The following is a 57,671-nucleotide window of genomic DNA, read 5'->3' on the forward strand; positions in this document are numbered from 1 at the left end:
GCCCCCCCCCCGGGGGGGGCCCCGCCGCCCGCCCCCCCCGCCGCGGGGGGGGGGGGGCCCCCCCCCCCCGGGGCCGCCCCCCCCCCGGGCGGGGGGGGGGGGGGGCCCCCCCCCCCCCCCCCCCCCCCCCTCCGTCATACGCTGTGCGGTCGTGCGCCGTGCGGCGCTTCGCCCGTGGTGCTAGTGCCGCGTCGGGCAACGTTCGCCCCGACGCGGCACTAGTTGCGGGCCTGGAGGAGGTCCTCCAGCTGCTCCTCGCGGGCCTGGGCCGCCACGAAGAGCAGTTCGTCGCCCGGCTCCAGGGTCTCCTCCGCGTGCGGGGTGAGGACCCGGTTGCCCCGGATGATCGTGACCAGCGAGGTGTCCTCGGGCCAGGCGATCGTGCCGATCTGGGTCCCCGCGACCGAGGAGTCGGGCGGCAGGGTCAGCTCGACCAGGTTGGCGTCGCCGTGGCTGAAGCGCAGCAGCCGCACCAGGTCACCGACGCTGACGGCCTCCTCGACCAGGGCCGACATCAGCCGCGGCGTGGAGACCGCGACGTCGACGCCCCAGGACTCGTTGAAGAGCCACTCGTTCTTCGGGTTGTTGACGCGGGCCACGACCCGCGGGACCCCGTACTCGGTCTTGGCGAGCAGCGAGACGACGAGGTTGACCTTGTCGTCGCCGGTCGCCGCGATGACCACGTTGCAGCGCTGGAGCGCCGCCTCGTCCAGCGAGGTGATCTCGCAGGCGTCGGCCAGCAGCCACTCGGCCTGCGGGACCCGCTCGACCGAGATGGCGGTCGGCGCCTTGTCGACGAGGAGCACCTCGTGGCCGTTCTCCAGCAGCTCACCCGCGATGGAGCGGCCCACCGCGCCCGCTCCGGCGATCGCGACCCTCATGCGTGTGCCTCCTCAGGGCCCTCGGTGAAGGCCGCCTCGACCTTGTCGATCTCGTCCGTCCGCATCATCACGTGGACGAGGTCGCCCTCCTGGAGGACGGTCGCCGACGTCGGCAGCACGGCCTCGCCCAGCCGGGTGAGGAAGGCGACCCGGACCCCGGTCTCCTCCTGGAGCCTGCTGACCTTGTGCCCGATCCAGGCGGCCGAGGTGTGCACCTCGGCGAGCTGCACCCCGCCGCTCGGGTCGCGCCACAGCGGCTCCGCGCCCGAGGGCAGCAGCCGGCGCAGCATCTGGTCGGCGGTCCACCGCACGGTGGCGACCGTGGGGATGCCCAGGCGCTGGTAGACCTCGGCGCGCTTGGGGTCGTAGATGCGGGCGGCGACGTTCTCCACGCCGAACATCTCCCGGGCCACCCGGGCGGCGATGATGTTGGAATTGTCACCGCTGCTGACGGCCGCGAAGGCGCCCGCCTCCTCGATCCCGGCCTCCCGCAGGGTGTCCTGGTCGAAACCGACCCCGGTGACGCGACGGCCGCCGAATCCGGCTCCCAGCCGGCGGAATGCGGTGGGGTCCTGGTCGACCACGGCGACCGTGTGCCCCTGCTGTTCCAGGGTCTGCGCGAGGGCGGAGCCCACTCTTCCGCAGCCCATGATGACGATGTGCACGGCCGTCCTTCCGGCTGTCAGCGGCGCGCTGGTTTTCAGCCTCATTGCATGCTCTGGCTTAACAGGGTCTCAGACCATGGCCCAAGCTACACACGGGCGGTCACGAGTGGGACCTCTTGCCGCGCAGTCGGTGGGCAATTGCGGCGGGATGGGGCGCGCGGTTCGTCACCCTGATTTCGAACGCTTACGATCCTCTGCGTGTCCAAACTGACCGACGTGCCCAAACGCATCCTGATCGGCCGGGCGCTACGCAGCGACCGCCTCGGAGAAACGCTCCTCCCCAAGCGGATCGCCCTTCCCGTCTTCGCCTCCGACCCGCTCTCCTCCGTGGCGTACGCCCCCGGGGAAGTCCTGCTGGTCCTGTCGATCGCGGGTGTCTCGGCGTACCACTTCAGCCCCTGGATCGCCGCCGCGGTCGTGGTGCTGATGTTCACGGTGGTCGCCTCCTACCGTCAGAACGTCCGCGCCTATCCGAGCGGCGGCGGCGACTACGAGGTCGCCAACACCAATCTCGGACCCAAGGCCGGTCTCACCGTCGCGAGCGCCCTGCTCGTCGACTACGTCCTGACCGTCGCCGTCTCGATCTCCTCCGGAGTCGAGAATCTCGGTTCCGCCGTCGATTTCGTCATCGAGCACAAGGTGCTCTCGGCGATGATCATGATTGTGCTCCTCACGCTGATGAACCTGCGCGGAGTGAAGGAGTCCGGGAATTTCTTCGCGATTCCGACCTACGTCTTCGTCGGCGCCGTCTTCGCGATGATCGCCTGGGGCGCCTTCCGGGGTCTGGTCCTCGGGGAGACCATGACGGCCCCCACCGCCGAGCTGGAGATCAAACCGGAGCACCAGGGACTCGCGGGCTTCGCCCTGGTCTTCCTGCTGCTGCGCGCCTTCTCCTCCGGCTGCGCGGCCCTGACCGGCGTCGAGGCCATCAGCAACGGCGTCCCCGCCTTCCGCAAGCCCAAGAGCAAGAACGCCGCCACCACCCTCGCCCTCATGGGCGTCCTCGCGGTCACCATGTTCTGCGGCATCATCGGCCTGGCCATGGCCACCAACGTCAGGATGGCCGAGAACCCCTCCGCCGACCTGCTCCGCGACGGTGTCCCCGTCGGCGACGGATACGTCCAGAACCCGGTGATCTCCCAGGTGGCCGAGGCCGTCTTCGGCAACGGCAGCTTCCTCTTCATCCTCCTCGCCGCCGCCACCGCGCTGGTCCTCTTCCTGGCCGCCAACACCGCGTACAACGGCTTCCCGCTCCTCGGCTCGATCCTCGCCCAGGACCGCTACCTGCCGCGCCAGCTCCACACCCGCGGCGACCGGCTCGCCTTCTCCAACGGCATCGTGCTGCTCGCGGGCGCCGCCATGCTCCTCGTGTGGATCTACGACGCGGACTCCACGAAGCTGATCCAGCTCTACATCGTCGGTGTCTTCGTCTCCTTCACGCTGAGCCAGATCGGCATGGTCCGGCACTGGAACCGCCACCTGACCACGGAGCGCGACCCGGCCACCCGCCGCCGGATGCACCGCTCCCGGGCGATCAACACCTTCGGCGCGGCCTTCACCGGCCTGGTCCTGGTCGTCGTCCTCGCGACCAAGTTCACCCACGGCGCGTGGGTCGCCCTGCTCGGCATGGTGATCTTCTACGGCACGATGTCCGCGATCCGCAGGCACTACGACCGGGTCGCCACCGAGATCGCGGCGGCCGAGGGCCCGAGCGACGACAGCGTGCGCCCCTCCCGCGTCCACTCGATCGTCCTGGTCTCCAAGGTCCACAAGCCCACCCTGCGCGCCCTGGCCTTCGCCAAGCTGACCCGCTCGGACACCCTGGAGGCGCTCAGCATCAGCGTCGACCCGGTCGAGACCAAGGCGCTGCGCGACGAGTGGGAGCGGCGCGGGATCAACGTGCCGCTCAAGGTCCTGGACTCGCCGTACCGCGAGATCACCCGCCCGGTGGTGGAGTACGTGAAGGGGCTGCGCAGCGAGAACCCGCGCGACGCCGTCAGCGTGTACATCCCGGAGTACGTGGTCGGCCGCTGGTACGAACACCTGCTGCACAACCAGAGCGCGCTGCGGCTCAAGGGCCGGCTGCTCTTCACCCCCGGGGTGATGGTCACCTCGGTCCCCTACCAGCTGGAGTCCTCGGAGCTCGCGAAGCGGCGGGCGAAGAAGCGGCAGGACTGGAACGCCCCGGGCGCGGTCCGCCGCGGGCCGGTGGACACCCCGAAGCCCCCCAGGGCCACGAAGGGCACCCCCGCCCCGAAGAACCCCGCCGCGAAGGGCTGAGCGGGTGCCGGTTCCGGGTCCCGGAACCGGGACCCGTTACCAGGCCCCGCTGCCGGCGCCGGGCAGGGCCGGGGCCGGGTTGGTGAACGGCCGGACGAGAGCCACGTAAACTGGTGGGTCGGCCGTCCGGACGTTCTCTCCTGATCTCCTGACCTTCCGATCTCCCGAACCACTTCGTTCGAACGAACCACTTCTTTCGAACCACTCTCCTTGGAGCCTTCCCACCATGACCGAGCAGAACGAGAAGCAGTCACTGGTCGGGGAGGAGTACGAGGTCGAGGTCGGCCCCGTCGCACACGGCGGGCACTGCATCGCCCGGACCGGCGACGGCCGCGTCCTCTTCGTCCGCCACACCCTGCCCGGCGAGAAGATCGTCGCCAAGGTCACCGAGGGCGACGAGGACTCCCGCTACCTGCGGGCCGACGCGGTCACCGTGCTGGAGGCCTCCAAGGACCGCGTCCCCGCCCCCTGCCCGTACGCGGGCCCCGGCAAGTGCGGCGGCTGCGACTGGCAGCACGCCAAGCCCGGCGCCCAGCGCCGCCTCAAGGGCGAGGTCGTGACCGAGCAGCTCAAGCGGCTCGCCGGGCTCACCCCGGAAGAGGCCGGCTGGGACGGTACGGTCATGCCCGCCGAGGGCGACAAGCTCCCGGCCGGGCAGGTGCCGCAGTGGCGCACCCGCGTCCAGTTCGCCATCGACGAGGACGGCCGCGCGGGCCTGCGCAAGCACCGCTCCCACGACATCGAGCCCGTCGACCACTGCATGATCGCCGCCGAGGGCGTCTCGGAGCTGGGCATCGAGAAGCAGGACTGGCCGCAGATGGCCACCGTCGAGGCCATCGCGGCCTCCGGCTCCGGTGACCGCCAGGTCGTCCTCACCCCCCGCCCGGGCGGCCGGCTGCCCCTGGTCGAGCTGGACAAGCCCGTCTCGGTGCTGCGCGTCGAGGAGAAGGACGGCGGGGTCCACCGGGTCCACGGCCGCCCCTTCGTGCGCGAGCGCGCGGACGGCCGCACCTACCGCGTCGGCATGGGCGGCTTCTGGCAGATCCACCCGCAGGCCGCCGACACCCTGATCCGCGCCGTCATGCAGGGCCTGATGCCGCGCAAGGGCGAGATGGCCCTCGACCTCTACTGCGGCGTCGGCGTCTTCGCGGGCGCGCTCGCGGAGCGGCTCGGCGACACGGGCGCGGTCCTCGGCATCGAGTCGACCAAGCGCGCGGTCGAGGACGCCCGGCACAACCTGGCCGACATGCCGCGCGTCCGCATCGAGCAGGGCAAGGTCGAGCAGATCCTGCCCAAGACCGGCATCACCGAGTGCGACCTCGTCGTGCTGGACCCGCCCCGCGCGGGCGCCGGCAAGCAGACGGTCCGCCACATCGCGGGCCTGGCCGCCCGCCGCATCGCCTACGTCGCCTGCGACCCGGCGGCCCTCGCCCGCGACCTGGGCTACTTCAAGGAGAACGGCTACAAGGTCCGCACCCTGCGCGTCTTCGACCTCTTCCCGATGACCCACCACGTGGAGTGCGTCGCGATCCTGGAGCCGATCAAGGCAGACGCCTGACCTGAGGGGTCGGGCAGGATGCCCGACCCGGGTCCCGGGCCCGGTTCCGTGGAGAACGTGGCTGGTCGTTGCCGTGGGTGCCCACACCCACGGCAACGGCGTTCGGCTGCGGCAGAGAGTCTCGCCGGACAGCTCGGACGTAGAGGGCAGAAGGCCACTCCCACATAGGCCGTTCCCGTACGGGCTCAAGCCGTACGGGAACGGTTTCGGAGCGTCGACGCAGGTTCAACCGCTGTCCGGCGCAGGCGGCGCCTCCCGTTGAGCGGCTCCAGACGTCGCGCACGGCCTTCGGCCCAAGTGATCCACGCCTTGGTGCCGTCCCGTTGAGAACCGAGACGGAGATTCACAAGGTCACATTGCGGTGTGAATCAGCCAAGTACTTTCGCCCCTGTCTGCGGCTCCGCCCGCTGCGGGACAATGGCAGACGATGACCGTCACCACCAGTGCCCCGGAACCACGACCGGACGGCTACAGCCCCTTCGCCCACCTCACCGTCCAGAACACGGTTCTCTACCGTCAGGTGATGCGGGTGTTCGGCGTCGCCAAAGAGCGGTTCGCGGTACACCTGCGTCCCGAGGATGTACACGCCGCCCTGCCCGCCGAGGCGCGACCCGCAGAGTTGGACGTCGTGGTCAAAGCGCTGGACAGCCTCGTCGGCTGGGGCAACCTCCGCGCCGATCCCGACACCGCGCGTGTCACGGCCGTCGAGGACTTCTACCAGAAGCGGTTCATCTACCAGCTCACCCGAGAGGGAGAGGGCGTCGAGGAAGCTCTGGGCGTCTACGACGGGGCGCTCGGGCGGCGCGGCGCGTTGCAGGCCGTCGCCCTGCACGACATCGTCACCCAATTGCGGGCCCTCCTGGTGCTGGCGGCCGAGGAACAGCCGGATCAAGCCAAGACGCACCTGGCGCTTGACACGCTGGCGAGCCGGTTCGCCGCCCTTGCCGACAACGCCCGCGCCTTCATGGGGTCCCTGCAACGGACCATCGACCTCCACGACGTGGAAGAGGAAGTCTTCCTCGCCTACAAGGACCGGCTCATCCAGTACCTGGAGCGATTCATCCAGGACCTGATCACCCTTGGCGGGCGCATCGCCCGGCTGATCCTGCAACTGGAAGACGCCGGGAGCATCGAGCTGCTCCTGCGGGCGGCGGCAGCCCGCGAGGCGGCCGACGCCTCGCCGGAGGAGGCCGAGCACGCGGAGCGGGAGGCGTACGACCGCTGGTCCGGGCGCTGGTCCGGGCTCGCGGCGTGGTTCATCAGCCGGGAGGGGCGCGAGTCGCAGGCCAGGCTGCTGCGCGGCCGGGCCCTCGGCGCGATCCCCCAGCTCCTGGCCGTCGTACGGTCGCTGAACGAGCGCCGGGCCGGGCGCTCCGACCGGTCCGCCGACTTCCGTACCCTCGCCCGCTGGTTCGCGGAGGCTCCCGACGACGACGCCCGGCACCGGCTGTGGCGCACCGCCTTCGGGCTGTATCCCGCCCGGCATCTCACCGTCGACGCCGACACCCTGGCCGCCCGCGCGGCACTGCCGGTCCCCGCTGCCACCTCGTGGTCCGAGGCCGAGCCGCTGAGGATCAGCCCACAGCTCCGCCGCACCGGCAGCTATGAGCGGCGCGGCAGGCCCCGCAAGGTCGAGGACCGGGGGGAACCGCGCCGCAGACTCGCCGAGGTGGCCGCCAAACAGGCCGCCGAGACCGCCGCGGCACGCGCCCGGCTCGTCACCGACGGAATGACCAGGCTCTCCGGACTCGGCGAACTCGACCCCGTCTCCTTCGGACTCTTCCTCCAACTCCTCGGCGACGCGCTGGCCACCTGGCGGCCCGGCATGAGACACACCGTGGCCACCAGTAACGACGGCTCCATGGAGATCCGGCTCAGCGCGCTCGCCGACGGCGCCACCGCGGAGATCCGGACGGCTGGAGGCGTTTTCCGCGGTCCCGACCACCTCATCGAGATCATCGACCTGACGGACGGAGGCGGCGACCGGTGAACAGTGCCCCGCTCGCCGAGGTGCTCGACGGCCAGCACGCGGCCGACCTCCGCAAGGCGGCTCGCGCCCTGCTCAAGCAGCCTCTCCTGCTCGCCCGCGGCCGGTCCGCCGATGAGTTCCGCCTCGTCCGCCGGCACGCCGGCGAACTGCGCGAATGGTTCGACCGCAATACCGGCTGGTCACTCCAGACGGATGCCGAGGCCGCTCGCCTGCGGAAGATTCCCGGGGTCCTCACCGACCCCACCCACCCCGCGCGGGAGGCCACCCGCGCAGCTGCCCCCTTCACCCGCCGCCGCTACGTGCTGTTGTGCCTGGCACTGGCCGCCCTCGAACGTGGTGAGGCCCAGATCGCGCTCGGCCGCCTCGCCGATCAGGTCGTCCTCGACGCCGCCGACCCTCACCTCGTCCGGGTGGGCATCCAGTTCACGCTGGACCGCCGCGACGAGCGCGTCGACCTCGCCGCCGTCGTACGGCTCCTGCTCGGCCTCGGTGTGCTGCGGCGCGTCGCCGGCGACGAGGAGGCGTACGTCAGCGGAGCGGGCGACGTGCTGTACGACGTGGAAAGGCGCGTGCTGGCCGGACTGCTCGCCGCGCGCCGCGGCCCCTCCACCGTGCACGCCGAGACCCCCACGGACCGCCTCGCCGAACTCGTCGCCGAGACCGCTCTGGACAGCGACGAACTGCGCTTTCGCGCGATGCGGCGTTCGCTGACCCGCAGGCTCCTGGACGACCCCGTGCTCTACTACGACGAGCTGACCGACGCCGAACTCGGCTACCTCACACGGCAGCGGGGCTTTCTCACCGCCCGCATCACCGAGCTGACCGGCCTGGTCCCCGAGGTGCGCGCCGAAGGCATCGCGATGGTCGACCCGGACGACGACCTCACCGACGTCCGGATGCCCGAACAGGGAACCCACGGGCACATCACGCTGCTCCTCGCAGAACATCTGGCCGCGGCGGGCGGCCCCGTCACCACCGACCGGCTGGCACTGCGGGTCCGGGAACTCGCCTCCGAGCACGGCGGGTTCTGGGCCAAGTCCGCGCGGGAGCCGGGCATGGAAGCCGAACTCGTGGAACAGGCGGTCTCCCGGCTCGCCGCCCTCGGGCTGGTCTCCCGTACGGCCCATGGAGTGGCGCCCCGCCCGGCCCTCGCCCGGTACGCGGTCGGCGAGAGCGTCGTACACGAACCAGGCACCGCACGTATGCCCGCGCAGCGAAAGGCCAGTAAGCCGTGACCCGCCTCCCCGCCCCCCTGCGATCCCGTTGGCAGCCCCTGCGCATCGGGCTCGTCGACCTCTTCCACTACGACGTGGAGGAGTTCCACTTCAGGGACGGGCGCCTGCTCCTGCGGGGGAACAACGGAACCGGCAAGTCCAAGGTGCTCGCCCTGACCCTGCCCTTCCTCCTCGACGGGGACCTCAGCTCACGCCGGGTCGAACCCGACGGCGACCCCGGCAAACGGATGGAGTGGAACCTGCTCCTCGGCGGCGAGCACCCGCACTCCGAGCGGCTCGGCTACACGTGGATCGAGTTCGGCAGGCTCGACGAGACCAGCGGCGAGCGGCATTTCCGTACGCTGGCCTGCGGACTCAAGGCAGTCAGCGGGCGGGGCATCGCCCGCCACTGGTACGCGCTCACCAGCCAGCGCGTCGACCACGGCCCGGGGGCCGCCGCCGAGACGTCCCTGAGCCTGCTCGACGCCACCGGAACGGCCCTTTCCAGGGACCGGCTCGCCGAGGCCGTCACCGGGCACGGCATGGTGTACGACCAGGCCAGGACCTACCGCAGGGCCGTCGACGAGGCACTCTTCGGACTCGGCGAGCAGCGGTACGGCGCCCTGGTCGACCTGCTCATCCAGCTGCGCCAGCCGCAGCTGTCCAAGCGCCCCAACGAGGCAGCCCTGTCCCGAGCCCTCACCGAGGCGCTGCCACCCATGGACCAGGCGGTCATCGCGGACGTGGCCGAGGCGTTCCGCTCCCTGGACGAGGAGAAGGAGGAACTGGCGGCTGCCTCCGCCGCCGAGCGGGCCGCCACAGCCTTCCTGGACCACTACCGGCGTTACGCCCGGATCGCCACCCGCCGGCGCGCCCGCCTCCCGCGCGGGGAGCACTCCCGCTACGAGCACCTTCAGCGGGACCTCGCCGAGGCGCAGGCTCAGCGGACCCGGGCCCAGGAGGCACGGGCGGCGGCAGAGGAACGGATCGCCGCCCTGGAAGAGACCCAGGCGCGCCTGCGGGCCCAGGACGCGGCTCTGCGCGAGGGCCCCGAGATGCGCAGCGCCCGGGAACTGGAACAGGCGGCCAAGGAGGTGGAGCGGACCGACCGCGCCCGCGGCCGGGCCCGGGACGACCGGGACCAGGCGGCAGGTCTGCACACCCGGGCGCTCGGACGGCTCGGCGCGGCCGAGAACCGGCTGCGCGCCGCCGACCTGCTGGCCGAGGGCACCTTCCGCACGGCACGGGAGGCGGCTGCCGCCGCACGGATCGACCTGCCGGGGGACGACGGGCCGCCGGAGCCCGAACTACGGCGCGCCGCCGAGCAGTCGATGGACCGGGGGCATCGCGCGCTCGCCCACGCGGAGGACCTCGCGGAGACGGCTGAGCGGGCGGCCCAAGGGAAACGGCAGGCATCGGTCCGCCTCGACGAGGCGGACACCGACCTCGACCAGACCACTGCGGCGCAGGACCAGGCGGAGGAAGCGGCCGCACGGGCGGGGCGGGCCCTGCTGGACGACGTACGGGAACACGCGCGCGCCTGGACCGAGCTGGCCTGCCCCGACCCGGCCGGCCTGCTCGACGAACTCCAGGAGTGGACCCGGCATCTCGACGGGCCCTACCCGGCCCGCGTGCACGCGGCACGCGCCCACAGTGCGGCCTCGGCACATCTGGCCGACGAGGCGGCCGGTGCGGCCCGCCGGACGGCAGAGCTGGCAGTACGCGTCGGCCGGGTCCGCGAGGAGATCACCGTGCTGGAGGCGGGCGGCCGGCGCGGCCCCCAGCCGCCGCCCACCCGCACGCCCGGTCTGCGCGAGCGGCTTCCCGGCGCACCGCTGTGGCGGCTGGTGGACTTCCACGACGGCCTTCCGGAACAGGAGCGCGCCGGACTGGAGGCGGCGTTGGAAGCCTCCGGACTGCTCGACGCCTGGGTGCTTCCCGACGGCTCCGCCCTCACCGCGGACGGACACGAGGTACTCCTCTCCCCGGCGAACGGCCCGGTTCCCGGGCCCTCGCTCGGCGGGCTGCTGCGCCCGGCCGCGGACGGCGGCGACGCGCAGGCCGCGGCGGTGGGTGAGGACACGGTGGTACGGCTGCTCGCCTCCATCGGCGCGGGAGGGGACGCCGGAGCCGGCACCTGGGCCGGGGCGGACGGGTGCTTCCGCGTCGGCACCCTCACCGGCCGCTGGGCCAAGCCCGCCGCCGAGTACGTCGGCGAGGGGGCGCGGGAGGCCGCGCGGCGGTCCCGCATCGCCGCCCTGCGTACGGAACTCGACCTGCTCCAGCAGGAGTCGGACAAGGTCGCGGCGAGGTCCGGGGCGGTGGCCGCGCGCCGCCGCACCCTCGATGCCGAGCTGGCCGGTGTACCCGACGAGGCCCCCCTCACCAGGGCGCACGCCCAGGTGACCGCCACCGGTGAGTCGGTGCGCCGGGCTCGCCGGCGGCGCGAGGACCGCGCCGCCGACCTTCTGGAGGCAGCCGGGCAGGCCGAACGGGCCGCCACCGGGTTCACCGAGGCCGCCGGTCAACTCGGCCTGCCTGCCGACCGGGCCGGACTTGCCGGGGTACGGCAGGCCCATGGAGCCCTCGCCCTGGCCTTGGCCGCCCTGTGGCCGACCCTGCGCGAACGAGGCGAGGCGGCCCACCACGTGGAGGAGGAAGGAAGTGAGGCCGGGCAGGCGGCCGAACGGAGCACCGAACTCACGCTGAGGGCCGAGGAGGCCGGGCGAGAGGCCGCGGCGGCGGACGAACGGCACACCACGCTGCGCTCCACCGTCGGCGCGGCAGTCGCCGACCTCGAACGACGGCTCACCGAGACCGCCGGAGCCCTGCGCGTCTGTGACGCGGAGCAGCGGCTCACCCGTAAGCGCCATGCCGACACGGACCGGGAGGCGAGCAAGGCCGAAGGCCGCATCGAGCAGTTGGAGAAGGGCCTCGCCGACGCGGTCGCGGCGCGCGCCGAAGCCGTCGCGGGGCTCCAGCGGTTCACCACCACCGGCCTGATCGCCGTCGCCCTGCCGGACCTCCCGGTGCCGGCCGCGGGTGACGGCCCTTGGGCAGCCACCCCGGCGATCGCGCTCGCCCGCGCCATCGAGTCCGGGCTGACGTCGGCCGACGACTCGGACGGCGCCTGGGAACGCGTACAGCGCCGGCTGAGCGAGGAACTCAAGACCCTGCAGGACACACTGTCCCGGCACGGGCACACCGCCTCCGCCCGGATGGTGGAGGACGGCATGGTCGTCGACATCGTCTACCAGGGCCGCGAGCGCGCCGTACCCGAACTCGCCGAGGCCCTCACCGCGGAGGTGGGTGAACTCACCCGCATTCTGTCGGCCCATGAACGGGAGATCCTGGAGACCCACCTGATCACCGAGGTCGCGGGCACCCTCCAGGAACTCATCGGGGCCGCTGAACGACAGGTGCGCGACATGAACGCGGAGCTGGAGGACCGCCCCACCTCCACCGGCATGAAACTGCGGCTGCTCTGGCGGGCCTCCCGCAAGGCCCCCTCCGGACTCGCTCCGGCCCGCGAGAGGCTGCGTCAGTCCGCCGACGCCTGGACCCCGGAGGACCGGGCGGCGGTGGGCGAGTTCCTCCAGACGCAGATCGCCCGGCAGCAGACGGACGACACCTCGGGCAGCTGGCTCGAACACCTCACCGCCGCGCTCGACTACCGCTCCTGGCACGAATTCGGGGTCGAGCGGCACCAGCACGGCCGTTGGGTACCGGCCACCGGCCCGGCCTCCGGCGGCGAACGGGTCCTCGCCGTGTCCGTACCGCTGTTCGCCGCCGCCTCCTCGCACTACGCGAGCGCGGGCAGCCCGTACGCGCCGCGCCTGGTCACCCTCGACGAGGCATTCGCGGGAGTGGACGACGACTCGCGAGCCAAGTGCCTGGGCCTGCTGCACGCCTTCGACCTGGACGTGGTGATGACCAGCGAACGCGAGTGGGCCTGCTACCCCCAGGTACCTGGAATCGCCATTGCCCAGCTCTCGCGGATCGACGAGGTGGCGGCGGTACTCGTCACCCGCTGGGAATGGGACGGCACCAGGCGGCGGCGCCGGGAGGACCCGGTGCGAGCGCCCGGCCGGGGGAACGCACAGGAAGAGACGGCCGGACCGGAGCTGCTGTGGACCTGACACCCACCGATCGGCCCGTCGACGAGGTCAGGCTGCGCCGTCTGCTGGGTGACCCCCACCTCGACTGGCTGGTCGGCCGGGCGCGCCGGCGCCTGGAACGTGAGCAGCCTCTGACCGGACCGGTTTCTCTCAGCGTGCCCACGCCGGCCCAACGGTCGTCGGCCGAGCGCCTGCTGGGCCGCTCCCCTGGGAGCGGGCGCTCCGTGACCGTCCGGCTCGACGAGGTGGACGCCGTCCTGCGCCGCTCCGGGATCAGCCCCGACGGCCTGGCCGCCGCGGTGGCCGCGCTCACCGGGCCGGTCATCCTGCTCGGCCCGGCCCGTGACGCCGAGGACCGGGCCTGGCAGGAGGCGTACGCCCAGGTCGGGGCTCTCGCGGAAGAGGTCCCGGTCCTTGCCGCGTGGGCGGACCGGATACGGGGCGACGGCCTGGTCCGGCGCCTCGTCGGCACACCTGCCGCGGCCCAAGAACTCCTCGGCCACGTGGTCACCGTCCTGCGCGCCCTCCCCGCGGACCCGCCCGTCTCGCTTCCCGCCTTCGCGGCCCGGCTGCTCGGCGGCGCCCATGCCCTGGACGACGGCACCCCCTTGGCCACCCTCACCCTGAGCGGCCTGCGCGCCTTGACCGGATTCCCCGACGGGACAGGCGCGGAGTGGCGCCGTGAGGCGTGGGCGTCGGCGGGCCTGCTCCGTGACGAGCTGTCCTCGACGGTCCTCACCCTCAACCTGCGGGGCACGCCCGCCCTGGACTGGACGGCCGACGCGGGCGAGCCGTCCGTCCTCACCCTCCGCCAGCTCGTCCGCCACCCCGTCGCCGCTTCTGCCCCGGCAGTCCGGGTCTGCGAGAACCCGGCGGTGCTCGCGGCGGCGGCCGACGCGCACGGGGCTGATTCCGCCCCGCTGGTGTGTCTCCAGGGCCAGCCGTCGGCCGCGGCACTCACCCTCCTGCGCCACCTGCACGAGGGCGGAGCCGTGCTCCACTACCACGGGGACTTCGACTGGGGCGGCCTGCGCATCGCCTCGGCGCTGCTGCGCCGCGTCCCCTGGCTGCCCTGGCGCTACACGGCCGCCGACTACCGCGCCGCGGCCCTCGCGCACTCCGGCGGCCCGCCCCTCGCCGGACAACCAGCCGAAGCGCCCTGGGACCTGGACCTGGCTCCGGCTCTCGCGGAACTGGGTGTCCGGGTCGAGGAGGAGACGCTCCTCGACGTGCTCCTGTCGGACCTCCGCATGGCTCCTCCGCCTCACCACACGTAGGACACGGTCTCAGCGACCGGTTGTCCGGGTCCCCCCGGTGGGTGGTGTCGTTTCAGCGCGGGGACGGGGCGGGGCCGGGGTTCTCGTCGTTCTCGGTGGGGAGGGGCGCCTCGGCGAGGAAACGGGCGATGCGTTCGTCGTCGTCACGGGCCTCCTTGCCGGAGATGCGCATCGACGCGCCGTCCGGGCGGGTGACGATGACGGTCCGCTGCGGTACGCGGGCCAGCCACACCTGTACGCCCGCGACGATCAGGGACCCCCCGCTGAAGACCACCCCGACGAGGTCGGTGACCGTACCGCCTCCGGCACGGCCGGGGTCGGGCCGTTCGGCGGGGAGGCGGAGGGCGGCCACGGGGTCGGCTTCGGTGATCGCGGCGAGCAGGTCCTGTGCCTCGCGCCGGGCGTGCTCCGGGTCGGCGTCGAGGATGGAGACGCGGTGGTCGGCCGGACCCGCGTGGGTGGTGCTCATGTGGTCTGTCCCCCTCTGTCACTGTTCCCCGTGCGGCGGGCACGCGGATCGTCCAGGCTAACCGGGGACCGGGGCGCGGGTCCGGTCATTTCCGGGAAGATCCCGGCCACCGGCGCAGAACCGGGAGGAGGAGGGGGGACCCGCCGTCCGGCCCTTCCCGCAGGTCAGCGGTCAGCGGTCAGTGGTAAGCGGTCGGTGGTCGACGGGGAGGCCGGAGGGTTCCTTGACGCGCTTCATGACGATCTGCGAGTTGACCTCGGTGACCCCGGAGAGCGCCGTCAGCTTCTCGATCCACAGGCGTTCGTACGCGCGCAGGTCCGCGACCGCGATGCGCAGCAGGCAGCCGGGGCTGCCGAAGAGGCGGTACGCCTCGACCACGTCGGGGATGTCCTGGAGCGCCGCCTCGAACGCCTCGACGGCCTCGCGGTCGCGGCGCACCTCGACGGAGACCAGCACCTCGAAGCCGCGGCCCACGGCCTCGGGGGAGATCGCCGCGTGGTAGCCCAGGATCACCCCGTCCTGCTCCAGCCGGCGCACCCGGCGCAGGCAGGGGGAGGGGGTCAGACCCACTCGCTGGGCCAGCTCGTGGTTGCTGAGACGGCCGTCCGCCTGGAGTTCGCGCAAGATTTCACGGTCGATGGCGTCCATCGCGCAATGATCGCGCACCCCGTGTGACGGGCAGGGCGGAAGACGCAAGCACCTTGCGCACAGATCGCCCTATCATTGCTGTTTTCAGGACATCTGTCGGGACATCTGTACGGGGCTCGCGCTCACGTACGACAGGAAGGCGGCCACGGCCATGCGACGGATCGTCGTCATCAGCACCGGCGGGACGATAGCCAGCCGGTGGCAGGGCTCCGGTTTCGCCGCGGACGCCGACGGCCGCGAGGTCATGGCCACCGCGCCGCTGCCCGAGGACATCACCGTCGAGGTGGTGGACCTCTTCAGCGTCAACAGTCCCCGGCTCACCACCGCCCACCAGCTCACCCTGTTGCGCACCGTGCACGAGGTGCTCGCCGACCCCGGGGTGGACGGCGTCGTCGTCACCCATGGCACCGACACCCTGGAGGAGTCGGCCTTCCTCGTCGACCTCCACCACCACGACCCGCGCCCCGTGGTGTTCACCGGCTCGCAGCTCCCGATGGGCACGGCGGACGGGGACGGCCCGGGGAACCTGTACGACGCGCTGCTCACCGCCGCCACCACGCGCGGGCTCGGCGTGCTGGTCACCTTCGCCGGCCGGGTGCACGCCGCCCGGGGCACCGTGAAGACCCAGGCCGTGGCCCTGGACGCGTTCGCCGACCCCTCGGGGGAACCGCTGGGGAAGACCGGCTTCGGCAAGGTCACCCTGCTGCGCGCGCCGGTGCGGCCCGCGCCGCTCCCGCTGCCCGCCGTGCCGGAGCACCTGCCGCGCGTGGACATGGTGATGCACCACGCCGACGGGGACCCGGTCCTGCTGGACGCCGCCGTCGCGGCGGGGGCGCGCGGCATCGTCCTCGTCGGCACGGGCGCGGGCAACGCCACCCCGGAGATCGTGGACGCCGTCCGGGCCGCCGTCGCCCGCGGGGTCCTGGTCGCCCTGACCACCCGGGTCGCGGCCGGGCCGGTCACCGAGATCTACACGCACGGCGGAGCGGTGGACCTGGTCGCCGCCGGGGCCGTCCCGACCGGCACCCTGCGCGCGGGGCAGGCCCGGATCGCGGTCCTGGCCGCCCTGCTGGCCGCGCCGGACCCCGCCGGGCGGACCCGTGTCCTGCACCAGGTGCTGGGCGGGACCGGCTCGCTCCTGGTCGACGCGTAGCGCAGCCGTGCGGGCCACCGGGCCGGGCACGCGGGACCGGGGCACCCGGCCCCGCCCGCCCCGCCCACCTCGCCCGGGGCGGTCAGTTCCGGCGGAACGCCGAGAGGATCTGCTCCGCCGCCGAGGTGGCGGTGGCCGTGCCCGCCCGGACCGCCGCCTCCAGCCCCGGCGCGAGCTCCCGTACCGCCGGGTCGGACCGCAGCCGCTCCAGCAGCTCGTCACGGACCATCGACCACGTCCACTCCACCTGCTGGGCCGCCCGTTTGGCCGCCAGCCGCCCGCCCGCGTCCAGCAGCAGGCGGTGCTGCTCCAGCCGGTTCCACACCTCGTCCAGCCCCACCGACTCGCGCGCGCTGCACGTCAGGACCGGTGGCGTCCACGCGGCGTCGGCCGGGTGCATCAGCCGCAGCGCGCCGGAGAGTTCACGGGCCGCGGCCTTCGCCTCGCGCTCGTGCGGCCCGTCCGCCTTGTTCACCGCCAGTACGTCGGCCAGCTCCAGGACGCCCTTCTTGATGCCCTGGAGCTGATCGCCCGTACGGGCCAGCGAGAGCAGCAGGAAGGAGTCGACCATCCCGGCGACGGTGGTCTCCGACTGGCCGACGCCGACCGTCTCGACCAGGACCACGTCGTAACCCGCCGCCTCCATGACGATCATCGACTCCCGGGTGGCCCGCGCGACCCCGCCCAGCGTGCCCGCCGAGGGGGACGGCCGCACGAACGCCGCCGGGTCCACCGACAGCCGCTCCATCCGCGTCTTGTCGCCCAGGATGGAACCGCCCGTACGGGTCGACGAGGGGTCCACCGCCAGTACCGCCACCCGGTGGCCCAGCCCGGTCAGCATCGTCCCGAACGCGTCGATGAACGTGGACTTGCCGACGCCCGGCACCCCGCTGACGCCGATCCGCCGCGCGTCGCCCGCGTACGGCAGCAGCTCCGTCAGCAGCCGCTGGGCCAAGACCCGGTGGTCCGCGCGGGTGGACTCGACGAGGGTGATGGCGCGCGCGACGTACGCGCGCCTTCCGCCTCGCACACCCTTCACGTACACGTCGATGTCGATCTTCGGGGGCATCGGTCCGGCCGCCTACAGCTCGTGGCCCAGTTCCGCGGCCAGCCGCGTCACCAGGTCGTGGGCGGCGTCCGGGATGACCGTGCCCGGCGGGAAGACCGCCGTCGCGCCCATCTCCAGCAGGGTCGGCACATCGGCCGGCGGGATCACCCCGCCCACCACGATCATGATGTCCTCGCGGCCCTCCGCGGCGAGCTGCTCGCGCAGCGCCGGCACCAGCGTCAGATGGCCCGCCGCCAGCGACGAGACGCCCACCACGTGCACGTCCGCCTCGACGGCCTGCCGGGCCACCTCCTGCGGGGTCTGGAAGAGCGGGCCGACGTCCACGTCGAAGCCCAGGTCGGCGAAGGCCGTCGCGATCACCTTCTGGCCGCGGTCGTGCCCGTCCTGGCCCATCTTGGCGACCAGGATGCGCGGACGCCGTCCCTCCGCCTCCTCGAACCGGTCCACCAGCGCACGGGTGCGCTCCACGGACGGGGACTCGCCTGCTTCGCTGCGGTACACACCCGAGATCGTACGGATCTGGCTCGCGTGCCGCCCGTACACCTTCTCCAGCGCGTCCGAGATCTCCCCGACCGTGGCCTTGGCCCGCGCCGCGTCCACCGCGAGCGCCAGGAGGTTTCCGTCGCCGCGCGAGGCCGCGTGCGTCAGCGCCCGCAGGGTGTCCTGGGTGAGGGCCTCGTCGCGCTCCTCGCGCAGCCGCCGCAGCTTGGCGATCTGCTGGGTGCGCACCGAGGAGTTGTCGACCTTGAGCACGTCGATCCGCTCGTCGGTCGCCACCCGGTACTTGTTCACGCCGATCACCGGCTGGCGTCCCGAGTCGATCCGCGCCTGCGTCCGCGCCGCCGCCTCCTCCACGCGCAGCTTGGGGATGCCCGCGTCGATGGCCTGCGCCATGCCGCCCGCCGCCTCGACCTCCTCGATGTGCTGCCAGGCCCGGCGGGCCAGGTCGTAGGTGAGGCGCTCCACGTACGCGCTGCCGCCCCACGGGTCGATCGAGCGGCAGGTCCCCGACTCCTGCTGGAGCAGCAGCTGCGTGTTGCGGGCGATCCGCGCGGAGAAGTCCGTGGGCAGCGCGAGCGCCTCGTCCAGGGCGTTGGTGTGCAGGGACTGGGTGTGCCCCTGGGTCGCCGCCATCGCCTCGATGCAGGTGCGCGTCACGTTGTTGAACACGTCCTGCGCGGTCAGCGACCAGCCCGAGGTCTGCGAATGCGTGCGCAGCGAGAGCGACTTGGGACTCTTCGGGTCGAACCGCTTGACCAGTTTCGCCCACAGCAGCCGGGCCGCGCGCAACTTCGCGACCTCCATGAAGAAGTTCATGCCGATCGCCCAGAAGAACGACAGGCGCGGCGCGAACGCGTCCACGTCCAGCCCGGCACCCCGCCCGGCCCGCAGGTACTCCACCCCGTCCGCGAGGGTGTACGCCAGCTCCAGGTCGGCCGTGGCCCCGGCCTCCTGGATGTGGTAGCCGGAGATGGAGATCGAGTTGTACCGCGGCATCTTCCGCGAGGTGAAGGAGAAGATGTCCGAGATGATCCGCATCGAGGGCTTCGGCGGGTAGATGTAGGTGTTGCGGACCATGAACTCCTTGAGGATGTCGTTCTGGATGGTCCCGGCGAGCTTGTCGGGGGCGACGCCCTGTTCCTCGGCCGCCACGATGTACAGCGCGAGGACCGGCAGCACCGCGCCGTTCATCGTCATCGACACCGACATCCTGTCCAGCGGGATTCCGTCGAACAGCTGCCGCATGTCGTAGATCGAGTCGATGGCCACGCCCGCCATGCCCACGTCCCCGGTGACGCGCGGGTGGTCGCTGTCGTAGCCGCGGTGCGTCGGCAGGTCGAAGGCGACCGACAGGCCCTTCTGGCCCGCCGCGAGGTTGCGCCGGTAGAAGGCGTTGGACTCCTCGGCCGTGGAGAACCCCGCGTACTGCCGGATCGTCCAGGGCTGGTTGACGTACATCGTCGGGTACGGGCCGCGCAGGTACGGGGCCACGCCCGGGTAGGTCGCCAGGAAGTCCAGGCCCTCCAGGTCCCGCCCGGTGTACAGCGGCTTCACGCCGATGCCCTCGGGCGTCTCCCACAGCAGGTCGCCGGTGGAGCTTCCGGTGGACTCCTTCACCGCCGCCCGCCAGCGGTCCTCGCAGACACCGGCGGACCCGCCGGGGCCGAGCGGGAGCCCGCGGAAGTCGGGGATCGTACTGAAGTCGGGGACCGCGCTGAAGTCGGGGACCTCGTTCACGACGCCACTCCCATCCGGTCGAGTACGCGGGACAGGACGGCGACCGCGTCGCAGCCCGCGAAGACGTACGCGTCCACGGCCGCGTCCACGGCGGTCCCGGCGGCGGCGGGCCGTCCCGCCAGGAAGACCGTCGTCGCGCCCGCCGCGCGCAGGGCCGCGGCCACCGCCGCGGCCTGCTCCTCGTAGAGCGCGTCGCTGGAGCAGAGCACGGCCACGCCGTCCGCCCCGCTCGCCGCGTAGGCCCCGGCGGCCGTCCCCGGGTCCACCCGGAGCGGGTCGTGCACCGGCTCGACGCCGCCGGCCTGGAACAGGTTCGAGGCGAAGGTGGCGCGCGCGGTGTGCGCCGCCGCCGGGCCCAGCGCGGCGAGGAAGATCCTCGGCCGGGCGCCGGTCGCCGCCAGGTGGGCGTCGCTACGGGTGCGCAGCGCCTCGAACGCCTCGTCGCGCCGGACCCGGGGCAGCCCGCCGGTGGGGCCCTCGGGCGCGGGCTCGCGGACGACGGGTTTCTCCGACAGCATCGGGAACTCGCTGACCCCGGTGACCGGTTCGCTCCGGGTGGCCAGCTTCTTCGACCGCGCGGCCCAGGTCGCGGCGAGCCGCTCCGCGACCAGCCCCGAGCGCAGGGCCGCCGCCTGGCCGCCGGACCGCTCCAGGAGCTGGAAGAACTCCCAGGCGGCCTGCGCCAGTTCCCCGGTGAGCCGCTCCACGTAGTACGAGCCGCCGGCCGGGTCGATCACCCGGGCCAGGTGCGACTCCTCCATCAGGACGGTGGAGGTGTTGCGGGCGATGCGGCGGGCGAAGGCGTCCGGCAGCCCCGCCTCCTGGTCGAAGGGGAGCACGGTGACCGCGTCCGCCCCGCCCACACCGGCCGCCATGCAGGCCACGGTGGTCCGCAGCATGTTCACCCACGGGTCGCGCCGGGTCATCATCACCGGCGAGGTCACCACGTGCTGCCGCTGGGCGCCCGCGTCCGGCGCCCCGCACGCCTCGGCGACCCTGGCCCACAGGCGGCGGGCGGCGCGCAGCTTGGCGATGGTGAGGAACTGGTCGGCGGTGGCGGCGTAGCGGAACTCCAGCTGGCCCAGGGCGGCTGCGGTGTCCAGCCCCGCCCCGGTCATGGCGCGCAGGTAGGCGACCCCGGTGGCCAGCGACAGGCCCAGCTCCTCCCCGGCCGAACCGCCGGCCTCGTGGTACGGCAGCGCGTCCACGACCAGGGCCCGCACCCCGGGCAGGCCGTCGGCGCACTCCCGGGCGAGCCCGGCGGCCCCGTCGAGGTCAAGGGCCTCACCCGTACGGGCCTCGTGGCCCAGGGGGTCGGCGCCCAGGCAGGCGCGGGCCTCCGTCGGGGCCACCCCGCGCTCGGCGTACAGGTCCAGCAGCGCCCGTCCGGCTTCGGCGCAGGAGGCCCCGGCCTCCAGGGTGACGGGCGCGAGGTCGAGGTAGACGCCGTCCAGGGCGCGGGGGAGTCCCGCGACGGGGAGCCCGCCGCGGCCCAGGGTGAGCCAGAGCGAGGTGGCCCCGTTCTCCAGGTCGGCGAGGACGGCCTCGTTCACCCGTACGGGGTCGGTGCCGGACTGCCGCTGGCGTACGTCCCACCCTCCCGCGGCGCTGCCCGCGGCCCTGCCGCCGCGGACGAAGGGGGCGAAACCGGGGAACCCGGTGTCGGGCGCGGTCTCGGGAGCGGTGTACAGCGGGCGGGTGATGAGCCCGTCCTGAAGCGGGGTGGACAACGCGTCCTCCGCGGCCTCGCCGGAGACTTCCCTGCCCGACTTGCGCAGCACGCCCTCGACCAGGCGCTGCCACTGCTCATGCGTCGCGTCAGGAAACTCGGCGGCCAGGGAGAGCCCGTCGTCAGGCAGGACCGTCATGGCTCGAATGCTAGGGGGGTGCCCAGGGAACAACCAGGACCGCCGGATGTGATCGCCCTCTCATGTGAGACGGGAGGGGTCACGGAAGAGCGGACCGCGTCGCGCGGTCGCCGTCGCCCCGGGGAGGTTCACCGGGGCGGGTTCCTCCGCACACGCATGGCGGTCGCGTTGCGGGGCCGTGAAATCCGGCCACGGGTACCGGCCACCGGGGCCGCCCCGCCACGGTCGCCACGGGCAGGTGAAAGACCAGTTCACCGGGGGTGCGCAGGCCCGGCCGGGGGCTCCGCCCGCGCCCTGTTCCCGGGCTCCGGAAGGGGGTTGACCGGGTGCGGGGGCGCTGTCAGGCTCCGGGACATGTCCGCGACCGCACACCCCGCCCCGCGGCTCCGCACCTCCGGCCCCCGTACCGCGCCGGACGCGTGTCCGGGCCGCTGTCCGGCCCCGCGCCACGCCTGAGCGACGGCCGCCGCACCCCACCCGCACCCCGGCCGGGGAACCCGCCCCCCTCGTACGGCACACCGCCCCGGGGCGCGGTGGTACCCGCCTTCCGCCGCCCGGGCCGGAGTTCCGCTTCCGCCGCCCGGGTCGGGCCGCACGTGCACCCGTACGGGTAAGGCCGGTACGGCCACGGCCCGGTACGGGCGCCGCGTCACACGGCACCGCAGGGCGGCGCGTCGCGTCCACACCCCGCCCCGCGCGTGTTCCCGTACCCCCCTCCCTTTCCCTTCCGTGCCCTCTTCTTCCTTCTTCCTTCCGCTGCGGAAAGAACCGCTCCGCGCCTTCGACCAGGGAGTTCCCATGACCACCACCACCGCCACCACCGCCACGACCACCGCCGCCACCGCACCCGCCACCCGCGCCGGGACATCCGGGATATCAGGCCCGTCCGGGAAGCCGGAGGGGGCAGAAGGGGCCGAGGGGGCCGTCGCCGGTGCGGCCGTCCGGGTCACCAGGATCGGCGGCCGGATCGGCGCCGAGATCGGTGGTGTGCGGCTCGGCGGCGGGCTCGACGCCGGAACCGTCGCCGCGGTACGGGCCGCGCTCCTCGCCCACAAGGTCGTCTTCTTCCGGGGCCAGGACCATCTCGACGAGGCCGGTCACGAGGCGTTCGCCCAGCTTCTCGGTGCCCTGGTCGCCCACCCCACCGTCCCCTCCGCCGACGGCCGTTACGCCCTCGGCGTCGACTCCCACCACGGCGCCCGCGCCAACCAGTGGCACACGGACGTCACCTTCGTCCCCGCCTACCCGGCCTTCTCCGTCCTGCGGGCCGTCACCGTCCCCCCGTACGGCGGCAACACCCTCTGGGCCAACACCGCGACCGCCTACAGCACCCTGCCCGAGCCGCTCCGCGCCCTCGCCGACGGCCTGCGCGCCGTCCACTCCAACGCCTACGACTACGCCGCCCTCCGGCCCGACGCCCTTCCCGAGGCCCTGGTCCAGTACCGGGAGGTGTTCACCTCGACGGAGTTCCTCACCGAGCACCCGGTGGTCCGCGTCCACCCCGAGACCGGCGAACGCGCGCTGCTCCTCGGCAACTTCGTCCAGCGGATCAGTGGCCTCACCGGACGGGACTCGCGCGTCCTGCTCGGGCTCTTCCAGGACCACATCGAGAGCCCCGAGAACACCGTCCGCTGGCAGTGGCGGGCCGGTGACGTCGCGATCTGGGACAACCGCGCCACCCAGCACTACGGCGTCGACGACTCCGACGACCACGAGCGCACTCTGCGCCGGGTGACGGTCGACGGCGACGTCCCGGTCGGCCCCGACGGCGTGCCCTCCCGCCTGATCAGCCCGGAGGCCGTCCCGGAGCCCGCCTTCGGCATCGCCTCGGGGGCGTCCACCGACGGAGCCTCGGCCGAAGGGACCTCCGGCGAAGGGACCTCCGGCGAAGGATCTCCCGCCGCGGAAGCCGGAGCCGGAGCCTGACCCGGTACCGGGATCTCCGCGCCCCGTCCGACATCCGACATCCGACATCCGACGCCCGAGGTCCGAGGTCCGACGCCCGACATCCAAGGAGCCACCGTGCCTACTCTGCTCGCCCTCACCGGCAGCCCCTCCGTCCACTCCCGTACCGGCGTCGTCGCCGACCACGTGCTGCGCCGCCTCTCCCACGCCGGGTTCACGACCTCCCACCTCGCCGTACGGGAACTCCCCGCCGCCGACCTGCTCTCCGCCCGGCGGGGCGAGCCCGAGATCCGCCGGGCCCTGGAAGCCGTCGCCGGAGCCGAGGGGCTGGTCGTCGCGACCCCCGTCTACAAGGCCTCGTACACCGGCCTGCTCAAGGCGTTCCTCGATCTGCTCCCGCAGGACGGCCTGGCAGGAAAAACGATCCTGCCGATCGCGACCGGCGGCAGCCTCGCCCATGTCCTGGCCATCGACTACGCCCTGCGCCCCGTCCTCACCGTGCTCGGCGCCCGCCATGTCACCGCGGGCCGGTTCATCCTGGACTCCTCCGTCGAGCGCGGGAACGGCCCCGACCGGCTGCGGCCCGAGGCGGAGCTCGACCTCTTCCAGGCCGTCGACGAGTTCGCCGCCGCCCTGAGCATCCCGTCCGGGCGCGCTCCGGCCACGCCCCCGGCCCCGGCCGCCGCTCCGGCCACGCCCCCGTCCACGGCCGCCGCCCCGCTCGCCGTCCGCCCGTAACGCCGCGAGCGCGACCCCGTTCCGCCGTGCCCCGTACCGACAAGGACCCGTCATGCCCGCAGCCTTCGCCCCGACCACCCCCTCCCGGCGCCAATTCCTCGCCCTGCTCGGCATCTCGGCGGCCACGGTGAGCTGCGGTACGGCCACCGCCACCGGCGGCCCAGGCTCCAGCTCGGGCTCCGGCTCCAGCTCGGGCTCCGGCTCCGGCTCGGGTTCCGGACAGGTCACGACGCTCAAGTACCAGGGTTCGGTGGGCGCCGTCTCCCTCCCCGAACTCGCCGCCGACCTCGGGTTCCTCGGGAACCTGAAGCTGGACTGGGTCGGCAACACCATCAGCGGCCCGCAGGACATCCAGTCCGCCGCCACCGGCCAGACCCACTTCGGCGGCGCCTTCAACGGCGCGGTCGTCAAACTCGCCGCCGGCAGGGCCCCGGTCAAGGCCGTGGTCTCGTACTACGGCTCCGACCCGTACGCGTACGGCGGCTACTACGTCCTGGAGGACAGCCCGCTCCGGTCGGCCCGCGACCTCATCGGCAAGAAGGTCGGCATGAACACGCTGGGCGCCCACTACCAGGCCCTGCTCGACATCTACTTGAGCCGCAACGGCCTGACCCGGGCCGACGCGGCCAAGGTCGAAGCGCTCGTCGTGCCGCCCGTCAACACCGAACAGAGTCTGCGGCAGCGCCAGATCGAGGTCGGCGTGCTCACCGGGGTCCTGCGGGACAAGGCCCTCGCCACCGGCGGCATCCGGCCGCTCTTCACCGACTACGAGCTGCTGGGCGCGTTCAGCGCCGGGACCTACGTCATGACCGAGCGGTTCATCGAGCGGAACCCCGACACCGTACGGAGCTTCGTCACCGGCGTGGCCGAGGCCATCGAGTGGTCCCGCGCCACCCCGCGCGAGGAGGTCGTCGCCCGGATGACGGACATCGTCGGCAGGCGCGGACGCAACGAGGACACCTCCGCCCTGCGGTACTGGCGCTCCTACGGGGTCGCCGAGACCGGCGGCCGGATCTCCGACAAGGAGTTCCAGCTCTGGCTCGACTGGCTCGGCGGGCGCGGCGAGATCAAGCGGGACCGGCTCAAGGCGGCCGACCTCTACACCAACGAGTTCAACGGCTACGGGAAGGGCTGACCGGCATGGCGAAGATCGTGTTCGAGTCCGTGACGAAGACGTTCCCGGTCCGGGGGCGGGGGCGGAAGAACGGCCGGGGCGGGGAGGGGGAGTTCACCGCCCTGGACTCGGTGGACCTGGAGATCGGGCCGGGGGAGTTCATGGTCGTCGTGGGCCCCAGCGGCTGCGGCAAGTCCACCCTGCTCGACCTCCTCGGCGGCCTGACCCGCCCGACCGGGGGCCGCGTCCTGCTCGACGGCGCCCCGGTCACCGGACCGGGCCTGGACCGGGGGACCGTCTTCCAGCAGTACGCGCTGCTGCCCTGGCGGACCGCGCTCGGCAATGTCGCGTTCGGCCTGGAGGCGACCGGCGTGCCGCGCCGCCACCGCGCCGCGAAGGCACGCGAGTTCCTGGGCCTCGTCGGCCTGACCGGCTTCGAGGACCGTCACCCGCACGAGCTCTCCGGCGGGATGCGCCAGCGGGTCGCGATCGCCCGCGCGCTGGCCTACGACCCGGACGTGCTGCTGATGGACGAGCCGTTCGCGGCGCTCGACGCGCAGACCCGCGAATCCCTCCAGGACGAACTGCGCCGCATCTGGCAGCGGACCGGCAAGACGGTCGTGTTCATCACGCACGGCATCGAGGAGGCGGTCTACCTGGGCCAACGGGTGGCCGTCCTCACCTCCCGGCCGGGCCGGGTCAAGGAGGTCGTCCCGGTCTCCTTCGGGGACCGGGGCGCCGGGGCCACGGGCGAGGACCTGCGCTCCAGCCCGGAGTTCGCCCGCCACCGCCACGAGGTCTGGACCCTGCTCCACGACGAGGTGGCCCGCGCCCAGCGACTGGAGAAGGAAGAGGCCGCCGCATGAGCACCAGAACCCCGACCGGAACCCCGACCGGAACCTCACCCACGGCCCCAACCGGAACTACAGCCACAGCCACAGCCACAACCACAGCCGGGACCGGCACCCCGCCCACCGTCGCCCCGGAAGCCGCCGGGGAGCCGGTACGAGGCCCCGCGCGCCCGGCGCCCGGCGCCCCCCGCGACCCGGGCCCCCGTCACCGGGCCCGCCGCCGCTGACTCCACCGCCGCCGGCCCCGCCGTCACCGGGCCTGCGGGCGCCGGTTCCCGGCCGGTGGTCCGGCGGGCCGGGGGCCGGTCCCCGGCGCGGGTGATCGCCCGGTGGCTGCGCGCCGCCGCGCTGCGCTCGGCGGCGCTCCTCGCCCTCCTCGCCGTCTGGGAGACGGCTCCCCGGCTCGGCCTGGTCGACGCCACCTTCCTCCCGCCGGTCAGCGAGGTCGCCGCCGCCTGGTGGGAGCTGCTCGGCAACGGCCAGCTCGCCGCACACGTCCGGGCCAGTCTCGCCCGCTCCTTCGGCGGCTTCGGGATCGCCGTCGTCGTGGCCGTCCCGCTGGGTCTGCTCATCGGCTGGTACCGCCCCGTCGCCGCGCTGCTCGGCCCGCTGCTGGAGGTGTTCCGCAACACCGCGGCCCTCGCCCTGCTGCCGGTCTTCGTGCTGCTGCTGGGCATCGGCGAGACCTCCAAGGTCTCGATCGTCGTCTACGCCTGTGTCTGGCCGATCCTGCTGAACACCATCAGCGCGGTGGGCGACGCGGACCCGACCCTGGTCCGGCTGGCCCGTTCGATGGACCTGTCCACCCCGAAGCTCTTCCAGAAGGTGATCCTGCCGGCCTCGGTACCGGCCGTCTTCACGGGCATCCGGCTGGCGGGCGCGGTCTCGATCCTCGTCCTGGTGGCCGCCGAGATGATCGGCGCCAAGGCGGGCCTCGGCTACCTGATCAACGCCTCGCAGTACAACTTCGCGATCCCGCAGATGTACGCGGGCATCGTCACGATCTCCGCGATCGGCGTGGCCTTCAACCAGGTGCTGGTCTCCGTCGAACGACGCCTCAGCCTCTGGCGCGTCCCCGCCTGAACCTCACCGCTCCCCGCCCTCACGCGCGCCCGAGCGGCCCACCCGCGCCCGAGCGACCCGTACACGCCCCCGAGGACCCGCACATGACTTCAAGGAACCGCACATGACCGCGGAACGGACCCTCCACCTCAACGCCTTCCTCATGAACGCGGGACACCACGACGCCGCCTGGCGCCATCCGGACAGCAGCCCCGAACGCGTCACCGACCTGCGCTACTTCCAGGAGCTGGCCCGTACCGCCGAGCGCGGACGGTTCGACTCCGTCTTCCTCGCCGACGGCCTCGCCCTCTGGGGCAACGCCCGCCACAACGCCCTCGGCGGCTTCGAGCCGCTCACCCTCCTCTCGGCGCTCGCCGCCGTCACCGAGCACATCGGGCTGATCGCGACCGTCTCCACCACCTTCAACGAGCCCTTCCACACCGCCCGGAAGTTCGCCTCGCTCGACCACATCAGCGGCGGCCGGGCGGGCTGGAACATCGTCACCTCCGGCACCCTCGCCGAGGCCCGCAACTTCAACCAGGACGAGCACCTGGAGCACCGCCTGCGCTACGACCGGGCCCGCGAGTTCCTCGACGTCGCCACCAAGCTCTGGGACAGCTGGGAGGACGACGCGATCGTCCTCGACAAGGAGCGCGGCGTCTACGCCGACACCGGCAAGCTGCATCCGGCCGCCCACCGGGGCACCTACTTCGGCGTCGCGGGCCCGCTCAACGTGCCGCGCTCCCCGCAGGGCCGGCCGCTCCTGGTGCAGGCCGGATCGTCCGAGGACGGCAAGGAGTTCGCCGCCCGGTACGCCGAGGCCGTCTTCACCGCCCAGCAGACCCTCGCCGACGGCCAGGCGTTCTCCAAGGACGTCAGGTCCCGCCTGGCCGCGCACGGGCGGGCCGAGGGCGATCTGCTCGTCCTGCCCGGCATCGCCCCCGTCATCGGTTCCACCGAGGCCGAGGCGAAGGCCCTGGAACAGGAGCTCACCGACCTCCAGGTGCCCGCGTACGGGCTCGCCCAGCTCTCCGGCATGCTCGGCGTCGACCTCACCGGGCACCCGCTCGACGGACCGCTGCCCGAGCTTCCCGAGGAGCGGGACATCAACGGCAACAAGAGCCGCTTCACCCTCGTCGCCGAACTCGCCCGGCGTGACGGCCTGACCCTGCGCGCGCTGATCGCCCGCCTCGGCGCGGGCCGGGGCCACCGGGTGCAGGCGGGGACGCCCGAGCAGATCGCCGACCAGCTGGAGGAGTGGTTCACGCGGGGCGCCGCCGACGGCTTCAACATCATGGCGCCGGTCCTGCCCACGGGTCTGACCGACTTCGTCGACCACGTGGTGCCGATCCTCCAGCGGCGCGGTCTCTTCCGTACCGAGTACACGGCCCGCACCCTGCGCGGGCACTACGGTCTGCCCCGCCCGGCCAACCGCTACGCGCGGGCGGCCGGATGATCCGGACCCGCCCCGGCCCGCTCGGGCCCGGGGCCTCAGGCGGGCAGGGTGTTGCGGTGCGAGCGCCGCCGGGCCGCGCTGAACAGGGCCTGGATCTGCGCCCCCGACTGCTCGACGTCGTCCAGCGGCGAGGGGAAGGGCAGCCGTACGTCGTGGTGGCTGCGCCGCTGTTCCAGCCGCAGGGTGATCCCGTACCGGTCCATGGCGACCGGGAGCGCGCGGACGATCGCGTCGGCGGGCAGTGGCCGCACCAGCCGCAGCAGCAGCGTGACCAGGTCGTGGTGGTCGTCGAGGAGGTGCGTGAGCATGCCGGCCTCGTAGGGGGCGAGCGGGTCGGGGCAGGCCGCGTCCAGCTCGTCGAGACCGATGTACGAGAAACCGTCCTCGGTCTCCAGGACGGCCTGGGCGAATTCCATGCAGGTGCTGTCGGGGGCGCCACCGGACTCCGCGCCACCGGATTCCGTGCCGCCGTCGGTGTAAGGCGTGAGCAGGCGGCCCAGGACGGTGACCCGGGCGCGCACCCGGTCGCGTACGGGGGTGGGGGCGATGTCGGTGAACTCCAGCCGGATCGCGGGCCGGTCGTCGTGGAGCGCGGCGGCGGGGTTCCCGGCGGCGGGTGCGGCGGGGTGCAGGTGCAGGCGGCCCATCGGGTCGGTGCCGTCGAGGTGGCGCACCTCGGTGCGCAGTCCGTCCGCGACGACGGTCATGGAGTGGGCGGCGGCCAGGATCGAGCGGACCCGTTCGGCGTCGGTGGGCCGGGATGCGGGCGCGGGGTGGGCGGCCGGGGTGGCAGGGGCACCGGACATGCGCATGCGGATCTCTCCATCGTCCCGAGTGGGTTAGGTATGCCTAACCTAACCTATCCCTCCTTCGGGGAGTACCCGGCGCGCCAGCCTTCCGAGGGCCGCCGCGATCCGTTCGGGCGGGAACCCCAGGGTGTGGCGCTGGTGCCGGTACAGCTCGGGGGAGAGCGGGCCCAGCAGGATGTCCGCGCCGGTGTCCGGGTCCTCGGCCCCGGCCTCGGCCAGCAGCGCCCGGACGTGCGCGCGCCAGTGCCCGTACGTCTCCCCCCGCAGCCAGGCCGGTCCCGGTCCGGCCCCGAGCGCGAGCGGGAGGTGCCGCTCCAGCAGCGCGGTCGCGGCGGTGTAGAAGGCGGCCAGCCGCTCCGCCGGGGCCGCGCCCGGCCCGAGCGGCGGCGGCCCGTACGCCAGTTGCCCGGCCAGGGCCTGGTGGTGCTCGTCGAGGAGGGCGGCGGCGACCGCCGCGGGGTCGGGGAAACGCCGGTAGAGCGTGGCCCGGCCCACCCCGGCGGCCCTGGCGATCCGGTCCATGGTGACCGTGTGCGGCTCGCACTCCCCGAACAACTGCTCGGCGGCGGCGAGGATCTGCTCGTGGTTGCGGACGGCGTCGGCGCGCTGGGGCATGGCGGCGACCCTACGTCCTTCGTGTCGGTGTTGGGCTGAACGGGTGAAACGCGAGAGGATGGGGGGATGCACATGAAGCGTACGGCCGAGGCGGCCCGGTGAGCAGGTACGACGTCACCGACGAACAGTGGGAGGGGCTCGCGCAGGTGGTACCCCTGCGCAGTCGCAACGAGTGGCCCTCCCGGGTGGACCACCGCACGATCCCCGCGGCGTCCGGAGCGACCGCCGCGGAGCAGCGGCGCTTCGTGGTGATCCGGGTGCAGGTCTTCGCGGACGCGCGGGAGGTGGCCGAGTACCTGATCGCGCAGATCCCGGTACTGCTCGACCTCACCGGGGCCGACGGCGAAGTGGCCAAGCGCATCCTGGACTTCAGCAGTGGCGTGGTCTTCGGGCTGGGCAGCGGGATGCACCGGGTCGACCGGAACGTCTTCCTGCTGGCACCGGTCGGGACCGAGGTCGAGGGAATCGCGGCGGCGGTCGTCCCCCGATCGTAGGAAGGTCACGACGGCGGAACGGTTCGCCGGGCCCACGGGGGGTCCGGCGGCCCGTACCGTCCGCCCATGGACGCCACTTCGGGCGCGGCTCCGGACAGGGCGGCGGGCCGCCCTCTCACCGAGGCCGCCGCTGCCACCACCGCCCCCTCCACTCCCTGTGTTCCTTCCGTTCCTTCCGTTCCTTCGGTTCCTCCCCCCTCGATCCCCTTACGGGCACACGTACGGGCCGACGGCCCCGCCCTGTCCCGGGTCCCCACCGGACCCGCCACCCCTGTCACCCCCGGCCCGGCCATCACCCCCGGCCCGGCCATCACGGCCGCCCCGGCCGCCCTGGCCGGGCGCCCGGAACGGGTGCCGCCCCAGAGCGCCGGCCCCACCCGGACCACCACCACCCCGGAACCTTCCGTGGGACCGGTGGGGTCGGCAGGACCTGCGGGGCCCGCGTCGCCTACGGGATCAGTGGGGCCTGCGGGGTTCGCCCCGGCTGCCCCGGTCGCCCCATCTGTCCCCTCCACCCCGGCCGTGCTGCACCGGCCCGCCGTCACCGAGTTACGGCTCTCCGCCTTCGGCCCGCACCGCGCGGCGGCCTTCGCACTCGGCCCCGTCACCCTCTTCGCCGGGCCGAGCGGCAGCGGCAAGTCCCAGGTGCTGGAGGCGTACGAGGCCCTGGCCGGGCTGGGCTCCGGGGCCACCCTGGAGGAGGCCTTCCCGGACGCGGGCGCCCGGATTCCCGACGGATCGCTCCCCGACACCGAGCGGCGGCGCGGATTCCGCGTCGGCTGCACGGTCGACGGCCCCGTCGGCCCGGTCCGGCTCGACCTCGCCGTGCAGGCCGAGCCCACGCTGCGGATCGTCGGCGAACGCCTCTCGCAGAACGGGCAGATCCTGCTCAGCACCGCCCTGCGGGACCCCGGCCGCCGCTCCGTGCAGGCGGGCTGGTTCACCGGCGGCTCCACCGGGGTCACCCGGGCCCCGCTCCCCGACGACCGGCTCGGCACGGCCCTGCTCCCGCTCCGCGTGGCCGGGTCCACGCCCGGGCAGCGACAGGTCCTGGCAGCGGCCGAGCAGGTGGTGGTGGCCCTGCGCTCGGTGTTCCCCTGCGACCCCCGCCCGGAGCGGATGCGCGCGCCCGTCCCGCCGGGGGAGGGACGGCTGCTGGGCGACTGCGCCAACCTGGCCGACGTGCTGCGCCGGACCCGCCACGAGTGCGGCACCCGCCACATGCTGCTGACCGAGGCGGCCCGCACCGGCTGCGCCGGCCCGGTGGCGGGGCTGACGGTACGGGCACCCGAGGACGGCCCCGTCACCGCCCTGCTGGACCGCGGCTCCGCCCGGCCCGCCACGGAACTCGGCCGGCTCGGCGCGGGCGAACTCCGCTTCCTCGCACTGGCGCTGGTCCTGCTGACCGGGCCGGGCGTGCTGGCGATGGACCCGGCCGCCGAACTGCTCTCCGCGCAACAGACGCTCACGGTGCTGGCCGACGGCTTCGACCGTGGCCTGGACCGCCGCCAGAGCGCCGAACTGCTGCGCCTGGCCCTGCTCTGCTGCGGCCGTGGCCACATCCGCCTGGTCGCGGCCGTGGGGGAGGAGTCCGCAGCCGCCGCCCGGGGGCTCCCGGACGTCACGGTGGTAGACCTGACGCCATGAGCGACACGAATGACACGAGCGACACGAGCGACATGAGGGGTACGGGTGCTGCGGCCGGCGTGGGCGCCGCGACCGGCCCGGAGGCCGTGGGGGGTGGGGAGGGCGTGGTCCGCGTGGGCGCCGCGACCGGCCCGCCGTCGCCGCCCGGCACCCGGGGGCAGCCGGACGAACGCCTGTACCTGCTCCAGCGGCGGCTCGCGGACTTCGCCGCGGCCCGAGGCTGGGGGCCCTACCACACGCCCAAGAACCTGGCGGCGGCGCTGAGCGTCGAAGCGTCCGAACTGGTCGAGATCTTCCAGTGGCTGACACCGGAGGAGTCGGCGGAGGTCATGGCCGATCCGGAGACCGCGCACCGCGTGTCCGACGAGGTCGCGGACGTGCTCGCGTATCTGCTGCAGTTCTGTGAGGTCCTCGGGGTGGATGTGCTGGATGCGCTCGCCGCGAAGATGGACCGGAACGCACAACGCTTTCCGGTGAGGGGCCCTTCGGCATCTCATCGTCACTCTTCGGAGTGACGACACTGTCCACAACCATGTTTCTGTCCACAATTTCCGAATACCCCTGGCTTTACTCGCCTGTTGCCCTCACTCTGGGTAGTGGAAAGATTGACGGAATGTCGTGCGGACGGGGGACGGCATATGGATGCGGTACGGCTCATCGCGGCCGGGCGGCACGCTCTGGCACAGAGCGGGGCGGCCATGGACATCGTGGGCGAGGCCTGGCAGGCCCAGGCGCTCGCGCAGGGCATAGGGAGCTGGCTGGCGGTCACCGGGCCGCGGGAGCTGAGAGCGGAGGCACGAGGGCTGGGCGAAGCCGGAGGCAGAGGCTGCGGCGTGTTCGACCAGGCGGCGGCGAGTGGCGAGGGCGGTGTGCCGGACCGCCCGCCACGTGCGGCGCAGCTGACCGAGATGGCCGATGTCCGGCAAGCGCTGCTCGGACTCCAGGCGTTGCTGGGTGAAGTCGGAATAGCTCTGGTCGGAGTGGCCTGCGGCACGGACGACGAGAGTCTCTACTGGCAGTGCATAGAGTCGATCGACGCGGCGGACGAGTCGAGTGACCGCGTCCGGGCGATCCTGCGCCGCCTGACGGTCCGCGAACGGGACTCCGCCTCCGGCGTGTCCTGACCGGCCCCCGGGTCCACCCGGTCCCGGCCCCCGGGCCCGCCGGTCCGGTCCGGGCGGTGCGCCCTGGACGGTTCGGTTCCGTCCGCCGACGATCTCGTCCCGGGCGGGTCACCGCCCCGGCCCGGGGCGGTCCGTCCGGTCGGCACGGATTCACCCGGCGGGGGCGGGAGGGGCAGGATGGGGGCATGGATCTCCGTATCTTCACCGAGCCCCAGCAGGGCGCGAGCTACGACACCCTCCTGACCGTCGCCAAGGCCGCCGAGGATCTGTCCTTCGACGCGTTCTTCCGGTCCGACCACTACCTGAGCATGGGTTCCGCCGACGGCCTGCCCGGACCCACCGACGCCTGGATCACCCTCGCGGGCCTCGCCCGCGAGACCCGGCGCATCCGGCTGGGCACCCTGATGACGGCCGGTACCTTCCGGCTGCCCGGCGTCCTCGCCATCCAGGTCGCCCAGGTGGACCAGATGTCCGGCGGCAGGATCGAACTGGGCCTGGGCGCGGGCTGGTTCGAGGAGGAGCACAAGGCGTACGGCATCCCCTTCCCGGCGGAGCGGATGGCGCGGCTGGAGGAGCAGCTGGCCATCGTCACCGGCCTGTGGGCCACCGGGCCCGGCCGCACCTTCGACTACGCGGGCACCTACTACCAGGTGGAGAACTCGCCCGCGCTGCCCAAGCCCGCCCAGGCCAAGGTGCCCGTCCTCGTCGGCGGCCACGGCGCGAAGCGCACCCCCCGGCTCGCCGCCCGGTACGCGGACGAGTTCAACATGCCCTTCGCCTCGATCGCGGACAGCGAGCGGCAGTTCGGCCGGGTCCGGGAGGCCGCCGAGGAGGCCGGCCGCAAGGCGGACGACCTCGTCTACTCCAACGCCCTCGTGGTCTGCGTGGGCAAGGACGACGCGGAGGTGGCCCGCCGGGCCGCCGCCATCGGCCGGGAGGTGGACGAGCTGAAGGCGAACGGCCTGGCCGGCTCCCCGGCCGAGGTCGTGGAGAAGATCGGCGCCTACGGGGCCGTCGGCGCCTCCCGCGTCTACCTCCAGCTGCTGGACCTCGGCGACCTGGACCACCTGGAGCTGATCTCGGCCCAGGTCCTGTCCCAGCTCGGCTGAGCGAGCGCCCCCGGCACCCCGCACATCCGGCCGCACCCCGGGGCCCCTGCCCTTCCGCCCCGCCGCGTCGGCCGTGCCACCCACGCGGCGGGGGCCCCGGACCACCGCGCGCAGGGGACGGAAAAAGAAAAGGCAAGGAGGTAACCCACTCCTTGCCACTCTCAAGTTATAGCTCGCAGGGGGGCTTGCGGCAAGGCCCTGGTGGTGGCGGAGAATCGCCGACCGAGGCCAGGACCTGCGGGAACGGGAGTTGTGATGATCGATGTGATCGTTGTCGGGGGTGGACCGACCGTCCTGATGCTGGCCGGTGAGCTGAGGTTGCACGGCGTGCGCGTGCTCGTGCTGGAGAAGGAGGCGGAGCCCACCGGGCGGTCCCGTGCGCTCGGCCTGCACGTGCGCAGCGTCGAGGTGATGGACCAGCGGGGTCTGCTGGAGCGGTTCCTCGCGCTCGGCGAACAGTTCGCGGTCGGCGGGTTCTTCGCCGGTATCGACAAGCCGTGGCCGGACCGGCTGGACACCGCGCATTCGTATGTCCTGGCCGTTCCGCAGCGCGTCACCGAGCGTCTGCTGACCGAGCACGCCACCGAGCTCGGCGCCGAGATCCGGCGCGACCGCGAACTGGTCGGGCTGAGCCAGGACGCGGACGGGGTGAGCGCCGAGCTGGCCGACGGCACACGGCTGCGCTCGCGCTACCTCGTCGGCTGCGACGGTGGCCGCAGCACGGTGCGCAAGCTGCTCGGCGTCGGTTTCCCCGGCGAGCCCAGCAGGGTCGAGACGCTGCTGGGCGAGGTGGAGGTGGCCGTGGAGCCGCAGGCACTGGCCGCCGTGGTGGCCGAGGTCCGCAAGACCCAGGTGCGGTTCGGTGCCATGCCCCTGGGGGAGGGGGTGTACCGCGTCGTCGTGCCCGCCGAGGGGGTGGCCGGGGAACGCACGGCCGTGCCGGACCTCGATGAGTTCAGGCGGCGGCTGCGGGCCTTCGCGGGCACCGACTTCGGCGTGCACTCACCGCGCTGGCTCTCCCGGTTCGGCGACGCCACCCGGCTGGCCGATCGCTACCGGACCGGCCGGGTCCTGCTGGCCGGGGACGCGGCGCACGTCCACCCGCCGACCGGCGGGCAGGGCCTCAACCTCGGTGTCCAGGACGCGTTCAACCTCGGCTGGAAACTGGCCGCCGAGGTCAACGGCTGGGCGCCCGAGGGGCTGCTGGACAGCTACCACGCCGAACGCCACCCGGTGGCCGCCGACGTGCTGGACAACACCCGCGCGCAGATGGAGCTGCTGTCCTCCGAGCCGGGTGCCCGGGCCGTGCGCCGGCTGGTGTCGGAGCTGATGGACTTCGAGGAGGTGAACCGGCACCTGATCGAGAAGATCACCGCGATCGGGGTCCGCTACGACTTCGGCGAGGGCCACGAACTGCTCGGCCGGCGGCTGCGCGACGTACCGCTGGAGCGGGGCCGCCTCTACGAGCTGATGCGCGGCGGCCGGGGGCTGCTGCTCGACCGGACCGGCCGGCTGTCGGTGGCGGGCTGGGCGGACCGGGTCGACCACGTCGTCGACACCGGTGGGGACCCGGACGGGCCCGCGGTACTGCTGCGGCCGGACGGCCACGTGGCGTGGGTCGGCGAGGACCAGCGGGATCTGCTCGGACGGCTGCCCACGTGGTTCGGCGCCGCCGCCTGAGCGGAACCGTGCCGCGCCACCCCTCTACGCCGTGCCGCGGGTCCCCGCACCCCGTACGGCGGCGGATTAGGTCGTATGGGGGAACTTTCGCGGAGAACTCCGGGAAAGCCACCGGCGGGATCGTTCAACCAGGGCAGCGGAATGTCCGCGCCCTGGAAGGACGGAACGTCACCTATGAAGATGACCGCACGCGGAAGCATCGCGGCGCTCCTGACCTGTATGGCCGCGGCCGGCGCGGCCGGCCCGGCCATGGCCGACGGGGTCCCGGTCGGGGTCCCGCTGGAGGCCGTGGAGACCACGCTCGGCGTGGACACCCCGCGCGTGGCCACCGGGGTGCCGGTCCCGGTCGTCGGAGCGCCCGAGGCGCCCCGCCACCACACGGGAGACCTGCTCCCCACCCCGCTGATCCCGGCGGTGCCCATCGCGGCCGACCTCGGCAGCACCCGCATCACCTCGCCGGTCCCGAACCTGCTGGGGCGTCCGGAGACGGACGGCGAGGGTTCGGTGGGAGCGCCGGCCACGACCGTGCGGACCCGGACCCCGGGGCTGGTCCTGGGTGTCCCGCTGGCCATGCCGGACGGCTCCCGCCTCGGGCTGCCCGGCCTGACCGCGCCCAAGCTGGGCCTGACCGCCCCCGAGCTGACCGGGACGCCGTCGGCCCTCCTCGGCCTGCGCTGAGGCCGGCGGGTCCCGAGCCGGCAGGGCCCGGGCAGGGCCCGGGCAGGGCCCGGGTCAAAAAGCCGTCCGGTCTGCGACCGTGTAGGGCATGGGATTCCATGTCGACTCCGAGACCGGGCGGCTCCGCCGTGTCATCCTCCACCGGCCCGGCCTGGAGCTGAAGCGGCTCACGCCGAGCAACAAGGACGCGCTCCTCTTCGACGACGTGCTGTGGGTGCGCCGGGCCGGCCAGGAGCACGACGGCTTCGCGGACGTGCTGCGCGCCCGGGGCGTGGACGTCCATCTCTTCGGCGACCTGCTGGGCGAGGTGCTGGAGATCCCGGAGGCCCGCCACCTCGTCCTGGACCGGGTGTTCGACGAGAAGGAGTACGGGCCGCTCGCCACCGGCCACCTGCGGTCGGCCTTCGACGCGATGGCCTCGGACGCGCTGGCCGAGGCGCTGATCGGCGGGATGACCAAGCGGGAGTTCCTGGAGCGGCACACCGAGCCGGTGTCGGTCCGGTTCCACGCGCTGGAGCTGGACGGGTTCCTGCTGGGCCCGCTCCCCAACCACCTCTTCACCCGTGACACCTCCGCCTGGATCTACGACGGCGTGTCCGTCAACGCCATGCGCTGGCCGGCCCGGCAGCGCGAGACCGTCCACTTCGAGGCGATCTACCGCCACCACCCGCTCTTCACCTCCTCCGGCGCCTTCCACTACTGGTCGCAGGGGCAGGTGGACTACCCGTCGACGATCGAGGGCGGGGACGTCCTGGTCATCGGCAACGGCGCGGTGCTGATCGGGATGAGCGAGCGCACCACGCCGCAGGCGGTGGAGATGCTGGCGCGCGGCCTGTTCGCCGCCGGGTCGGCGCGGGCCATCGTGGCGCTCGACATGCCGAAGCGGCGGGCCTTCATGCACCTGGACACGGTGATGACGATGGTCGACGCCGACACGTTCACCCAGTACGCGGGGCTCGGCATGCTCCGCTCCTACACGATCGAGCCGGGTGCCGGGGCGCACGAGCTGAAGGTGACCGACCATCCGCCGGAGCGGATGCACCGGGCCGTCGCGGCGGCGCTCGGACTGGACGCGATCCGGGTGCTGACCGCCCGGCAGGACGTGCACTCGGCGGAGCGCGAGCAGTGGGACGACGGCTGCAACGTGCTGGCCGTGGAGCCGGGGGTGGTGGTCGCGTACGAGCGGAACGTCACCACCAACACCCATCTGCGCAAGGAGGGCATCGAGGTGATCGAGATCCCGGGCAGCGAGCTGGGGCGGGGACGGGGCGGGCCGCGGTGCATGAGCTGTCCGGTCGAGCGGGACGCGGTCTGACCCTGCCCCGCCCCAGTTGCCCCCGCCCCCACCTGACCCGGCCAGGCCCGGGGAGGTCTGATTTCCCGGGGCTCTGTATATCAATACGGTCAATCGTATATGCTTCCAGGATTCCCCTGTCACCGTGACTCTGGAGCGTCCCATGGCCACCGACCTCGTCGGCCGCAGTTTCCTCAAGGAGCTCGACTTCACCGCCGCCGAGTTCCGCGGCCTCGTCGAGCTCGCCGCCGCGCTCAAGGCGGCCCGCAGGGCCGGGACGGAGCAGCCCCTGCTCCAGGGCAGGAACATCGCGCTGATCTTCGAGAAGACCTCGACGCGCACCCGCTGCGCCTTCGAGGTCGCCGCGGCCGACCAGGGCGCCCGCACCACCTACCTCGACCCCTCCGGTTCCCAGATGGGCCACAAGGAGTCGGTCAAGGACACCGCCCGGGTGCTCGGCCGGATGTTCGACGGGATCGAGTACCGGGGCGACAGCCAGGCGGCCGTCGAGGAGCTCGCCGCCCACTCCGGCGTGCCCGTCTTCAACGGGCTCACCGACGACTGGCACCCCACCCAGATGCTCGCCGACGTCCTCACCATGACCGAGCACAGTGCCGAGCCGCTCGACCGGATCGCCTTCGCCTACCTGGGCGACGCCCGCTTCAACATGGGCAACTCCTACCTGGTGACGGGCGCCCTGCTGGGCATGGACGTACGGATCGTCGCGCCCCGCGCCTACTGGCCGGACGAGGCCGTGGTGGCGCGGGCGCGCGAGCTCGCGGCCGTCAGCGGGGCCCGGGTCACGCTGACGGAGGACCTCGCGCGGGGCGTGGACGGGGCCGATTTCGTCGCCACCGACGTATGGGTCTCCATGGGCGAGCCCAAGGAGGTCTGGGACGAGCGCATCGCGGCCCTGTCCCCGTACGCCGTCACCATGGACGTGCTGCGGGCCACCGGCAACCCGGACGTGAAGTTCCTGCACTGCCTGCCGGCCTTCCACGACCTCGGCACCGCGGTCGGCCGCGAGATCCACGAGCGGCACGGGCTGGACTCGCTGGAGGTGACGGACGAGGTGTTCGAGTCGGAGCACTCCGTCGTCTTCGACGAGGCCGAGAACCGGCTGCACACCATCAAGGCCGTCCTGGTCGCGACCCTGGTGCGGCCCGGGGTCGCGCCCCTCGACCGGTGCGGAGCGCCGACCGGCGCATAGTCATGCGGGCGCCATACGCGCGTGACCGTCGCGCACGGCCGTACGGGGGCCGGGCGCGACGGTCACGCGCGTGCCGGGAGCGGGAGGGTGAACCACACCGCCTTGCCGCGCGGGGTGGGGCGGTGTCCGCAGGCGGAACTCAGGGCCCGGATCAGCAGCAGTCCGCGGCCGTGCTCCTGCCAGGGGTCGGGGTGCGCGTCGCCCTGGCGGGCCCCGAGCGGGCCGTACGGCCGGGGGTCGCCGGCGTGGACCTCGACCTGGCAGCCGTCCGCCCGCACCGCCACGACCAGCTCGACCGGGGCGCCGGGACGAAGGCCCCGGACGACAGTTGTCGCGCTTCTCTGACGACAGTCATGTTCCGGTGATACCGTCGACGGTGTGAGCCCTTTCACCGGTTCCGCACCAGCGACCGAACGGTGGCGCCACCTGCGGGTGACCCGGCAGGACGGCGTGGCCACCGTCACCCTCGACCGCCCCGGGAAACTCAACGCGCTCACCTTCGGCGCCTACGCCGACCTGCGCGACCTGCTGGCCGAACTCTCCCGGGAACGCTCCGTCCGCGCCCTCGTCCTCGGCGGTGAGGGACGCGGCTTCTGCTCCGGCGGCGACGTGGACGAGATCATCGGCGCCACGCTCGCGATGGACACCGCCCAGCTCCTGGACTTCAACCGGATGACCGGCCAGGTGGTGCGGGCCCTGCGGGAGTGCCCCTTCCCGGTCGTCGCCGCCGTGCACGGGGTGGCCGCCGGGGCCGGGGCCGTCCTCGCCCTCGCCGCGGACTTCCGGATCGCCGATCCCAGCGCCCGCTTCGCCTTCCTCTTCACCCGCGTCGGCCTCTCCGGCGGCGACATGGGCGCCGCCTATCTGCTGCCCCGCGTCGTCGGCCTCGGCCACGCCACCCGGCTGCTGATGCTCGGAGAGCCCGTACGCGCCGCCGAGGCCGAGCGGATCGGCCTGCTCAGCGAGGTCACCGAGGAGGGCCGGGCCCACGAACGGGCCGCCGAGCTCGCCGCCCACCTGGCCGCGGGCCCGGCCCTCGCGTACGCGCAGACCAAGGCACTGCTCACCGCCGAGCTCGACATGCCGCTGGCCGCCGCCGTCGAGCTGGACGCCGCCGCCCAGGCCCTGCTGATGAACAGCCGGGACTACGCCGAGTTCCACGCGGCCTTCACCGGGAAACGGCCGCCGCGGTGGAAGGGCAGGTGACGCGATGCCGGCCGGTGACATCCTGCGGATCGCCGTCGTGGGCGGCGGGCCCGGGGGGCTCTGCGCCGCCGCCCTGCTCGCCCGGCAGGGCCACACCGTCGAACTCTGGGAACGGGGCGCACCCGAGGACACCTTCGGTTTCGGCGTGGTGCTCTCCGACGAGACCCTGGGCGGCATCGAAGCGGCCGACGCGGAGGTCCACGCCGCGCTGAGCGCCGAGTTCGTGCGCTGGGACGACATCGACATCGTCCACCGGGGCCGGCTGCTGACCTCCGGCGGCCACGGCTTCGCCGCCCTCGGCCGCCGCCGGCTCCTGGAGATCCTGCACGAGCGCTGCACCGGCCTCGGCGTCCGCCTCCACCCGCGCACACGGGCCCCGGACACCCGCACCCTCGCGGACACCCACGACCTGGTGGTGGCGGCCGACGGCGTCCACAGCGCCATCCGGCGGCGAGGGGCCGCCCACTTCCGGCCGACCGTCACGCAGGGCCGGTGCCGGTACATCTGGCTCGCCGCCGACTTCGCCTTCGACGCCTTCCGCTTCGAGACCGCCGAGACCGGCCACGGGATCGTGCAGCTGCACGCCTACCCCTACTTCCTCCCGCCACCCGGCGGCCCCCACCCCGCACCGGGGCCCGCCGGCCCGCCGGGCCGCCCCGGCGCGTCCACGGTGATCGTCGAGATGCGGGAGGAGGTGTGGCGGGCGGCCGGGTTCGACCTGTGCGACGAGACGGAGTCGGCCGACCGCTGCGCCAAGATCTTCGCCGAGGCCCTGCACGGACGTCCGCTGCGCGGCAACCGCTCGGCGTGGACACGCTTTCGCACCGTCGTGAACGCGCACTGGTCGCACGGCAACGTGACCCTGCTCGGCGACGCGGCGCACACCGCGCACTTCTCCATCGGCTCCGGCACCAAACTGGCCGTCGAGGACGCGCTCGCGCTCTCCCGGGCCGTGGCCGGGGAGGCGGACGTACCGGCCGCGCTCGCCGCCTACGAGGAGGCCCGGCGCCCCGCCGTGGCCAGCACCCAGCGGGCCGCCGCGGCCAGCATGCGCTGGTTCGAGGAGATCGCCCTCTACGCCGGCCAGCCCGCCCGGCAGTTCGCCTTCAACCTCCTCACCCGCAGCCGCCGGGTCACCCACGGCAACCTGCGGCTGCGCGACGAACGGTTCACCCGCGCGGTGGAACGGGAGTTCGGCTGCCCGCAGGAGGGCCCGGACCACCGGGGCACGCCGCCGATGTTCACCCCGTTCACCCTGCGCGGGCTGACCCTGCGCAACCGCATCGTGGTCTCCCCGATGGACGTGTACTCGGCGAAGGAGGGCGTCCCCGGCGACTTCCACCTGGCCCACCTGGGCGCGCGGGCCCTGGGCGGGGCCGCGCTGGTCATGACCGAGATGGTCTGCGTCAGCGCCGAGGGCCGCATCACCCCCGGCTGCGCGGGCCTGTACACGGCGGAGCAGGCGGCGGCCTGGACCCGCGTCGCCGACCTCGTCCACACGTGCGCGCCCGGCACGGCGCTCGGCGTCCAGCTCGGCCACGCGGGCCGCAAGGGCTCGACCCGGGTGATGTGGGAGGGGATGGACGACCCGCTCCCCGAGGGCAACTGGCCGCTGACGGCGGCCTCGGCGCTGCCCTACCGGCCGGGCGTCTCGGCCGTCCCGCGCGCCCTGACCACCGCCGGCCTGGCGGCGGTGGTCGCCGACTTCGAGGCCGCCGCCGTCCGCGCCGCGGGCTGCGGCTTCGACCTGCTGGAACTGCACTGCGCCCACGGCTACCTGCTCTCCGGTTTCCTGTCCCCGCTGACCAACCACCGCACCGACGCCTACGGCGGCTGCCTGGAGAACCGCCTCCGCCTCCCGCTGGAGGTCTTCGACGCGGTCCGCGCCGTCTGGCCCGCGGACCGCCCGATGACGGTCCGGCTGTCGGCGACCGACTGGGCCCCGGGCGGCACCGGGCCCGAGGAGTCCGTGGAGATCGCCGCCGCCTTCGCCGCCCACGGCGCGGACGCCGTCGACGTGTCGACCGGCCAGGTGGTCGCGGACGAGACCCCGGAGTACGGGCGCTCGTACCAGACCCCCTACGCCGACCGGATTCGCAACGCGCTGGCCGTCCCCGTCATCGCGGTCGGCGCCATCTCCTCCTGGGACGACGTGAACTCCCTGCTGCTGGCCGGGCGCGCCGACCTCTGCGCGATCGGCCGCCCCCACCTCTACGACCCCCACTGGACGCTGCACGCGGCGGCCGAGCAGTCCTACGAGGGCCCGGCCGCCCCCTGGCCCGCCCCCTACCGCGCGGGCAGCCGCCCGCCCCCCACCGGCCGCGGCTGACCCGGCCCCGGGGAGCGGTGCCGGTCGCGTGGCGCCGGTCGCGCGGGCGCGCTCACGCGGCGACGACCTCCGTGCGGTCCTCGGCCGGCACGTATCCCAGGCGCAGGTAGACGCCGTTGCTGGTCGGGTCGGTCAGGTCGGTGAAGAGCAGCACCTCCGTGGCCCCGGCCGCGTACGCCGCTTCGCTCGCCGCGTGCGTGACCCCGGCCGCGTAACCGTGACGGCGGGCCCCGGGCGGGGTGTAGACGGGGCCGACCCGGGCGGACGGGCCGAGCGGGCGCGAGAAGGAGGCCAGCGAGAGCGGGGTCCCGTCCCGCTCCCAGAGCAGCAGGCCGCCGTACGAGAGCCGGTCGCGCAGGGCGGCCTCCGAGGCGGGGCCCGGCCGGCCGATGTCCTCGTTGAACGCCTCGGTCCACTCCCGCAGCAGCGGCAGGTCCGCCTCCGTCGCGCGCCGCGCCCGTCCGGCCGGGGCCGGGGCCGGGGGGACCAGCGCGGCCAGCCGGTAGACGCGGTTCTCCTCGGCGACCCGGGACGGCCGCCCCCAGCACCCGGCCAGCGTCAGGGCGTCGGCGCGGCGGGCGTTGAACCCGCCGACCCCGGCGAGCAGCGGCTCGGCGGCGAGCGCCGCCCCCAGCGCCCGGACCGCCTCCGGGGGCACCGCGCCGAGCAGCAGCGGATACGGCGGGGTGCACAGCAGGCCCCCGGCGACCTCCCCGCCGGCGCCGGTCCACCAGCCGAAGACGGGATCGGTGTCCCCGAAGGCGTGCGGACCGTGCCGCGCCAGCGTGTCGGCCGTGGTCAGCAGGAGGGTTCCGGTGACGGGCCGCGCGGCCACGGCCGGGCCCGCGGCGGCCAGGTATGCCGCCAGATCAGTGGTGAAAGTCCAGGTCATGACCCATCGTCGGGTCCGGGCGGGGCCCGGCGCACCCGGTTTTCCCGGGGCGGGACCCTCACGGCCGGGCGAACCGCGACCCGAGGTCCCGCAGCCGGGTGTGGAGCTCGTCGAAGACCGCCGCCGCGCGGTCGCCCGGCCAGTCGGCCGGGAGCAGCTCGCGCGGCAGGCCCGGGTCGGCGTAGGGGAGGCGCCGCCAGGTGTCCAGGGCCGGCAGGTAGCGCCGGTAGGCGTCCTGCGGCGTCGGGGCAGGGCCCGACAGGAGGGCGCGCAGGACGGGTTCGTGCAGGTCGAGGAAGTCCTCGTACCGCTTGGCCAGGGCCGGCAGCTCCCACCAGCGGGCCACCGCCTCGGCGGTCGGGGCGAAGCCGAGGTGGGGGCCGCGGAAGAGGTCCACGTACTGCGTCAGGCGCAGCCGGTCCAGGGTGTGGCCGGTCTCCTCGTACAGGTGGGCCGGGGCGATCCACACGCCCGGCGCGACCGCGCCGAAGCCCAGCCCGGCCAGCCGCGAGCGCAGCAGGTGCCGTTTGCTGCGCTCCTGTTCGGGGACGGAGAAGACCGCCAGCAGCCACGGGTGCGCGGAGCCGGTGGAGCCGGTGGAGCCGCGGACCGGGCCGTAGATGCGCCGGTCGCCGTCGTCCAGCAGTTGCCGCGCCTCCCCGGACAGCGCGTACCCCGCCGACCCGTCCGCGGCGCGCGCGGGCAGCAGGAAGCCGCGCCGCTTCAGCCGGGACACCGACGAGCGGACCGCGGGGGCGTCCACGCCCGCCGCGCCGACCAGGCGGACCAGCGCGGAGACCGGGACCGGGCCCTCGAAGGCCCGCCCGTAGGCTCCGTAGAACGTGACGATCAGGGATCGTGGGGTGTGCGGTTCGGCCACGGGTTCACTGTAGGTCGTGCCCGGCAGGCCGGACCGGTCGGGCAGGGTCTTCGCCGCGCAGCCGGAAGCGTTGCAGTTTGCCCGTCCCGGTCCGGGGGAGGGCGGGGACGAAGACGAAGGCGCGCGGGCACTTGTACGGGGCCAGCTCGGCCCGCACGAAGGCGCGCAGCGCCTCCTCCGTCACCGCCGAGCCCCTGCGGGTGACGGTGTACGCGACGACGATCTGCCCGCGCCGCTCGTCGGGCCGGCCGACGACGGCCGCCTCCACCACGTCCGGATGGCGCAGCAGGGCCTCCTCGACCTCCGGGCCCGCGATGTTGTACCCGGCCGACACGATCATGTCGTCGGCGCGGGCGACGTACCGGAAGTACCCCTGCGCGTCGCGGACGTAGGTGTCGCCGGTCAGGTTCCAGCCGTCCCGCACGTACTCGCCCTGCCGCTCGTCGGCCAGGTACCGGCAGCCCACCGGGCCGCGCACGGCCAGCAGCCCCGGCTCGCCGTCCGGGACCGGCAGCCCGGCCCGGTCCACCACGCGGGCCTCCCAGCCCGGCACCGCCCGGCCGGTCGTACCGGGGCGGATGTCCTCGTCGGCGGCGGAGATGAAGATGTGCAGCAGCTCGGTGGCGCCGATGCCGTTGATGATCCGCAGGCCGGTCCGCGCGTACCAGGCCCGCCAGGTCGCGGCGGGCAGGTTCTCGCCCGCCGAGACGCAGCGGCGCAGCGCGGAGAGGTCGTGGCCGCCGGTGCCGTACGCGCCCGTGCCCGTGCCGTCCGCGCCCGTGTCGTACGGGCCCAGCTCGTCCAGCATCGCGCGGTAGGCGGTGGGCGCGGTCAGCACGACCGAGACCCGGTGCTCGGCGAGCGCGGGCAGCAGCTGGCGGGGCCCCGCCCGTTCCAGCAGCAGCGAGCAGGCACCGGCCCGCAGCGGGAAGACGACCAGCCCGCCCAGGCCGAAGGTGAAGCCGAGCGGCGGGCTGCCGGCGAAGACGTCGTCGGGGCGGGGGCGCAGGACGGTACGGGAGAAGGTGTCGGCGACGGCGAGGAGGTCGCGGTGGAAGTGCATGCAGCCCTTGGGCCGTCCGGTGGTGCCGGAGGTGAAGGCGATCAGGGCGACGTCGTCGGCGGAGGTCCCGACGGCCGTGAAGACCCCCGGACGGCGCTCGGCCAGCCGCAGCAGGTCGTCCGGGCCCCCGCCCCCGTACGCGGTGACCCGCAGCCCCGGGACCCCGGCGGCGGTCAGGTCGTCCAGCGCGTCCGCGTGGCACAGGGCGTGGCCCACCCGGGCCGCCGCGCAGATCGCGGCCAGCTCCCGCGCCCGCTGCTCGGCCAGGACGGTGACGGCCACCGCGCCCGCCTTCATCACCGCGAGCCAGCAGGCCGCGAGCCACGGGCCGGTGGGCCCGCGCAGCAGCACCCGGTTGCCGGGGACCACGCCGAGATCGGTGGTGAGGACCCGGGCGAGCCGGTCCACCCGGTCGCGCAGCGCGCCGTACGTCCACACCTCGCCGCCGCCGGAGCGGAAGGCCGGGCGGTCCGCCCCGAACCGGGAGATGGTGGTGTCGAGCAGTTCGGCCCCGCAGTTCAGGCGGTCCGGGTAGGCCAGTCCGGGCAGTTCGAAGAGGAGCCGCGGCCAGGCGTCGGCGGGTGGCAGGTGGTCGCGGGTGAAGGTGTCGGTGTGGGCGGAGGGCTTGAGCTCCAAGGCGGGTGCGCCCCCTAGAGGAGGTCCGGGGTGGGCGGAAAACGGTGGAGCCGGCCGGGTGGTGGCGCCACGAGCGTATCGTGATGATGACGGCAGTCAACAGGACGCGATAGATACGGGGATGCCGGATGACGGGATTCGCGCTCGGGGCGGACCAGGAGGAGTGGTGCGGGCACCTGCGCGCCCTCGCGGCCGGACGGCTGAGGACGCTGGCGCGGGAGGGGGAACCGGGGCGGGTCAACCGCCCGCTGCTCGCGGCCCTGGGCGAGGAGGGCCTGCTCGACCGGGTCTTCACCTCGGGCGCGCTGGACCTGTGCCTGCTGCGCGAGTCCCTCGCCTACGGCTGCACGGAGGCCGAGACGGCGCTGGCCCTCCAGGGGCTGGGGGCGTACCCGGTGCTGCGGGCGGGGAGCGCGGCGCAGCGGGAGCGCTGGCTCCCGGAGGTGCGCGCCGGGCGCGCGGTGGCGGCCTTCGCGCTGAGCGAGCCGGGAGCGGGCTCGGACGCGGCGGCGCTGACGCTGGCGGCGGTCCCGGACGACCGGGCCGGCGCGGGCGGTGCGGGCGGTACGGCCGGAGGTACCGGCGCGGGTACGGGTGGTGGCGCGGGGCGCGGCGGCTGGCGGCTCAGCGGTGAGAAGTGCTGGATCTCCAACGCCCCGGAGGCGGACTTCTACACGGTCTTCGCCCGGACCGGCGAGGGCCCGGGGGCGAAGGGGGTGACGGCCTTCCTCGTCCCGGCGGCCCGGCCCGGACTCTCCGGCGAACCCCTCGACATGCTCTCCCCGCACCCCATCGGCACCCTCTCCTTCGACGGGGTCCCGGTCGGCCCGCAGGACCTGCTGGGCGAGCCCGGCCGGGGCTTTCGCGTCGCGATGGACACCCTGAACCTCTTCCGGCCGAGCGTCGGCGCCTTCGCGGTGGGCATGGCACGGGCCGCGCTGGACGCGACGCTCGCGTACACGGCGGGCCGGACCGCGTTCGGCGCAACCCTGAGCGACCTCCAGGCGGTGGGGCACCGGGTCGCCGAGATGGCCACGCGCACCGAGGCGGCCCGGCTGCTGGTGTACGCCGCCGCCGCGGCCCACGACAGCGGCGCCCCGGACCTCCCGCGCCGGGCCGCGATGGCGAAGCTGCTGGCGACGGAGACGGCCCAGTACGTGGTGGACCACGCGGTCCAGCTCCACGGGGCCGTCGCCCTGCGCCGCGGCCACCTGCTCGAACACCTCTACCGGGAGGTCCGGGCCCCGCGGATCTACGAGGGGGCGAGCGAGGTCCAGCGCACGATCATCGCCAGGGAGCTGTACGCGCAGGTGGCCGCCCGATGAGCCTGGAGCGGGTCAACCCGGCCGGACTGGCGCCGCCTTCGGGCTTCTCCCACGCGGTCGCCGTCACCGGCACCCGGCTGGTCTTCCTGGCGGGCCAGACGGCGCTGGACCGTACGGGCACGGTGGTGGGACGGAGCCTGCCGGAGCAGTTCGCCCGCGCCCTGGCCAACCTCCTGGCCGCCCTCGCCGCGGCGGGCGGCGACCCGGCCTGCCTGGCCCGGGTCACCGTCTACGCGGTGGACGTGGCGCAGTACCGGGCCCACGCGGCCGAACTGGGCCGGATCTGGCGCCGGCTGGCGGGCCGCGACTACCCGGCCATGGCCGTCATCGGCGTGGTGCGCCTCTGGGACGAACAGGCCCTGGTCGAGATCGACGGCGTCGCGGTCCTGCCGTAGCGGTGGCTGTGGCCGTACCGGGCCGTACCGGGCCGTGACGCCGGGACGGGGCGGGGCGCCGCGCGCGGGCGGCGGACTCAGGGGTGTGCTCAGGGGTGTGCTCAGGGACGGGTGTCGAGCAGGGTGCCCATCCACTCCTCGATGCCCGTCACCGTGCGCGGCAGCGCCCCCGACATCAGGCGGGCGCCGTCCGCCGTGACGACGAGGTCGTCCTCGATGCGGACGCCGATGCCGCGCAGCTCGGCCGGGAGGGTCTCGTCGTCCGGCTGGAGGTAGAGGCCCGGCTCCACCGTCAGGACCTGGCCCTCCTCCAGCACCCCGTCCAGGTAGCTCGCCGCCCGCGCCTTCGCGCAGTCGTGCACGTCCAGGCCCAGCATGTGCCCGCTGCCGCACAGCGTGTACCGCCGGTGCAGATCGCCCTCCGGGTGCTTCAGGACGCCCCACTCGGCCAGCCCCTCGGCGATCACCCGCATCGCGGCCCGGTGGAAGTCGCGGAAGGCCGCCCCCGGGCGCAGGGCCGCGATGCCCGCCTCCTGCGCGGCCAGCACCAGTTCGTACACCTGCCGCTGGACGGGGGAGAAGCGGCCCGACAGCGGCAGGGTGCGGGTGATGTCCGCCGTGTACAGGGTGTCCGTCTCCACGCCCGCGTCCAGGAGCAGCAGGTCGCCCCGGTCCAGCCGGCCGTCGTTGCGAATCCAGTGCAGGACGCAGGCGTGGGCGCCCGACGCCGCGATCGTCTCGTACCCGGTGCCGTTGCCCTCGGCCCGCGCGCGCAGGCCGAAGACCCCCTCGATCCAGCGCTCCCCGCGCGGATGGGCCAGGGCCCGGGGGAGCGCCCGTACGACGTCCTCGAACCCCGCCGTCGTGTGGTCGACGGCCTGCTGGAGCTGTCCGACCTCCCACGCGTCCTTGACCAGGCGCAGCTCCGCCAGGGCGGTGGCCAGCGCGGGGTCGCGGGAGGCGTCGCGGCCGGGGGCGCCGCCCGGGCGGTCCGGCCGGTCCAGGTGGTCCAGGCGGGCGCAGCGGATGCCGGTCAGCTGCTCGGCCTCCGCCAGGTCGGGCCTGCGGCCGACCCAGAACTCCCCGTACCGGCGGTCGCGGTGGAACTCCTCGCTCCCGCCCGTCCGGGGCGAGCGCGGGCGCAGGTACAGCACCGCCTCGTGGGCGTGCGGGCCCGAGGGCTCCAGCACCAGGACGTGGCCCGCCTGCTCCTCGCCCGTCAGGCCCGTCAGCCAGGCGTACGCGCTGTGCGGGCGGAAGCGGTGGTCGCAGTCGTTGGAGCGGACGGTGAGTTCCCCGGCGGGGACGATCAGCCGCTCGCCGGGGAAGAGCGCCGAGAGCCGGGCACGGCGGGCCGGGGTGAGCGCGTGGGCGGGTACGCGCGCGGCGTCGGGCAGCGGTGACGCGGCCCAGCCCGCCGTCATGAACCGGGAGAACTCCGGTGTCACCGGCAGGTCGTGACTTCCGGTGTGGAGGTGCGAGGGGATGTCGGACAACAGGGGCTCCCTCATGAAGATGCGAACTGGTGGGCGCACAGGGCTTGTCAGTGCAATTTCACATTACTATGTTACAGCTCACACAACGGTGCGTTCATCCCCATGAAACACCGTGTGACGCAGGGCAGTCCACGCGAAATCGCTCCCCGGCGGTACCGCTCCGGCCGCGATGCCCTCGTGCGGCACGTCCTCGTACGACCTGTCCTCGCACGGCCGTTCACGCACGCACCGGAGCACGTTCCGCACGCCGCGCCCCGTCCGCACCGCGGCGCCCCTCCGGGGCGCGCACCGCACGTACCGCCGCACCGCACGCACCGCACGCACCACGGCACCGCACGCACCATGTCCCCCACCTCCCCTCCCACCAGGAGTTCTTGGTGTCCCAGCACAGAGCTGTGCGTACGTCCCTCCTCGCCACCGCCGTCGCGGTCACCCTCCTCGCCACCGCCGGCCAGGCCGTGACCCGGGCCGACGAAGCCCCGGCCGCCGCCCTTCCGGCCGCCGCCCCCGGGGCCTTCGCCCAGGGCGCCCCCGGGCCCGGCGCGGGGAACCCTTTCGACGAGGTCGAACGCCTCGCCTCCGCCTCCGCCTCCGCCCCGGCGCCCGCCCCGGCCCCCGGTGGCGGCCGGGCCGACGCCTCCGCCGACGCCTCCGCCGCAGGCCAGGTGCCCGGGCCCGCCGTCGCCGCCGCGCCGGCCGGGAAGAGCCCGGCGCCCGCCCCGGCCGCGCCCGTCGCGCGCAGCCTCGGCTTCGCCGTCCCCTGCACCCTCGACGGGATCACCCGGCTCGCCCCGGAGCAGTTCGCGGACTTCCTCGCCGACCCGGCCGTCCTCGCCGACGGCTGCCTGCGCGGCCTGATATGGACCTGGGACGCCCGGCTGGTCCCCGTGATGTCCGACGCCCACGTCCAGGCCGTCTCGCGCCGGATATCGAGCCTGGCCGCCGCCCACGACGGCCGCAACTCCTCCCACCTGGAGGAGATGTTCACCTACCTGCACGCGGTCGCCTACCACGACTTCTCGCGCTCCGAGATAGACATCACCGACGCCCCGACCGTGGACGCCATGCGCCGGGCCGTCGCCGACTTCGCCGCCGCCCCCCGCACCTTCGACGTCACCGACGCCAACGCGAGCACCCTGCGCGAGGCCCTCACCGCCGCGAGCGCGCCCGGCCTGCGCCAGCACCAGCTCGGGCTGATCAAGAAGGTCCTGGCCACCATGGACCCGGCCCACCCCGCCACCCACCTCGACGCCACCTGGGCCGGAGCCGCCCTCGCCGCGCTCTCCGTCAACTACCTCGGCGTCTACCCGGGCAACCAGGACACCGCCTTCCACACCGCGGTGGCGGGCGACGCCCCGTACCGCGCCGCCTTCAAGGCGTTCGCCTCCTACGCCCACCTGAAGGGCACCGCCAACTCCTGGGTGGCGCGCGACGCGCTCGGCGAGTACGGCCGCTTCGGCCAGGTCGCGGGGCTCCAGGGCCAGGTCGCCGCCGACCTCGGAGCCCTGCTGGAACCCGTCACGTCCGTCTTCGGCGACGGCAGCGAGCAGTGGGCGAAGCTCGTCTCCTGGCTCAACTACTACGACGCCTGCAAGCCGTACGGGGTCTGCAAGGAGGACATCGAGAAGCGGATCTTCCCCTACACCTACACCTACGACAACGGCGCCATCAAGGTCCGCACCGGCCTCGACCGGGCCACCGTCGACCAGCTCTACTACGCGAGCAAGCAGGTGAAGGCGCAGTTCCACCGCGTCCTGGGCACCGAACAGCCCCTGGCGGGCGACCCCAACACCACCCTGAACATCGTCCTGTACGGCTCCCGCGCCGACTACGAGAACTACCACCCGATCCTGACCGGCTACGACACCGACAACGGCGGCATCTACATCGAGAACGGCGCCACCTTCTACACCTACCAGCGCCGCGTCCCCCAGGACTCCTCCCTCACCCTCGAAGAACTCTTCCGCCACGAGTACGTGCACTACCTCAACGGCCGCTACGCCGTCCCCGGCTTCTTCGGCGAGGGCCCCTGGTACCAGAACGACCGGACGACCGCCATGGACGAGGGCACCGCCGAGTTCTTCGACGGCGCCACCCGCGACAACGGCGTCGCGGTCCGCAAGTCCCTGGTCAAGAGCGTCATCGCGGACACGTCCGGCGGCGGCCCGCGGATGACCGTCCGGCAGATCCTGAACGCCACCTACGACGGCGACGGCTTCCGCTTCTACAGCTACGCGGGCACCTTCTTCGAGTTCCTGTGGACCGAGCGGCCCTCGCTGCTGCGCGAGATGTACGGCCGCCTGCGCGCGAACGACGTGGCGGGGTACGACGCCTGGCGCTCCCGCACGGCCTCGGACCCGGGGCTCCAGAGCGGCTACGACCGGTTCCTCGACGCGCAGATCGCCAAGGTCGACCAGCTCTACGTGCCGAACACCGTCTTCACCCCCGTCGAGCGGCTGCGCGACTCCGCGCTCGCGTCGGTGAAGTCCTCCTTCGCCACGGCCACGTACAACACCCCGGACTGCGTGGAGAACGGCGACCCGGGCAAGCGGCGCTTCACCTGTACCGGCCGGATCACGGCCAACCTGAAGGACTGGCGCAGCGACGACCAGAACTTCAAGGACATGTCGGAGACGGTCGACTACTTCCTCCTCGACCGGGCGGGCGCCGCCTCGAACAACCTGGCCGACATGAACTGTTCCTTCGGCCCGGTGGAGATCTGGTCCAACAGGGCGGCGGGGACGTCGGCTTTCAGCTGTGAGGGCCCGCTCCGCGGCTGACCCCGTAGCTGAACCTGCGGTTGATCCACAGCTGATCCGTAGCTGATCCGGACCAGGCCGGTCCCGTCGTCGGACGGGGGTGGGACCGGCCTGGTCGCACACCTGCCCAGTCAAGAAAGAATGTGACATATTACTGCCGTGCCCAAGAGAGACTCCCTGGACGCCGTGATCATCGGCGCGGGTGTGGTCGGCGCCGCGTGCGCGTACTACGCCGCCCGCGCCGGACTCTCCGTCGCCGTGGTCGACCGGGGCCCCGTCGCGGGCGGCACCACGGGCGCCGGCGAGGGCAACCTGCTGGTCTCCGACAAGGAACCCGGACCCGAACTCGACCTCGCCCTGCTCTCGTCGCGGCTCTGGCGCGAACTCGCCGCCGTCCTGCCCCGGGAGATCGAGTACGAGGCCAAGGGCGGCCTCGTCGTCGCCCCGGACGAGGCCGCGGCCGGGGCGCTGCGGGCCTTCGCCCGGGGCCAGCGCGCGGCCGGGGCCGAGGCGGTCGAGGTGGGCGCGGACGGCCTGCGGGAGCGGGAACCGCACCTGGCCCCCGGCCTGGCGGGCGGGTTCCACTACCCGCAGGACGCCCAGGTCCAGCCAGCCCAGGCGGCGGCCCGGCTCCTGGCCGCCTCGGGGGCCCGGGTGTACCTGGGCGAGGAGGTGACGGGCTTCCTCCACGACACCGGACGCGGGGCCCCGCCCGGACCCGTACGGGGTGTCCGCACCCCGTACCGCGAACTCCTGGCCCCGGCCGTGGTCAACGCCGCGGGCACCTGGGGCGGCCGGATCGCCTCGCTCGCCGGGGTCACCCTGCCCGTCCTGCCGCGCCGGGGCTTCGTCCTGGTGACCGAACCGCTGCCGAGGGTCGTCCGCCACAAGGTCTACGCCGCCGACTACATCGCGGACGTGGCCAGCGGCTCCGCCTCCCTCCAGTCCTCGGCGGTGGTCGAGGGGACCCCGGCGGGCCCGGTGCTGATCGGGGCCACCAGGGAGCGGGTCGGCTTCGACCGGAGCCTGTCCACCGAGGCCCTGCGCCGGCTCGCCGCCCAGGCGGCGGCCCTCTTCCCGGTCCTCGCCGACGTCCGGGTGATGCGGGCCTACCACGGCTTCCGGCCCTACCTGCCCGACCACCTCCCGGCGATCGGCTTGGACCCGCGCCGCCCCGGGCTGCTGCACGCCTGCGGCCACGAGGGCGCGGGCATCGGCCTGGCCCCCGCCACGGGCCTGCTGATCGCCGCCGCCCTCACCGGGGCCGAACCCGCCCTGGACCCCGGCCCGTTCCGCCCGGACCGCTTCGCGGCGGTCACCGTACCCGAGGAGGACCACCGATGAACGGCGCACAGGGACGGGACCCGGACCCGGACCCGGACCGGGACCGGGACCGGGACCGTACCTGGTTCCTCACCCGGTTCCGCCGGGGGCGGGCCCGGACACCCCGGTCCCTGGTCGGCGGGGGCCCGGCCGACCGGCACACCCTCGCCTTCGACGGCCGGGAACTGCCCGCGCAGCCGGGGCAGAGCATCGCCGCCGTGCTGTGGAACGCCGGAATCCTCGCCTGGCGCACCACTCGCGAAGGCGGCGCCCCGCGCGGCGCGTTCTGCGGGACCGGCAGTTGCCACGACTGCCTCGTCACCGTCAACGGCCGCCCGAACCAGCGTGCCTGCCTCGTGCCCGCCGGGCCCGGGGACACCGTCACCACCCAGGAGGGGACCGGCCGTGCCGAACTCGGCGTCTGACCCCGGCCGGGCGGCCGAACCCGGCCCGCTGCCGGGTACCGGCGTCGCCTCCGGCCCCGGCGGGGTCTGCGGGCTCGCCGTCGTCGGGGCGGGTCCGGCCGGGCTGGCCGCCGCCGTCACGGCCGCCGGGCTGGGCCTGCGCGTCACTCTGCTCGACGCGGGGGAGCGGCCCGGCGGGCAGTACTACCGCCACCCCGCGCCCGGACTCGGCGCGGCCCGGCCCGAGGCCCTGCACCACGACTGGGCCGCCTTCGCCCGCCGCGAAGCGGCCCTGCGCGCCCACGTGTCGGCCGGCCGGATCACCTACCTGCCCGGCCACCACGTCTGGACGGTGGTCCCGGACGGCGACGACGCCGGTGACAGCGACGGTGACGGCGTCGGCGTCGGCTGGCGGCTGCACGCCGTCGCCGGGCCCGAGGAGGCCGCCGCGACCGTCCGGGCCCGTGCCGTGCTCCTCGCCACCGGGGCCCACGAGCGGCACCTGCCCTTCCCCGGCTGGACCCTGCCCGGGGTGGTCGGGGCGGGCGGGGCGCAGGCGATGCTCAAGAGCGGCCTGGTGCTGCCGGGCCGCCGGACCGTCGTCGCCGGGAGCGGCCCGCTGCTGCTCGCCGTGGCCGGCTCCCTCGCCGCCGCCGGAGCCACCGTGCCCGCCGTGGTGGAGGCCGCGCACTACACCGCCTACGCGGGCCGGCTCCCCGCCCTGCTGCGCAACCCCGGCAAACTCGCCGAAGGCGCCACGTACGGCGGGGCCCTGCTCCGCCGTCACATCCGGCTCCTCACCCGGCACGCCGTCACCGAGGCGCACGGGACCGACCGGGTCGAGGCCGTCACCGTGGCCCGGCTCGGCCGGGACTGGCGCCCGCTGCCCGGCACCGCCCGCCGGATTCCCTGCGACTCCCTCGCCGTCGGCCACGGGCTCGTGCCCCAGCTGGAACTGGCCACCGGCCTCGGCTGCGCCACCCGCCGCGACCGCGACGCCACCGTCGTCCTGGAGCTCGACGCGGGCCAGCGCACCTCCGTCCCCGGCATCTGGTCCGCCGGGGAGACCGGCGGCATCGGCGGGGCCCGACTGGCCCTCACCGAGGGGGAGATCGCCGCCCACTCGGCCGCCGGACGGCCCGCCCCCGCCGCGCTCCTGCGCCGCCGGGCCCGGCTGCGGGCCTTCGCCGGGGCGATGTCCGCCGCCCACCGGCCCGGCGAAGGCTGGACCGGCTGGCTCCCGGACGGGGCCGTCGTGTGCCGGTGCGAGGAGGTCCCGGCGGGCCGGATCAGGGAGGCCGTCGAGGGCCTCGGCGCACGGGACGCCCGTACCGTCAAACTGCTCACCCGGGCCGGTATGGGCTGGTGCCAGGGCCGGATGTGCGGTCCGGCCGTCGCGGCCCTCGCCGGGGAGGAACCCGCGCCCGACCGCCGGCCGCTGTCCTGCCCGGTCCCGCTGCGCCACCTGGCCGGACTGCCGCCCGCCGGAGACTGACCAGGCCGCCTGACGGCCCGTCCACCCGCTTGCCCGTCTCCTGTCCTGATCCGCCCGCCGCCCCGGTCCGTCTCCCCGGTCCGTCTCCCTGACGGGGCACCGATCCGGCGCGTCCGGACCCTTGTGGCCGCCTTGCGCCACTTAATAAAATGTCACACATCACTCTAGGGAGCCCACTCATGACCACCCCCGCGCACGCCACCACGGACACCCCCGCGCCCCGCACCCGCCCCTGGCGCGGAATCATGGTCGCCACCACGCTGCCCCTGCGCACGGACCTCACCGTCGACTACGACGCCTACGCCGCACACGTCGCCTGGCTGATCGCCAACGGCTGCGACGGCGTCGTCCCCAACGGCTCCCTCGGCGAGTACCAGACCCTCACCGACGAAGAACGCGCCCGGGTCGTGCGCACCGCCGTCGAGGCCGCGGGCGACGGAGCCCGCGTCATGCCCGGGGTCTCCGCCTACGGCAGCGCCGAGGCCCGCCGCTGGGCCGACCAGGCCGCCGAGGCCGGCGCCGGCTCCGTCCTGCTCCTGCCCCCCAACGCCTTCCGGGCCGAGGAGGACGCCGTACGCGCCCACTTCGCCGAGGTCGCCCGCGCCGGGCTGCCCGTCGTCGCCTACAACAACCCCTTCGACACCAAGGTGGACCTGACCCCGGCCCTGCTCGCCCGCCTCCACGCCGACGCGAGCATCGTCGCCGTGAAGGAGTTCAGCGGGGACGTCCGCCGCGCCTACGAGATCGCCGAACTCGCCCCCGGCCTCGACCTGCTCGTCGGCGCCGACGACGTCCTGCTCGAACTCGCCCTCGCGGGCGCGGTCGGCTGGATCGCCGGCTACCCCAACGCCCTGCCCCGCTCCTGCGCCACGCTCTACCGCGCCGCCGTCGGCGGCGACCTCACCGCCGCCCTGCCGCTCTACCGGTCCCTGCACGCACTGCTCCGCTGGGACTCCAGGACCGAGTTCGTCCAGGCCATCAAGGTCTCCATGGACCTCGCGGGCCGCCCCGGCGGCCCCACCCGCCCGCCGCGCCTCCCGCTCACCGGGGAGACGGGCGCAGCCGTCCGCGCCGCCACCGAAAAGGCCCTCGCCGAGGGCCTCAACTAGTGCCGCGTCGGGCAACGTCCGCCCCGTCGCGACGCCCGGCACGCACTCCCGCCGTACCGGCCGAAAGCCCAGGTACGTCCCGTACGAGGACTTCCGGCCGACACGCCGGGACCACGCACCGGACGCCGCTCCTCGACGGGCGAACGTCGCCCGACGCGGCACCAGCTCCCAGGGGGGACCCCATGCGCACACGTCACGTCTACCACGCGGTGGACTCGCACACCGAGGGCATGCCGACGCGGGTGATCACCGGCGGGGTCGGGGTGATCCCCGGCGCCACCATGGCCGAGAAGCGGCTCCACTTCATCGAGCACATGGACCACGTCCGGACCCTGCTCATGTACGAGCCGCGCGGCCACGCCGCGATGAGCGGCGCGATCCTCCAGCCCCCCACCCGGCCCGACGCCGACTTCGGCGTCCTCTACATAGAGGTGTCGGGGCTGCTGCCCATGTGCGGGCACGGGACCATCGGGGTCGCCACCGTCCTGGTCGAGACCGGCATGGTGCCCGTCACCGAACCGGTCACCACCGTCCGGCTCGACACCCCGGCCGGGCCGGTGAGCGTCGACGTCCGGGTCGAGGACGGCGCCGCCACCGCCGTCACCCTCACCAACGTCCCCTCCTACTGCGCCGGACTCGGCCTGAAGACCGAGGTCCCCGGCCTCGGCACGGTCGCCTACGACCTCGCCTACGGCGGCAACTTCTACGCCTTCGTCGAACTCGACTCCCTCGGCCTCCCCTTCGACCGCGCCCGGGGGGACGCACTGCTCGCCGCCGGACTCGCGGTCATGGACGCCGTCAACGCGGGCGCCGACCGCCCCGTCCACCCCGAGGACCCCTCCATCGCCGGGGTCAAGCACGTCTACCTCGCCGCCCCCGGCTCCGACGCCCGCCGCTCCCGGCACGCCATGGCCATCCACCCCGGCTGGTTCGACCGCTCGCCCTGCGGTACGGGCACCAGCGCGCGCATGGCCCAGCTGCACGCCCGCGGCCTGCTGGAACTCGGCGCCGACTTCGTCAACGAGTCCTTCATCGGCACCGAGTTCACCGGCCGGCTGGTCGGGGAGACCACCGTCGGCGGGCTCCCGGCCGTCGTCCCCACGGTGACCGGGCGGGCCTGGATCACCGGCACCGCCCAGTACTTC

45 protein-coding genes and 1 pseudogene (1 of these 46 running past the window's edge) are annotated in these 57,671 nt (G+C 74.0%); 32 read left to right on the forward strand and 14 right to left on the reverse strand.

Annotated features, from left to right (window positions below):
- Positions 1–218: 218 nt before the first annotated feature.
- Together ACIA5F_RS18045 and ACIA5F_RS18050 are read right to left on the reverse strand one after the other, a co-directional pair.
- A complete protein-coding gene (locus ACIA5F_RS18045; RefSeq protein WP_399353984.1) occupies positions 219–881 on the reverse strand; it encodes a potassium channel family protein in 663 nt (220 codons plus the stop codon).
- The gene (locus ACIA5F_RS18050; RefSeq protein WP_399353986.1) at positions 878–1,546 is read right to left on the reverse strand and encodes a potassium channel family protein; all 669 of its coding nucleotides are present in this window, start codon (positions 1,544–1,546) and stop codon (positions 878–880) included. Before ACIA5F_RS18050 ends, ACIA5F_RS18045 begins: the two co-directional genes overlap by 4 nt.
- Positions 1,547–1,744: 198 nt before the next feature.
- Between ACIA5F_RS18050 and ACIA5F_RS18055 the strand changes: the two genes are divergently transcribed.
- The 6 genes from ACIA5F_RS18055 (at position 1,745) to ACIA5F_RS18080 (ending at position 13,983) form a co-directional block, all read left to right on the forward strand.
- Positions 1,745–3,826 carry an APC family permease gene (locus ACIA5F_RS18055; RefSeq protein ID WP_399353988.1) on the forward strand — a complete coding sequence of 694 codons (2,082 nt, stop codon included), beginning with the start codon at positions 1,745–1,747 and terminating at the stop codon, positions 3,824–3,826.
- 226 nt (positions 3,827–4,052) lie between these two features.
- Positions 4,053–5,384, forward strand: coding sequence for a class I SAM-dependent RNA methyltransferase (locus ACIA5F_RS18060; RefSeq protein WP_399353990.1), 1,332 nt, complete (start codon positions 4,053–4,055; stop codon positions 5,382–5,384).
- Between the two features lie 427 nt (positions 5,385–5,811).
- Complete coding sequence (locus ACIA5F_RS18065; RefSeq protein WP_399353992.1) at positions 5,812–7,374, forward strand: TIGR02677 family protein; 1,563 nt, start codon at positions 5,812–5,814, stop codon at positions 7,372–7,374.
- Positions 7,371–8,609, forward strand: coding sequence for a TIGR02678 family protein (locus ACIA5F_RS18070; RefSeq protein ID WP_399353994.1), 1,239 nt, complete (start codon positions 7,371–7,373; stop codon positions 8,607–8,609). The genes ACIA5F_RS18065 and ACIA5F_RS18070 overlap by 4 nt, the downstream gene beginning before the upstream one ends.
- A complete protein-coding gene (locus ACIA5F_RS18075) occupies positions 8,606–12,727 on the forward strand; it encodes a TIGR02680 family protein (protein ID WP_399353996.1) in 4,122 nt (1,373 codons plus the stop codon). Before ACIA5F_RS18070 ends, ACIA5F_RS18075 begins: the two co-directional genes overlap by 4 nt.
- On the forward strand, positions 12,718–13,983 hold the full coding sequence (locus ACIA5F_RS18080; RefSeq protein ID WP_399353998.1) for a TIGR02679 family protein: 1,266 nt from the start codon (positions 12,718–12,720) through the stop codon (positions 13,981–13,983). Before ACIA5F_RS18075 ends, ACIA5F_RS18080 begins: the two co-directional genes overlap by 10 nt.
- Positions 13,984–14,035: 52 nt before the next feature.
- On the opposite strand, the gene ACIA5F_RS18085 is transcribed toward ACIA5F_RS18080, so the two are convergent.
- Entirely contained in the window at positions 14,036–14,452 is a 417-nt protein-coding gene (locus tag ACIA5F_RS18085; protein WP_399354000.1) for a hypothetical protein, read from the reverse strand.
- 171 nt (positions 14,453–14,623) lie between these two features.
- Positions 14,624–15,100, reverse strand: a complete 477-nt coding sequence (locus ACIA5F_RS18090) for an Lrp/AsnC family transcriptional regulator (protein ID WP_399354002.1) — start codon at positions 15,098–15,100, stop codon at positions 14,624–14,626.
- A 151-nt stretch (positions 15,101–15,251) separates the two neighbouring features.
- On the opposite strand from ACIA5F_RS18090, the gene ACIA5F_RS18095 reads away from it, so the two are divergent.
- Complete coding sequence (locus ACIA5F_RS18095) at positions 15,252–16,253, forward strand: asparaginase (protein WP_399354004.1); 1,002 nt, start codon at positions 15,252–15,254, stop codon at positions 16,251–16,253.
- An 82-nt stretch (positions 16,254–16,335) separates the two neighbouring features.
- Here the strand turns inward: ACIA5F_RS18095 and meaB are convergent, their stop codons facing one another.
- Genes meaB through ACIA5F_RS18110 form a run of 3 tightly spaced genes read right to left on the reverse strand, consistent with a single transcriptional unit; the run spans position 16,336 to position 21,428 of the window.
- On the reverse strand, positions 16,336–17,322 hold the full coding sequence (meaB, locus tag ACIA5F_RS18100) for a methylmalonyl Co-A mutase-associated GTPase MeaB (protein ID WP_399354006.1): 987 nt from the start codon (positions 17,320–17,322) through the stop codon (positions 16,336–16,338).
- A 12-nt stretch (positions 17,323–17,334) separates the two neighbouring features.
- The gene (gene scpA / locus ACIA5F_RS18105) at positions 17,335–19,560 is read right to left on the reverse strand and encodes a methylmalonyl-CoA mutase (RefSeq protein WP_399354008.1); all 2,226 of its coding nucleotides are present in this window, start codon (positions 19,558–19,560) and stop codon (positions 17,335–17,337) included.
- Positions 19,557–21,428: a methylmalonyl-CoA mutase family protein gene (locus ACIA5F_RS18110; protein WP_399354010.1), complete on the reverse strand. Its 1,872-nt coding sequence runs from the start codon at positions 21,426–21,428 to the stop codon at positions 19,557–19,559. The genes scpA and ACIA5F_RS18110 overlap by 4 nt, the downstream gene beginning before the upstream one ends.
- Before the next feature lie 798 nt (positions 21,429–22,226).
- Here ACIA5F_RS18110 and ACIA5F_RS18115 point away from each other — a divergent pair.
- From ACIA5F_RS18115 to ACIA5F_RS18140, 6 genes are all read left to right on the forward strand, one after another.
- Positions 22,227–23,354, forward strand: coding sequence for a TauD/TfdA dioxygenase family protein (locus ACIA5F_RS18115; protein WP_399354012.1), 1,128 nt, complete (start codon positions 22,227–22,229; stop codon positions 23,352–23,354).
- Positions 23,355–23,450: 96 nt separating this feature from the next.
- Positions 23,451–24,071, forward strand: coding sequence for an NADPH-dependent FMN reductase (ssuE, locus tag ACIA5F_RS18120; RefSeq protein ID WP_399354014.1), 621 nt, complete (start codon positions 23,451–23,453; stop codon positions 24,069–24,071).
- Between the two features lie 52 nt (positions 24,072–24,123).
- Entirely contained in the window at positions 24,124–25,206 is a 1,083-nt protein-coding gene (locus ACIA5F_RS18125) for an ABC transporter substrate-binding protein (protein WP_399354016.1), read from the forward strand.
- Positions 25,207–25,211: 5 nt separating this feature from the next.
- Positions 25,212–26,051, forward strand: a complete 840-nt coding sequence (locus ACIA5F_RS18130; protein ID WP_399354018.1) for an ABC transporter ATP-binding protein — start codon at positions 25,212–25,214, stop codon at positions 26,049–26,051.
- Between the two features lie 303 nt (positions 26,052–26,354).
- Positions 26,355–27,119, forward strand: a complete 765-nt coding sequence (locus ACIA5F_RS18135; RefSeq protein ID WP_399354020.1) for an ABC transporter permease — start codon at positions 26,355–26,357, stop codon at positions 27,117–27,119.
- 103 nt (positions 27,120–27,222) lie between these two features.
- The gene (locus ACIA5F_RS18140; RefSeq protein WP_399354022.1) at positions 27,223–28,554 is read left to right on the forward strand and encodes an LLM class flavin-dependent oxidoreductase; all 1,332 of its coding nucleotides are present in this window, start codon (positions 27,223–27,225) and stop codon (positions 28,552–28,554) included.
- A gap of 35 nt (positions 28,555–28,589) precedes the next feature.
- Here ACIA5F_RS18140 and ACIA5F_RS18145 read toward each other — a convergent pair whose 3' ends face one another.
- Both ACIA5F_RS18145 and ACIA5F_RS18150 read right to left on the reverse strand, forming a co-directional pair.
- Positions 28,590–29,366: a DUF2470 domain-containing protein gene (locus ACIA5F_RS18145; protein WP_399354024.1), complete on the reverse strand. Its 777-nt coding sequence runs from the start codon at positions 29,364–29,366 to the stop codon at positions 28,590–28,592.
- Between the two features lie 42 nt (positions 29,367–29,408).
- Positions 29,409–29,978, reverse strand: a complete 570-nt coding sequence (locus tag ACIA5F_RS18150; protein ID WP_399354026.1) for a TetR/AcrR family transcriptional regulator — start codon at positions 29,976–29,978, stop codon at positions 29,409–29,411.
- Positions 29,979–30,076: 98 nt separating this feature from the next.
- On the opposite strand from ACIA5F_RS18150, the gene ACIA5F_RS18155 reads away from it, so the two are divergent.
- The 9 genes from ACIA5F_RS18155 (at position 30,077) to argF (ending at position 39,214) form a co-directional block, all read left to right on the forward strand.
- Positions 30,077–30,472 (forward strand): cell division protein SepF, encoded by a 396-nt coding sequence (locus ACIA5F_RS18155; protein WP_399354028.1) that lies wholly within the window; start codon positions 30,077–30,079, stop codon positions 30,470–30,472.
- A gap of 405 nt (positions 30,473–30,877) precedes the next feature.
- Positions 30,878–32,119, forward strand: a complete 1,242-nt coding sequence (locus tag ACIA5F_RS18160) for an ATP-binding protein (protein WP_399354030.1) — start codon at positions 30,878–30,880, stop codon at positions 32,117–32,119.
- A gap of 173 nt (positions 32,120–32,292) precedes the next feature.
- Complete coding sequence (locus ACIA5F_RS18165; protein WP_399354221.1) at positions 32,293–32,634, forward strand: nucleotide pyrophosphohydrolase; 342 nt, start codon at positions 32,293–32,295, stop codon at positions 32,632–32,634.
- A 123-nt stretch (positions 32,635–32,757) separates the two neighbouring features.
- Entirely contained in the window at positions 32,758–33,243 is a 486-nt protein-coding gene (locus ACIA5F_RS18170; RefSeq protein WP_399354032.1) for a DUF6099 family protein, read from the forward strand.
- Between the two features lie 185 nt (positions 33,244–33,428).
- Positions 33,429–34,352: an LLM class F420-dependent oxidoreductase gene (locus ACIA5F_RS18175; RefSeq protein WP_399354034.1), complete on the forward strand. Its 924-nt coding sequence runs from the start codon at positions 33,429–33,431 to the stop codon at positions 34,350–34,352.
- Positions 34,353–34,607: 255 nt separating this feature from the next.
- On the forward strand, positions 34,608–36,032 hold the full coding sequence (gene rox, locus ACIA5F_RS18180) for a rifampin monooxygenase (RefSeq protein ID WP_399354036.1): 1,425 nt from the start codon (positions 34,608–34,610) through the stop codon (positions 36,030–36,032).
- A gap of 180 nt (positions 36,033–36,212) precedes the next feature.
- Entirely contained in the window at positions 36,213–36,710 is a 498-nt protein-coding gene (locus tag ACIA5F_RS18185; protein ID WP_399354038.1) for a hypothetical protein, read from the forward strand.
- A gap of 88 nt (positions 36,711–36,798) precedes the next feature.
- Positions 36,799–38,025, forward strand: a complete 1,227-nt coding sequence (locus ACIA5F_RS18190) for an arginine deiminase (protein WP_399354040.1) — start codon at positions 36,799–36,801, stop codon at positions 38,023–38,025.
- Between the two features lie 142 nt (positions 38,026–38,167).
- Entirely contained in the window at positions 38,168–39,214 is a 1,047-nt protein-coding gene (gene argF, locus ACIA5F_RS18195) for an ornithine carbamoyltransferase (protein ID WP_399354223.1), read from the forward strand.
- 62 nt (positions 39,215–39,276) lie between these two features.
- Here the strand turns inward: argF and ACIA5F_RS18200 are convergent.
- Positions 39,277–39,519: pseudogene (locus ACIA5F_RS18200) on the reverse strand (ATP-binding protein); the annotation flags it as partial.
- A gap of 73 nt (positions 39,520–39,592) precedes the next feature.
- Here ACIA5F_RS18200 and ACIA5F_RS18205 point away from each other — a divergent pair.
- Both ACIA5F_RS18205 and ACIA5F_RS18210 read left to right on the forward strand, forming a co-directional pair.
- Entirely contained in the window at positions 39,593–40,420 is an 828-nt protein-coding gene (locus ACIA5F_RS18205) for an enoyl-CoA hydratase family protein (protein ID WP_399354042.1), read from the forward strand.
- A 4-nt stretch (positions 40,421–40,424) separates the two neighbouring features.
- Positions 40,425–42,749: a bifunctional salicylyl-CoA 5-hydroxylase/oxidoreductase gene (locus tag ACIA5F_RS18210; RefSeq protein WP_399354044.1), complete on the forward strand. Its 2,325-nt coding sequence runs from the start codon at positions 40,425–40,427 to the stop codon at positions 42,747–42,749.
- 52 nt (positions 42,750–42,801) lie between these two features.
- Here ACIA5F_RS18210 and ACIA5F_RS18215 read toward each other — a convergent pair whose 3' ends face one another.
- Genes ACIA5F_RS18215 through ACIA5F_RS18225 form a run of 3 tightly spaced genes read right to left on the reverse strand, consistent with a single transcriptional unit; the run spans position 42,802 to position 46,220 of the window.
- Entirely contained in the window at positions 42,802–43,641 is an 840-nt protein-coding gene (locus ACIA5F_RS18215; protein ID WP_399354046.1) for a GNAT family N-acetyltransferase, read from the reverse strand.
- A gap of 58 nt (positions 43,642–43,699) precedes the next feature.
- Positions 43,700–44,521: a PaaX family transcriptional regulator C-terminal domain-containing protein gene (locus ACIA5F_RS18220; RefSeq protein ID WP_399354048.1), complete on the reverse strand. Its 822-nt coding sequence runs from the start codon at positions 44,519–44,521 to the stop codon at positions 43,700–43,702.
- Positions 44,522–44,525: 4 nt separating this feature from the next.
- The gene (locus ACIA5F_RS18225) at positions 44,526–46,220 is read right to left on the reverse strand and encodes an AMP-binding protein (RefSeq protein ID WP_399354050.1); all 1,695 of its coding nucleotides are present in this window, start codon (positions 46,218–46,220) and stop codon (positions 44,526–44,528) included.
- A 128-nt stretch (positions 46,221–46,348) separates the two neighbouring features.
- On the opposite strand from ACIA5F_RS18225, the gene ACIA5F_RS18230 reads away from it, so the two are divergent.
- Together ACIA5F_RS18230 and ACIA5F_RS18235 are read left to right on the forward strand one after the other, a co-directional pair.
- A complete protein-coding gene (locus ACIA5F_RS18230; protein ID WP_399354052.1) occupies positions 46,349–47,545 on the forward strand; it encodes an acyl-CoA dehydrogenase family protein in 1,197 nt (398 codons plus the stop codon).
- Positions 47,542–47,940, forward strand: a complete 399-nt coding sequence (locus ACIA5F_RS18235; protein ID WP_399354054.1) for a RidA family protein — start codon at positions 47,542–47,544, stop codon at positions 47,938–47,940. Before ACIA5F_RS18230 ends, ACIA5F_RS18235 begins: the two co-directional genes overlap by 4 nt.
- Positions 47,941–48,041: 101 nt before the next feature.
- Here ACIA5F_RS18235 and ACIA5F_RS18240 read toward each other — a convergent pair whose 3' ends face one another.
- On the reverse strand, positions 48,042–49,451 hold the full coding sequence (locus tag ACIA5F_RS18240) for an aminopeptidase P family protein (protein ID WP_399354056.1): 1,410 nt from the start codon (positions 49,449–49,451) through the stop codon (positions 48,042–48,044).
- 362 nt (positions 49,452–49,813) lie between these two features.
- Between ACIA5F_RS18240 and ACIA5F_RS18245 the strand changes: the two genes are divergently transcribed.
- From ACIA5F_RS18245 to ACIA5F_RS18270, 6 genes are all read left to right on the forward strand, one after another.
- The gene (locus tag ACIA5F_RS18245) at positions 49,814–52,216 is read left to right on the forward strand and encodes a collagenase (protein ID WP_399354058.1); all 2,403 of its coding nucleotides are present in this window, start codon (positions 49,814–49,816) and stop codon (positions 52,214–52,216) included.
- 138 nt (positions 52,217–52,354) lie between these two features.
- Entirely contained in the window at positions 52,355–53,539 is a 1,185-nt protein-coding gene (locus ACIA5F_RS18250; protein WP_399354060.1) for an NAD(P)/FAD-dependent oxidoreductase, read from the forward strand.
- Positions 53,536–53,943: a (2Fe-2S)-binding protein gene (locus ACIA5F_RS18255; protein ID WP_399354062.1), complete on the forward strand. Its 408-nt coding sequence runs from the start codon at positions 53,536–53,538 to the stop codon at positions 53,941–53,943. The genes ACIA5F_RS18250 and ACIA5F_RS18255 overlap by 4 nt, the downstream gene beginning before the upstream one ends.
- A gap of 28 nt (positions 53,944–53,971) precedes the next feature.
- Positions 53,972–55,417, forward strand: a complete 1,446-nt coding sequence (locus ACIA5F_RS18260; protein ID WP_399354225.1) for an NAD(P)/FAD-dependent oxidoreductase — start codon at positions 53,972–53,974, stop codon at positions 55,415–55,417.
- 179 nt (positions 55,418–55,596) lie between these two features.
- On the forward strand, positions 55,597–56,526 hold the full coding sequence (locus ACIA5F_RS18265; protein ID WP_399354064.1) for a dihydrodipicolinate synthase family protein: 930 nt from the start codon (positions 55,597–55,599) through the stop codon (positions 56,524–56,526).
- Positions 56,527–56,708: 182 nt separating this feature from the next.
- Positions 56,709–57,671: the 5' portion of a proline racemase family protein gene (locus ACIA5F_RS18270; protein WP_399354066.1), read on the forward strand. It continues 42 nt past the right edge of the window; 963 of the gene's 1,005 nt are visible here — the first part of the coding sequence; its start codon is at positions 56,709–56,711; its stop codon lies off the right edge, out of view.

Source organism: Streptomyces sp. NPDC051567 (assembly GCF_044454165.1).
In the GTDB taxonomy this organism is placed as follows: Bacteria; Actinomycetota; Actinomycetes; order Streptomycetales; family Streptomycetaceae; genus Streptomyces.

Excerpts from the sequence above, each read along its gene's own strand:
- ACIA5F_RS18235 (WP_399354054.1), top strand. The coding sequence starts at position 47,542 with ATGAGCCTGGAGCGGGTCAACCCGGCCGGACTGGCGCCGCCTTCGGGC.
- ACIA5F_RS18150 (WP_399354026.1), bottom strand. The coding sequence starts at position 29,978 with ATGCCCCAGCGCGCCGACGCCGTCCGCAACCACGAGCAGATCCTCGCC.
- ACIA5F_RS18140 (WP_399354022.1), top strand. The coding sequence starts at position 27,223 with ATGACCGCGGAACGGACCCTCCACCTCAACGCCTTCCTCATGAACGCG.
- ACIA5F_RS18190 (WP_399354040.1), top strand. The coding sequence starts at position 36,799 with ATGGGATTCCATGTCGACTCCGAGACCGGGCGGCTCCGCCGTGTCATC.
- rox (WP_399354036.1), top strand. The coding sequence starts at position 34,608 with ATGATCGATGTGATCGTTGTCGGGGGTGGACCGACCGTCCTGATGCTG.
- ACIA5F_RS18115 (WP_399354012.1), top strand. The coding sequence starts at position 22,227 with ATGACCACCACCACCGCCACCACCGCCACGACCACCGCCGCCACCGCA.
- ACIA5F_RS18175 (WP_399354034.1), top strand. The coding sequence starts at position 33,429 with ATGGATCTCCGTATCTTCACCGAGCCCCAGCAGGGCGCGAGCTACGAC.
- ACIA5F_RS18060 (WP_399353990.1), top strand. The coding sequence starts at position 4,053 with ATGACCGAGCAGAACGAGAAGCAGTCACTGGTCGGGGAGGAGTACGAG.
- ACIA5F_RS18255 (WP_399354062.1), top strand. The coding sequence starts at position 53,536 with ATGAACGGCGCACAGGGACGGGACCCGGACCCGGACCCGGACCGGGAC.
- ACIA5F_RS18110 (WP_399354010.1), bottom strand. The coding sequence starts at position 21,428 with ATGACGGTCCTGCCTGACGACGGGCTCTCCCTGGCCGCCGAGTTTCCT.
- ACIA5F_RS18130 (WP_399354018.1), top strand. The coding sequence starts at position 25,212 with ATGGCGAAGATCGTGTTCGAGTCCGTGACGAAGACGTTCCCGGTCCGG.
- argF (WP_399354223.1), top strand. The coding sequence starts at position 38,168 with ATGGCCACCGACCTCGTCGGCCGCAGTTTCCTCAAGGAGCTCGACTTC.
- ACIA5F_RS18085 (WP_399354000.1), bottom strand. The coding sequence starts at position 14,452 with ATGAGCACCACCCACGCGGGTCCGGCCGACCACCGCGTCTCCATCCTC.
- ACIA5F_RS18145 (WP_399354024.1), bottom strand. The coding sequence starts at position 29,366 with ATGCGCATGTCCGGTGCCCCTGCCACCCCGGCCGCCCACCCCGCGCCC.
- ACIA5F_RS18095 (WP_399354004.1), top strand. The coding sequence starts at position 15,252 with ATGCGACGGATCGTCGTCATCAGCACCGGCGGGACGATAGCCAGCCGG.
- ACIA5F_RS18090 (WP_399354002.1), bottom strand. The coding sequence starts at position 15,100 with ATGGACGCCATCGACCGTGAAATCTTGCGCGAACTCCAGGCGGACGGC.
- ACIA5F_RS18125 (WP_399354016.1), top strand. The coding sequence starts at position 24,124 with ATGCCCGCAGCCTTCGCCCCGACCACCCCCTCCCGGCGCCAATTCCTC.
- ACIA5F_RS18230 (WP_399354052.1), top strand. The coding sequence starts at position 46,349 with ATGACGGGATTCGCGCTCGGGGCGGACCAGGAGGAGTGGTGCGGGCAC.
- ACIA5F_RS18185 (WP_399354038.1), top strand. The coding sequence starts at position 36,213 with ATGACCGCACGCGGAAGCATCGCGGCGCTCCTGACCTGTATGGCCGCG.
- ACIA5F_RS18210 (WP_399354044.1), top strand. The coding sequence starts at position 40,425 with ATGCCGGCCGGTGACATCCTGCGGATCGCCGTCGTGGGCGGCGGGCCC.
- ACIA5F_RS18170 (WP_399354032.1), top strand. The coding sequence starts at position 32,758 with ATGGATGCGGTACGGCTCATCGCGGCCGGGCGGCACGCTCTGGCACAG.
- ACIA5F_RS18265 (WP_399354064.1), top strand. The coding sequence starts at position 55,597 with ATGACCACCCCCGCGCACGCCACCACGGACACCCCCGCGCCCCGCACC.
- ACIA5F_RS18215 (WP_399354046.1), bottom strand. The coding sequence starts at position 43,641 with ATGACCTGGACTTTCACCACTGATCTGGCGGCATACCTGGCCGCCGCG.
- meaB (WP_399354006.1), bottom strand. The coding sequence starts at position 17,322 with ATGCCCCCGAAGATCGACATCGACGTGTACGTGAAGGGTGTGCGAGGC.
- ACIA5F_RS18240 (WP_399354056.1), bottom strand. The coding sequence starts at position 49,451 with ATGAGGGAGCCCCTGTTGTCCGACATCCCCTCGCACCTCCACACCGGA.
- ACIA5F_RS18045 (WP_399353984.1), bottom strand. The coding sequence starts at position 881 with ATGAGGGTCGCGATCGCCGGAGCGGGCGCGGTGGGCCGCTCCATCGCG.
- ACIA5F_RS18065 (WP_399353992.1), top strand. The coding sequence starts at position 5,812 with ATGACCGTCACCACCAGTGCCCCGGAACCACGACCGGACGGCTACAGC.